Origin of the sequence: Leucobacter triazinivorans, assembly GCF_004208635.1 — a bacterium.
Classification (GTDB): Bacteria; Actinomycetota; Actinomycetes; order Actinomycetales; family Microbacteriaceae; genus Leucobacter; species Leucobacter triazinivorans.
On sequence record NZ_CP035806.1, the window covers coordinates 3,204,049 to 3,261,719 of the forward strand.

Sequence of the window (57,671 nt, forward strand, 5' to 3'; positions counted from 1 at the left end):
GATCTTCCGCGGCGACAACTCGATGCGCATCTTCCAGGAGGAGATCTTCGGCCCGGTCGTCTCGGCGACGACGTTCAGCGACTTCGACGATGCGATCCGGATCGCGAACGACACGCTCTACGGGCTCGGAGCCGGGGTGTGGAGCCGCAGCGGCAACACCGCGTATCGCGCGGGGCGCGAGATCCAGGCCGGCCGGGTGTGGGTGAACAACTACCACGCCTACCCGGCGCACGCGGCGTTCGGGGGCTACAAATCGAGCGGCATCGGGCGTGAGAACCACCTGATGATGCTGGATCACTACCAGCAGACCAAGAATCTGCTCGTGAGCTACAGCGAGAGCGCACTGGGCTTCTTCTAGGAGACGGTTCGCGGGTTCGACTCGCTGCGCTCGCTCAACCGGCGGAGGACCGTCCCGCTGGTCGAGCGAGCCGCAGGCGAGTCGACACCCGGGAGCGTACCCTGGACCCACGAGGTTCTTCCAGAGAGGTGGGAACTGATGAACGAGAAGACGGCGGACGCCTGCGACCTTCCCGCTGCGCCGCCCGCTCCCGCGGGGAGCGCAGCGATACCCGGGTGCGTCGACGCGAGGCCCGACGTCGCGGGCGAGACCGCGAGCCGGCTGGCCTTCACGCCCGCCGCGCTCGAGCTGATCGACCGGCTGTGGGCGCTGCACGGTCCGCTTATGTTCCACCAGTCCGGCGGTTGCTGCGACGGCAGCGCCCCGATGTGCTACCAGGAGGGCGAGTTCAGGACCGGTGGCCAGGACGTGCTGCTCGGCACGCTCGAACTGCCCGCGACGACCCGCACGGGGGAGCCCGGTGCGAGCGCGGCCGCCGGGGACGCGGATGATACGGGCGCGACGCGGGAGATCGGCTTCTGGATGTCGCGGGAGCAATTCCAGGTGTGGGCCCACACGCACCTCACGGTGGACGCGGTGCCGGGGCGCGGGTCGGGATTCTCGCTCGAGGCGCCGGAGGGCATGCGCTTCCTGATCCGCTCCCGGCTCCTCTGAGCGGTCGGCACGGCTCGGGGATCGCGGCGTCGCGGCGTCGCGGCGCGTAGGCTGGGGCGCATGATCGAACAGCACGCGTACGACGGATTCGCCCTGCCGGCCATCGGGCTCGGCACCTACAAGCTGAACGGCGTCGCGGGTGCCGCCGCCGTGCGCTCCGCGGTCGAGGTGGGCTACCGGCTGCTCGACTCGGCGTTCAATTACGAGAACGAGGGTGCGGTCGGCAGCGGTGCGCGGGCTGCGGGCGTCGATCGATCCTCGCTCATCGTCACGAGCAAGCTGCCCGGGCGTCACCACGAGTACGACGCGGCGCTGCGCACCATCGAGGAGAGCGTGTTCCGATCGGGTCTCGACGCGATCGATCTCTATCTGGTCCACTGGCCGAACCCGATCACGGATCGCTACTCCGATGCCTGGCGCGCGCTGGTCGAGGCGCGCGACCGCGGGCTCGTGAAGCACATCGGGGTCTCGAACTTCCTGCCGGAGCACCTGGAACGCGTCGAGGCGGAGACCGGTGTGCGCCCGGTCGTCAATCAGATCGAGCTGCATCCGTACTTCCCCCAGGCCGAAGCGGTCGAGTACCACCGAGCGCGCGGCATCATCGTCGAGGCGTGGAGCCCGGTGGGCCGCGGCAACGACATCGCCGAGCAGCCGGTGGTCCGGGAGATCGCCGCAGCGCACGGCATCACGCCCGTTCAGGCGATCCTCGCCTGGCACGTGGGGCGTGGTGTGGTTCCGCTGCCCAAGTCGGGCGATCCGGGCCGCCAGCGCGAGAACCTTGCGGCCGCCGAGGTGGTGCTGAGCGCGGAGGAGATCGCGAGGATCACGGCGCTCGGCCGGCCCGACGGGCGCCTGAAGGATCAGGATCCCGCGCGCTACGAAGAGTTCTGAGCAGCCGGGCCGGCGCGCGGCGCGCGGGATCCCGTCCGTGCGGGTTCCCGGCCGCGCGGTGCGCACAGCCGGGGATGAGAGAATGGGGGCGCTATGGATCCGAACAAGCTCAACCATGACGCGCAGCCTGCCGAAGGCAAGTTGATCCGCACCCGTCCGCGAAGCGGAGACGCGTCGCGTCCGCAGGTGCGACCCAAGGCGGAGGGTTGGACGCAGATCACCAGCCCCGACGGGCGCCCGACGCTGCAGTTCGCGTCCCCCCGGGTGAAGCAGCCCGCCACCCACCTCGCCGACCTGACGCTCGCTGAGCGCGAGGCGAAGGTCGTGGAGATGGGCCTGCCCAAGTTCCGCGCGAAGCAGCTCTCCAAGCACTACTTCGAGCACCGCACCACCGATCCCGAGCAGATGACCGATCTGCCGAAGGACCGCCGTGAAGAACTCGCCCGAGCGTTCTTCCCGCCGCTGCTCACCGAGGTGAAGCGCCTCGTCACCGACGACGGCGCGACGGTCAAGTTCTTGTGGCGCCTCTTCGACGGCGCGCTCGTCGAGTCGGTGCTCATGCGCTATCCCGGCCGCATCACGCTCTGCGTCTCGAGTCAGTGCGGCTGCGGCATGAACTGCCCCTTCTGCGCCACCGGCCAGGCCGGGCTTACCCGCAACATGTCGACGGCCGAGATCCTCGACCAGATCGTGCAGGCCAACCGGGTGATCGCCGAGGGAGGCCTGGGTCGCAAGCGCGAGGCGGGCAACGGCGCGGAGACCGAGCGCGTCAACAACATCGTGTTCATGGGGATGGGCGAGCCGCTCGCCAACTACAAGCGCGTGATGAATGCGGTGCACCGCATGATCGCGCCGTCGCCAGAGGGACTCGGCATGTCGGCCCGCGGCATCACGGTGTCGACGGTGGGGCTCGCCCCCGCGATCCGCAAACTCGCCGACGAGAACATCCCCATCACCTTCGCGCTGTCGCTGCACGCGCCCGACGACCAGCTGCGCGACGACCTGATCCCGGTGAACAGCCGCTGGAAGGTCGAGGAGGTGCTCGACGCCGCCTACCACTACTACGAGACGACAGGGCGCCGCGTCTCGATCGAGTACGCGCTCATCAAGGACATGAACGATCACGGCTGGCGCGCCGATCTGCTCGCCGAGAAGCTCAACGCGCGCGGCCGCGGCTGGGTGCACGTGAACCCGATCCCGCTCAACCCGACGCCCGGTTCGATCTGGACCGCGTCGACGCGCGAGGTCACCCGCGAGTTCGTCGACCGCTTGAACGCCGCGGGGATCCCGACCACGCTGCGCGACACCCGCGGCAAGGAGATCGACGGCGCCTGCGGCCAGCTCGTCGCCACCGAGCAGGACAAGGCGGAGGCGGCGGCGTTCGCGGCCTCCTGAGGGACAATGGCGCTCGCCCAGGTGGTCTCTCGCGAATCCGAGGCCCTTCCGCTGCAGTATTCGGCGAGTACCGCAGCGGGGGAGCCTCGAGTTTCGGGAGAGTTCGAGTTGGCATCGCGGCGAGTCCGGATCGCCGCTCACCGTCCATCCCAGCCGCGATCGCGGAGGGCTTCTGCGAGGCGGCGTCTCAGCTCGGGCTGCTGACGGTACAGCAGCGACGACGTCGCGCGGACGGCCTCCCAGCCGTGCCGTTCGTAGTAGTGGTACTTCTCGATGTCGCGATTCCACTGCGGACCATCCTTGCGATGGTGATCCCCCTCGTACTCCGCTGCAAGCCGATAGCGCGGCCAGGCGAACTCGCTGCACCCGAGGAGGACCCCGTTCGCTGCCCGCACGTCGTAGTCGAGCTCGGGCTCAGGCAGCTCCCACTCACGGATCCGCAGCCGCAGGTGCGACTCGGGCGGTGAGGCGCTGTGCGTCGAGAGGAGCGGAAGCAGCTCTCCGAGCAGGGAGGAATGCCTGCGGTAGCGCAGCGCCGAGGCGGCCGCGAGGTCTTCCGCGGTGGCGAGTTGGGGGCGCCTGAACCGTGTGGTGCCGGCGATCCGGTGATCGCGGATGATGGCGTCGCCGAGGGCGACCGCGTCGTCTCGTCGGAGCAGGGGAGCGACCACGGCCCACGTCGTCGCGGGATCGGTGACCGGCAGGCCATTGTGCTCGACGACGGTCGCCAGGTGCGGGGAGAGGGTGAGTGCGCGCTGCCCGTGCCTGCGACTGATCCGCCGCGGTGTGCAGCAGCCGATCGTGATCCGGTCGTCGGGCTGCCACGGGTCCCGGGAGCCGCGGCCCGGATCGTGGCCGGTGCCGGCACGGGTCTCGGCGCGGCGGGTCGGGCGCGGTACTGGCAGCTCCCAGAGCGCCGCCGCCGTGAACCCCGCATAGAACTGGCCGTGAGCAAGGCTCGAAGCGAGGGCGCGCGCTTGCGCGATCTGCAGGTCGCGCCAGGCCCGATCGGGGTGTGTGCCGTACGTGCTCGGAGGATTCTCGGGGTGGCGCCGGTAGAGGCCCGGGCCGAGCCGGACGACATCGGGCTGCCGTAGGCGCCGGGCGGACACTCCAACGCGCCGCGCCTCTGCCGCGCTGAACACCGGGCCGAGAGACGCGGGGAGGGGAAACGGCGGTCGGGGCATGCTCGAATCCTCGCAAGATCCGGCACCGTGCAACGCCGGGGCACGGAATCTGTGCATGACTGCTCAGGCAGTCGTCCTGATGTTCCGTTGTGAACGAAACTCGCAGCCAGCGCGCCATTGTTCCGGGCGAATTCGAGGCCCCTGCGCTGCGTTATCGCGATGATAGCGCAGCGCAGAGGCCTCGAAATCGAAAGTAGGGCGGGGCAGAGTGGGGTCGGGCAGAGTGGGGCGGGGCAGAGTGGGGCGTCCGCCGGCTCAGCGCCCGAGCGCTCGCGCGAGCATCTCCACGTCGTCCACGGTGTTCCAGAGATGGAACGAGATGCGCGCATTGCCCGCGCGACCCGACGCCGTGATCCCGTGGGCGGTGAGCGCGGCGAGGTCGCGGCCGTCGGGATCGGCCCACGTGACGATCGCCGAGTCGCCCGCGGGCAGGCCGAGCGTCTCGCGTGCGGCGTTCGCCAGGGTCAGGTCGTGCGCGTGCACGGCCCGGGGGTCGAGTGCGGCGATTCCGCGCAGCGCCGCCTCGGTGCCGCCCAACGCGGGCCACGCGGGCGAGACGTCGAACCGTCCGGCACCGGCCGCGAGCGGCGTGTGCCCGGCATAGCACGACTCCCAGACCTCGTCGGCCGAGCACCACCCGGCCGCGATCGGAACGAGCGCGTCGTCGAGTCCCTCGCGCACGGTGAGGAACGCCGTTCCGCGCGGTGCGCAGAGCCACTTGTACGCGTGGCAGACGGTGAAGTCGAAGCCGGTCGCCCCGACGGGCAGCCAGCCGAGCGACTGCGTGAGATCGACGAGGGTGCGGGCGTCCGCGCGTGCGGCGGCGTCGGTGATCGCAGCGGCGTCGGCGACGGCCCCGGTGGCGGACTGCACGAGGGAGAACGCGACCAGCGCCGTGCGTTCGGTCACCTCGTCGGCGAGCCGCTCCACCGGCGCGAAGCGCACGCGGACTCCGCGGTGCGCGAGCTGCTCCAGCGGGTGCGCCAGCGAAGCGAAGTCGCCTGCCGCGCAGAGCACCTCGGCGCCGTCGGGCAGGCAGGTCCCCACGACGGAGACGAGCTGCGAGACCTGCGTGCCGAGCGCGACCCGATCCGTCCGGACGCCGGCGATCTCCGCGAAGAGGTCGCGGCAGCGCCGCGCCTGCTCGCCGAGCGCTCGTGCGTCGAGACGACCGCGCTCCCACTCGTCCACGAACGCGCGCATGGCGGCTGCGGTATCGGCCGACGGTAGCCCCGCCGTGCAGGCGGAGAGGTACCCCGGCCCGGCCGCGAACCCGAGGTCGAAGCGGGGCGGGAGCTGTCCGGTGGACTGAGCTGAGGAATGACTGGGGCCCATGCGAACAGGGTAGGAGACGAGCTGTCATAATGAAACAGAATCATTCTTATCTTTTGCTTCAGTTGAGGTTATGCATCCGCTACCATCGGAGGTATGACCGCCCTTCGACACGCAGACCCGCTGGGGTCGATCGATTCGACCGAGCTGCGCATCCTCCATGCACTCGCGACCACCGGCTCGCTCACCGCCGCGGCGGCCAGCCTCGGCCTGAGCCAGCCCGCCGTGAGTCAGCGCATCAAGCGCGTCGAGACCCGGCTCGCGGTGCCCCTCATCGAGCGCAGCGGGCGGGGGATCCGACTCACGCCGGCCGGGCGGATCCTCGCCGATCACGGGCGCACGGTCGTCGCCGAGATCGACGCCGCCATCGCCGCGATCGACGATCTCCGCGGTGAGCGCGCCGGCATCCTGCGCCTGGTCGGCTTCCCCAGTGCGAGCGCCACGGTCGTTCCTGCGCTGATGCGCGAACTGGGGCAGGAGGCCCCGGACGTCGCGCTGCAGTATCGCGAGGCCGAGCCGCCCGCCGCGACCGCGATGCTGCGCGACGGAGAGGTCGATTGCGCGCTGGTCTTCGACTACGAGGGCGCTGCCGAGCTGCCCGCCGGCAGTGCGTTCATGCCGCTGTGGCGCGAGGAGGTGCAGCTCGTGGTGTCGAGCGAACGCGGCACGGAGAACGGGACCGCGCGCCTCGGCGACTTCGCCGCGGAGCACTGGATCGCGGGGTGCGAGAAGTGTCGGGGGCACTTGCTCAGCGCTGCCGGGGAGGCGGGCTTCGAACCCGACATCATTCAGGAGACGGACAACGTGCCCGCGATGCTCGCGATGGCGGCCGCGGGCGGGGCCGTCGCCCTCGTGCCCGGCCTGGCGCTCGCGGCGGCGCGCACGCTTCCGGACGACGCCTGCGCACTCCAGCTGGATCCGCCCCGGTACCGCACGATCGGCCTCGTCTCCATGGCCACCGCGAACGAGAGCCCGCAGGTGCGGCTGGCGAAGCGATTGCTCGCGGGAGTCGACGGCGCGCGGTGGGGCTTGGAGACCGTCGCGTGACCGCGACGACGGAGCGACTGCCCGCGACGCGCACGCAGTCGCGCATCGTCGCGATCCTCGCGCTGGCCACGGTGCTCGGAGGACTCGGGGTCGGTGCGTCGCTCTCCGCCGGTGCGCTCCTCATCGTGGACATCACCGGCAACGATGCGCTCTCGGGACTCGGCTCGACGATGAACGCGGTCGGTGCCGCGCTCGCGGGCATGCCATTGGCGCGGCTCGCTGCGCGCCGCGGGCGCCGCATCGCGCTCGCCTCGGGCAACGCGATCGCCGTACTCGGCGCGGTCGCGATCATCGCGGCGGCGGCGGCCGGGGCATCGCCGCTCCTGTTCGCCGGTCTCGCGGTGCTGGGCGTCGCGAGCGCCGTGCAGCTCCAGTCGCGGTTCGCCGCCACCGACCTCGCAGTGCCCGAGAACCGAGCTCGCGACCTCTCGCTCGTCGTCTGGTCGATCACCATAGGCGCCGTCATCGGACCCAACCTCATCACCCCGGGCGAAGCGGTCGGCGAGGCCCTCGGCCTCCCCGGCCTCGCGGGCATCTTCGTGTTCACCATCGGTGCTCAGCTCGCCGCCGGGCTCGTGGTGTGGATCGGGCTGCGCCCCGATCCGCTGATCGAGTCCCGCAGGCTGGCGGCGGTCGCGCGCTCGGCCGATGCTGTGCGCCCCTCCGGCGACGGCCCGCACCCGGAGGCGACGGCCGGGCGAGGTCGCCGCGCGCAGTTCCTCGTGATCGCGCTCATCGCGCTGGCGCACGCCACCATGGTGGGGATCATGGCGATGACGCCGCTCCACATCACGCACCACGGCGGCAGCATCACGCTCGTCGGATTCACCATCAGCCTGCACATCGCGGGCATGTACGCGCTCTCGCCGGTGTTCGGCATGCTGGCCGGCCGCATCGGCACGCGGCCGGTCGTGCTACTCGGCTTCGCGGTGCTCGCGCTCGCGGCCGTGGGTGCCGGAACCGGGGGAGAGTCGATGCCGGTGATCCAGACTGCACTGGTGCTGCTCGGGATCGGGTGGAGCATGGTGACGGTCGCCGGATCCGCGCTGCTCACCGAGGTCACCCCGCTGGAGGTGCGTCCGCGGCGGCAGGGGCAGTCGGACACGATCATGAACGCTGCGGGAGCCGTGTTCGGTGCAGCCTCGGGCGCGATCTTCGCCGCAGGCGGATTCCCGGTGCTCGCCGGGGTCGCCGGGGCGCTCATCGTCCTCGGCGTCGTCGCGACGGCGCTCCTCCGGTCCCGGCGCGACTCAGTACACTAGAACACGATGTCAGCTCACACCTTCCCCCAGACCGCCGCCGCGGGCCCCGTGTTCTCCACCGCTTCCGGGAGCGACGTGCGCGTGCGCTTCTGCCCCTCGCCCACGGGCACCCCGCACGTGGGCATGGTGCGCACCGCGCTCTTCAACTGGGCCTACGCCCGGCACACCGGAGGCACCTTCGTGTTCCGCATCGAAGACACCGATGCGGCGCGAGACAGCGAGGAGAGCTACGCGCAGATCCTCGACTCCTTGCGGTGGCTCGGCCTCGACTGGGATGAGGGCATCGACGTCGGCGGGCCGCACGGGCCCTACCGGCAGTCGCAGCGCGGCGACGTCTACCGCGACATCGCGGCGCGCCTGCAGGAGGCCGGATACCTCTACGAGAGCTACTCCACGGCGGAAGAGATCGACGCGCGCAACGCGGCAGCCGGGCGTCCGAAGCAGCTGGGCTACGACAATTACGACCGCGACCTCACGGAGGAGCAGCGCGAGGCGTTCCGTGCCGAGGGGCGCGAGCCGGCGCTGCGCTTCCGCGTCCCCGACACCGACCTCTCGTTCGACGACCTGGTGCGCGGCGACATCTCGTTCCCGGCCGGCTCCACAATTGATTTCGTCGTGGTGCGCCCGGGCGGAGCCCCGCTCTACACGCTCACCAATCCCGTCGACGACGCGCTCATGGGCATCACCCACGTGCTCCGGGGAGAGGACCTGCTGTCGTCGACGCCGCGTCAGATCGCGCTGCACCGGGCGCTCGTCGAGCTCGGCATCGAGCCCGCGATCCCGCGCTTCGGCCACCTGCCCTACGTGATGGGCGAGGGCAACAAGAAGCTCTCGAAGCGCGATCCGGAATCGAACCTGCTCAATCACCGTGCGCGCGGCTTCATCCCTGAGGGGCTGCTCAACTACCTGTCGCTCCTCGGCTGGTCGCTCGCGCCGGATCGCGACATCTTCACGAGCGCCGAGATGGTGGCCGCATTCGACGTGGCGGACGTCAACCCGAACCCCGCGCGCTTCGACCAGAAGAAGGCCGACGCGATCAACGCCGATCACATCCGGCTGCTCGACGAGGAAGATTTCGGCCGGCGCATCCTGCCCTATCTCATCGCCGGCGGTGCGCTGCCGGTCGAGCCCACCGATGCGCAGCTTGCCACCGTGCGAGCCGCGGTGCCGCTCGTGCAGACCCGCATCACGGTGCTCTCCGAGGCGGTCGGCATGCTCGGCTTCCTGTTCACGACCGCCGATGCACTCGTGTACGAGGACGACGCGCTGAAGTCCCTCAAGGGCGACGCCCCCGAGGTGCTCCGCGCCGGTATCGCCGCGCTCGAGGCGCTTTCCGAGGAGTCGTGGCGCACGGAGCCCATCCAGGACGCGCTGCAGGCAGCTCTCATCGAGCGCATGGGTCTCAAGCCTCGCCTCGCCTTCGGGCCGCTGCGGGTCGCGGCCTCCGGGCGCCGTGTGTCGCCTCCGCTGTTCGAGTCGTTCGAGCTGCTGGGCCGCGAGGAATCCCTCGCGCGCCTGGGCCGTCTCGATGCGCAGCTCGCGGAAGGGGCGGAGCCGCGGGCATGACGGCCGAGGATCGCGAGGCTCCCATCGGCGTCGCCGTGATCGGCGGCGGGCCCGCCGGGCTGTCCGCGGGCCTGCAGCTGGTGCGGGCCAATCGACGGATCGCGATCCTCGACAGCAATCGTCCCCGGCACTCGGCGACCCTTCGGTCGCACGGCTTCCTGACGCGTGACGGTGCGCCCCCGCTCGAACTGCGCCGCCTCGGCCGCGAGGAGTTCGAGTCCTATCCGACCGCGATCTATGCGCAGGCGCTCACGCGGGAGGTGGTGCCGCTGAGCGCTGAGGAGGCGCGAGCCGTCGGATTCCCGGACGGGATCGGGTTCCGGGTGCGCGGCACCGGAATCCGCGGCGCGGCCGACGTCGAGTTCGTGGCCCGCCGCGTGCTCATCGCCGCTGGCCTCACCGAGGAGCTCCCCGCGCTCCCGATGATCCGCGCCTACTACGGCACGGCGCTCCACAGCTGCGTCGAGTGCGACGGGTTCGAGAAGTCCGACGAGCCGCTCGCGCTCATCGGCGAGACCTCCGACGTGTTCGCGCGGGCGCTGCTCATCAGCCGCTTCAGCTCCGACCTGATCGTCTTCACCAACGGCGCCGACGCTGTGCTCCCGCTCCAGGAGCAGCAGCTCGCGTCGATCGGCATCCGCGTCGAGCGTCGTCCGATCGACGACATCGTCGGCGAGCGGGCCGAGATGACGGGTGTGCGGCTCGTCGACGGCGAGGTGATCCCGCGCGTCGGCGGCTTCGTGCGCCCGCGGTGGCATGCCCCCGTCGAGTTCTTGGGAGACCTCGACATCGACCGCGACGACTGGGGCCTCGTCGCGGTGAACGATCGCGGCGAGACGTCGATCCGCGGCGTGTACGCGGTGGGCGACATCGTGCCGCCCGGCCCCCAGCAGCTCATCATCGCGGCGGGCAGTGGTGCGCGCGTCGCGGCGAAGCTCAACATGGACATGATCCGCGGCGCCGTCGGCGTCGGGCAGACGGATCACTGACTCGATCGGATCCGCCCGGGTTCGATCACCGCCGAACGGAATCCCCGAGGAGACCACTGTGAATGAGAGAACGACTATGACCGAGGAACGAGCGGCCGGGCGCACCCCGGATGACGCGGGGTCTGGGCAGCCGGGCGTCGACCCGGCAGCCGGAACCGGCCAGCCCCAGCCCGTCGCTGCGCGCGCGTCGCAGGCGGGCGCCCGATACGCGGTCATCATGGCGGCGTTCGTCGGCATCCTCCTCATCTCCAACGTGGTCGCGGTCAAGCCGATCGCGTTCGGCGCGATTCCGCTCGGCGAGTTCGCGCTTCCCCTCGTCTTCGACGGCGGCGTCTTCCTGTTCCCCCTCGCGTACATCCTCGGCGACGTGCTCGCCGAGGTCTACGGGCTGAAAGCCTCGCGCCGCGCGATCTTCACGGCGTTCGCCCTGGCCCTCGTCGCCTCGCTCACCATCCTCGCGGTGCAGATGTCGCCGCCCGCCGACGGCTGGGAGAATCAGGACGCCTTCGCCGCAGTGCTGGGCTTCGTGCCGCGCATCGTCGCCGCGAGCCTCATCGCCTTCCTAGCGGGGCAGTTGCTGAACGCCTGGGTGCTCGATCGCCTGCGCCGGCGCACCTCCGGTCGTTTCCTGCGCACCCGCCTCATCGCCTCGACGGTCGCCGGGCAGTTGCTCGACACGCTGCTGTTCTGCACGATCGCGTTCGCCGGGATCATCACCGGTATCGACTTCGTGATGTACGTGGTGCTCGGTTACGTGGTCAAGGTGCTGGCCGAGGTCGTGCTGCTGCCCGTGACGACCCGGGTGATCCGCGCGGTTCGCGCGGCCGAAGAGCGGGCCGCGGCGTAGCGCGGGTCCGCTGAGCGGTGAGGGATCCCGCACGTCAGGGATCCCGAGCCGCCTATCGCGGCGACTGCGCCGCGGTCTTCCGCGCGAAATCCGGGCCGTACTGCCGGCCGAGCACCTCGTCGCGCAGCTCGGCGAAGCTGTCGTCGATGATCGATTGGCGGATCCGGTCGACCAGCCGAACGATGAATCGTTCGTTGTGGATCGTCGCCAGCGTTGAGGCCAGCATCTCCTTCGCCTTGAAGAGGTGGTGCAGATACGCGGCGGTGTAGTTCTCGCACGTGTAGCAGTCGCACTCGGGATCCAATGGCTCGAAGCGACGCCGCTGCGCGGCCGACTTCGCGTTGATCCGACCCGTGCTCGAGTACATCGTGCCGCCGCGCGCCTGCCGCGAGGGGGCGACGCAGTCGAAGGTGTCGGCGCCCGCCGCGATCGCCACGAAGAGATCATCGGGCTCCGAGATGCCGAGCAGGTGGCGGGGCTTGTTCTCGGGGAGCTCGTCGTTCACCCAGCCGACGATCGTCCCGAGCTCGCTCTTGTCGAGGGCGCCGCCGATCCCGAAGCCGTCGAATCGCTGCCCGTCGGCCTCCGCACCGGTCATCTCCGCTAGCCCGCGTGCGGCCGCGCGCCGCAGATCCTCGTACTGGGCGCCCTGCACCACCCCGAAGAGCGCCTGGTAGGGGCGGTGCGCGCGCTCCGCGGTCTGCCGGGCGTGCTCGTCGAGGCAGCGCACGGCCCAGCGGGCGGTGCGATCCACGGAGTCCTCCTGGTAGCGGCGGGTGTTGAAGAGCGTGGTGCACTCGTCGAACGCGAAGATGATGTCGGCGCCCAGCTGATGCTGAATGCGCATCGATACTTCGGGAGTGAATCGGTGGCGGTCGCCGTTGAGGAAGGACTTGAACGTGACGCCGTCCTCGTCGACGTGGGCGAGGCGCTCCTTGTTCTCGGCGATCACCTCGTCGCTCTGATGCAGGTTCTCGTCCATCGAGATCACCTTCTTGAAGCCGACGCCGAGCGACATCACCTGGAACCCGCCGGAGTCCGTGAACGTGGGACCGTCCCAGTTCATGAACCGTCCGAGCCCGCCGGCCTCGTCGACGAGGTCGCTGCCCGGTTGCAGGAAGAGGTGGTAGGCGTTCGCGAGGACGGCCTGCCCGCCCAGCTCGCGCACCGTCGCCGGAAGCAGCGCCTTGACGGTCGCCTTGGTGCCCACCGGGACGAAGGCCGGCGTCTGGATGTCCCCGTGCGGTGTGCGGATCGTGCCCGCACGTCCCAGCGGCTGATCGCCCGTGCCGCGAACGCCGCCCCGTTCGAGCCGGTGGGCGATGTCGAATCCGAAGTCGGCGGGGGAGGGCAGGGGGCGCGTTGGTGCGGGGCTCTCGTTCACCCGTCCATCTAAGCACTCCCGTGTTGTGCGCTTGTGCGGGATGCGGCAAGCAGTTGGGGAAGCGGATGAGGTGCAGCGGGGGTGCTGCGGCTGTCGCTCCGGGCGAACATTCGTCAAGAATGCTTGACTTCGAGGCAATCGTCAAGCAACATTGACGCATGGACGTCGACAAGCTGCGGGAGCTCGCGGATGCGAGCGAGAACGAGAACGCGCTCATCGCCCTCGACGCCGTGATGCGGATGCGGCGCGAGCTGGAGCGGCAGGAAGCGGTGCTCGTGCGGCGAGCCCGCAACGCGGGGGAGAGCTGGGCCGCGATCGCGTCGGTGCTCGGCGTCTCGAAGCAGGCGGTGCATCAGAAATACGGACGGGGTGCGCGACTCGAGCGGAAGAGGGGAGCAGGATCGTGAAGACGGCGTTGGGGACTGCGGGCGGACCGGGGCCCGAGGAGTATCGCGAATGGCTCGCGCGAGGGTTCACGCTGCTGCAGGCGCGCGAGTGGCTCGTCGACGGCGTGGACCTGGGCGAGGCGGAGCGCTGGCGCGCGCGGGGGATCGGCACGGCCTCCGCCGCGCTGCCCCTCCGGGTGCGGGGGATCACGCCGCAGAGCTACACGCCGACGACCCGGCGTGCGCGGCGGCGAGCCCAGCGGGGTGCGACCGCAGCCTGAAGTGGCGGGATGCGTTGGGCGGGATGCGTCGGGCGGGGTGCGCGGCGGAGGCGCGGCGGAGGCGCGGAGGGGGTGCGGAGGGGGTGCGGCAGGGCGGTCCGGTGGGAGGCCGGCGGCATACTCGGCGGCCTCAACGCCGGGCTGCGGCAGCGATGACCTCCCTGTGGCGCGCCCCCGCGGTGAAGCTTGGACGACGCGCCCGGGAAACCGGCGTTCTCAGGCGAAATCCCCGACTTCCCGGGCTTCTCCGCAGATGCGAGGCGATGTCTCGGGGAGGCGAGGAGATCCCGATTCGGCGGAATCATGCGGAGACACGCCCGGGATCCGTGGCTGTGTTGCAGGCCCCTGGGGATCCGCGTAATGTATTCCCTTGTCAGCGCGACGGAGCGGGACGCGAAAGCGGCCCGGATCGGTAGCGAATCGGATCTCACGAAGATCACCCTGGTTGGGACTTGATAAGTTCTGTCCGAGTGTGTAAAGTGAGACTCTCGATCTCACCACTGAGATACTTCCTCGAAGAGGTTAAGTTTCTCATGCTCACTCACTGCGAGTGGAGCGGATTTGCGAAGTGCAAGTCGGGGTGGTAAGTTAGACAGGTTGCTGTTCGGAGCTTTCTTGCCGGTTGGTGGGGGGTGACGGGTGGTGTCTGGTCTTTGAGAACTCAATAGTGTGCACTTGATTGTCATATGCCAATTTATTTAATCCCCGGCATCGACTGGTTTTCTGGTTGGTGTTGGTGATTCCTTTTTGGATAACGAGATCGTCAGTATTGATGGTTTCTGTTGTCAGGTCAAACTCGCGTCATGGCCCGTTTTTCCCGGGTTGTGTTCGCTTTTGTTTTTTACGGAGAGTTTGATCCTGGCTCAGGACGAACGCTGGCGGCGTGCTTAACACATGCAAGTCGAACGCTGAAGCTTGGAGCTTGCTCTGGGTGGATGAGTGGCGAACGGGTGAGTAACACGTGAGTAACCTGCCCCGAACTCTGGGATAAGCGCTGGAAACGGCGTCTAATACTGGATATGTCCTGTCACCGCATGGTGTGCAGGTGGAAAGATTTATCGGTTCGGGATGGACTCGCGGCCTATCAGCTTGATGGTGAGGTAATGGCTCACCATGGCGACGACGGGTAGCCGGCCTGAGAGGGTGACCGGCCACACTGGGACTGAGACACGGCCCAGACTCCTACGGGAGGCAGCAGTGGGGAATATTGCACAATGGGCGCAAGCCTGATGCAGCAACGCCGCGTGAGGGATGACGGCCTTCGGGTTGTAAACCTCTTTTGTCAGGGAAGAAGCGAAAGTGACGGTACCTGGAGAAAAAGCACCGGCTAACTACGTGCCAGCAGCCGCGGTAATACGTAGGGTGCAAGCGTTGTCCGGAATTATTGGGCGTAAAGAGCTCGTAGGCGGCTTGTCGCGTCTGCTGTGAAAACCCGAGGCTCAACCTCGGGCCTGCAGTGGGTACGGGCAAGCTAGAGTGCGGTAGGGGAGATTGGAATTCCTGGTGTAGCGGTGGAATGCGCAGATATCAGGAGGAACACCGATGGCGAAGGCAGATCTCTGGGCCGTAACTGACGCTGAGGAGCGAAAGCATGGGGAGCGAACAGGATTAGATACCCTGGTAGTCCATGCCGTAAACGTTGGGAACTAGATGTAGGGCCTGTTCCACGGGTTCTGTGTCGTAGCTAACGCATTAAGTTCCCCGCCTGGGGAGTACGGCCGCAAGGCTAAAACTCAAAGGAATTGACGGGGGCCCGCACAAGCGGCGGAGCATGCGGATTAATTCGATGCAACGCGAAGAACCTTACCAAGGCTTGACATGTAGAAGAACACTGCAGAGATGCAGGACTCTTTGGACACTTCTATACAGGTGGTGCATGGTTGTCGTCAGCTCGTGTCGTGAGATGTTCGGTTAAGTCCGGCAACGAGCGCAACCCTCGTCCTATGTTGCCAGCGGGTTATGCCGGGAACTCATGGGATACTGCCGTGGTCAACACGGAGGAAGGTGGGGATGACGTCAAATCATCATGCCCCTTATGTCTTGGGCTTCACGCATGCTACAATGGCCGGTACAAAGGGCTGCGATACCGTAAGGTGGAGCGAATCCCAAAAAGCCGGTCTCAGTTCGGATTGGGGTCTGCAACTCGACCCCATGAAGTCGGAGTCGCTAGTAATCGCAGATCAGCAACGCTGCGGTGAATACGTTCCCGGGCCTTGTACACACCGCCCGTCAAGTCATGAAAGTCGGTAACACCCGAAGCCGGTGGCCTAACCCTTGTGGAGGGAGCTGTCGAAGGTGGGACTGGTGATTAGGACTAAGTCGTAACAAGGTAGCCGTACCGGAAGGTGCGGCTGGATCACCTCCTTTCTAAGGAGCACTCGGAACTTTCGGGTTCCGTAGATTGACTCGAACAACGGCGAATGTTCGTTGCGAGTCGCTCATGGGTGGAACATATGACAACAAGCAATGCTTTGATCGTGTGGGTTTCAGTACGCCGCTTCTTCGGGAGTGGTTGGAACGGGCATGCGCGGTTCGGGGTGTTGCGTCGGGTGCATACTATTGGGTCCTGGAGGACCAGCCGGCTCGCCCTTTGTGGGTGGGTGGACTGAGACTTCTGACCCGCGGTCACGGAACGTGTTGTTCGTTGATTGCGGGATCGGCCGTACGTTGAGAACTACACAGTGGACGCGAGCATCTTAGCCAGCGTTGAGCGCGCTTCCCGTTTGCGGGGGGTGTGGTTGATGGTGGCTGATTTACTTTAATTTCATTGGTCGCGCATCGTCTGTGATTCTTTCGGGATGATCGGGTGGGTGCGTGTTCTAATTGATTGCTTATGTGATTTCAAGTTTCAAAGAGCAAACGGTGGATGCCTTGGCATCTGGAGCCGAAGAAGGACGTAGTAATCTGCGATAAGCCTCGGGGAGCCGATAAACGGGCTGTGATTCGAGGATTTCCGAATGGGGAAACCCCGCCAGGGCGCGTGCGTACCTGGTGACTCCCGCCTGAATATATAGGGCGGGTAGAGGGAACGTGGGGAAGTGAAACATCTCAGTACCCACAGGAAGAGAAAACAACATGTGATTCCGGTAGTAGTGGCGAGCGAACCCGGATGAGGCTAAACCGATCGTGTGTGATACCTGGCAGGGGTTGCATGGTCGGGGTTGTGGGACATGCCGGAAGACGCTGCTGAGTCTTCGACGTGAATGTGTAGCTATAGGAGAACCGCTTGGAACGGCGGACCGGAGTGGGTGAGAGTCCCGTATCCGAAATGGTGGCACTGCGTGGTGTGTATCCCAAGTAGCACGGGGCCCGAGAAATCCCGTGTGAATCTGTCAGGACCACCTGATAAGCCTAAATACTCCCAGATGACCGATAGCGGACTAGTACCGTGAGGGAAAGGTGAAAAGTACCCCGGGAGGGGAGTGAAAGAGTACCTGAAACCGTTTGCTTACAATCCGTCGGAGCCAGCTTGTACTGGTGACGGCGTGCCTTTTGAAGAATGAGCCTGCGAGTTAGCGATATGTGGCGAGGTTAACCCGTGTGGGGTAGCCGTAGCGAAAGCGAGTCTGAATAGGGCGATTCAGTCGCATGTCCTAGACCCGAAGCGAAGTGATCTATCCATGGCCAGGCTGAAGCGACGGTAAGACGTCGTGGAGGGCCGAACCCACTTAGGTTGAAAACTGAGGGGATGAGCTGTGGATAGGGGTGAAAGGCCAATCAAACTTCGTGATAGCTGGTTCTCTCCGAAATGCATTTAGGTGCAGCGTTGCGTGTTTCTTGCCGGAGGTAGAGCTACTGGATGGCCGATGGGCCCTACAAGGTTACTGACGTCAGCTAAACTCCGAATGCCGGTAAGTGAGAGCGCAGCAGTGAGACAGTGGGGGATAAGCTTCATTGTCGAGAGGGAAACAACCCAGATCGCCAACTAAGGTCCCTAAGCGTGTGCTAAGTGGAAAAGGATGTGGAGTTGCTGTGACAACCAGGAGGTTGGCTTAGAAGCAGCCACCCTTGAAAGAGTGCGTAATAGCTCACTGGTCAAGTGATTCCGCGCCGACAATGTAACGGGGCTCAAGCACACCACCGAAGTTGCGGCATTCATATAACAGGTAGGCCTTCGTGGTCCAGCCGTATGGATGGGTAGGAGAGCGTCGTGTGGCGAGTGAAGCGGCGGAGTGATCCAGTCGTGGATGCCACACGAGTGAGAATGCAGGCATGAGTAGCGAAAGACGGGTGAGAAACCCGTCCTCCGGAAGACCAAGGGTTCCAGGGTCAAGCTAATCTGCCCTGGGTAAGTCGGGACCTAAGGCGAGGCCGACAGGCGTAGTCGATGGACAACGGGTTGATATTCCCGTACCGGCGGTAAACCGTCAAAGACCTAACCAGTAGTGCTAAACAAACCAAGACTTGGTGGATCCTTCGGGTGAAGCCGGGTGGCGGCTGTGAACCCGAACTGGGGTGGTGAGCGTGAGGTGTGACGCAGGAAGGTAGCCAGTGCCGGGCGATGGTTGTCCCGGTGTAAGTATGTAGCCTGTCACTTTTTAAGAGATCGTGACGTGAAGGGTGAGATACGATGCGGACCCGTATGGGGAAGCTGGTGATCCTATGCTGCCGAGAAAAGCATCGACGTGAGGTTTGCTGTTGCCCGTACCCCAAACCGACTCAGGTGGTCAGGTAGAGAATACTCAGGAGATCGAGATAATCATGGTGAAGGAACTCGGCAAAATGCCCCCGTAACTTCGGGAGAAGGGGGGCCATCCACTTATACGGATTTACTCCGGAAAGGGTGTGGTGGCCGCAGAGACCAGTGGGAAGCGACTGTTTACTAAAAACACAGGTCCGTGCCAACACGCAAGTGGACGTATACGGACTGACGCCTGCCCGGTGCTGGAAGGTTAAGAGGAGAGGTTAGACTTCGGTCGAAGCTTTGAATTTAAGCCCCAGTAAACGGCGGTGGTAACTATAACCATCCTAAGGTAGCGAAATTCCTTGTCGGGTAAGTTCCGACCTGCACGAATGGCGTAACGACTTCCCAGCTGTCTCCACCGTGAACTCGGCGAAATTGCAGTACGAGTAAAGATGCTCGTTACGCGCAGAAGGACGGAAAGACCCCGTGACCTTTACTACAGCTTGGTATTGGTGTTCGGTGTGGCTTGTGTAGGATAGGTGGGAGACTGTGAAGCTCGGACGCTAGTTCGGGTGGAGTCATTGTTGAAATACCACTCTGGTCATATTGGATATCTAACTACGGACCCTGATCGGGTTCTGGGACAGTGCCTGGTGGGTAGTTTAACTGGGGCGGTTGCCTCCCAAAAAGTAACGGAGGCGCCCAAAGGTTCCCTCAACCTGGTTGGCAATCAGGTGGCGAGTGTAAGTGCACAAGGGAGCTTGACTGTGAGACTGACAGGTCGAGCAGGGACGAAAGTCGGGACTAGTGATCCGGCAGTGGCTTGTGGAAGCGCTGTCGCTCAACGGATAAAAGGTACCTCGGGGATAACAGGCTGATCTTGCCCAAGAGTCCATATCGACGGCATGGTTTGGCACCTCGATGTCGGCTCGTCGCATCCTGGGGCTGGAGTTGGTCCCAAGGGTTGGGCTGTTCGCCCATTAAAGCGGTACGCGAGCTGGGTTTAGAACGTCGTGAGACAGTTCGGTCCCTATCCTCTGCGCGCGTTGGAGATTTGAGAGGATCTGACCCTAGTACGAGAGGACCGGGTTGGACGGACCTCTGGTGTGCCAGTTGTTCTGCCAAGGGCATGGCTGGTTGGCTACGTTCGGGATGGATAACCGCTGAAAGCATCTAAGCGGGAAGCCGGCCTCGAGATGAGATCTCCCTACCCCTTAGCGGGTGTGAGGCTCCCAGTAGATGACTGGGTTGATAGGCCAGATGTGGAAGCACGGCAACGTGTGGAGCTGACTGGTACTAATAAGCCGACAACTTGACTTACATCCCACCACACCACGACCCCGGTCGCGTGTGTGCGTGAGAAATAAGCACCAAAGCAAATCGTAACGATGTATCGCGTCCACTTTGTGGTTCCCAACAGACGGCCCACACCCACCCCCTGAACACGCAACACCCCCAGGGGACGGTGTGCCACATGTTGATAGAGTTACGGCGGCCATAGCGTCAGGGAAACGCCCGGACACATTCCGAACCCGGAAGCTAAGACTGACAGCGCCAATGGTACTGCGAGGGGGACCTCGTGGGAGAGTAGGACACCGCCGGACACCCTTTCAGAGGCCCCGAGCACCCCACCATCGCAGGTGAGGCGCTCGGGGCCTTTTTCATGTTCCGGCTCTGTTCCGACTCCGTGCCGTGGATCCGGCCACCCGTACCGGGGAACCCGCGATCTGTGCCCTGTGACCGGTCGTTCCCGCTGCAGAATCTGCGTATCCGCGCCGCAGGGTCGGCGGAGCAATGGGCGCGAGGGTCTCTGCTACCGGTCCGCGCAGACTTCCCCCGGACCGTTCCGATAGAATCGTATTCCGAGAACAGCACACTGCGATTCAGACGGAAGCGGGCCGCCTATGGGAGCGATGATGAGCATGCTGCTCGTCCTCGCTCTGAGTGCCGTCGTCATTCATCCGATCGTGCGGCGCTTCGGACGCCGCGCCTTCATCGGTCTTGCGCTGCTCATGGCGGCCGCCTTCGCCGTGCTCCTGTGGTGGGCGCAGCCCGTGTTCTCAGGTGCGGTGCTCGTCGAATCTGTCGAGTGGGTCCCGCAGCTGGGGATGACGCTCACGCTCCGGCTCGACGCGGTGTCGGCACTGTTCGCGCTGCTCGTCACGGGCGCGGGCGCGCTCGTGCTGCTCTACTGCACGAACTACTTCGACGATGGCGAGACGGGCCTCGCCCGATTCGCCGCAGTCTTCATGGGCTTCGCGACGTCGATGCTGGGGCTCGTGCTCGCCGACGACCTCTACCTGCTCTTCATCTTCTGGGAGGGGACAACGGTCTTCTCCTTCCTGCTGATCGGGCACGCGACCCGGTTGCGCACCGCGAACGCCGCCGCGCTGCAGGCCCTCATGGTGACCACTCTGGGCGGTCTCGCGATGCTCGTAGGTTTCGTGCTGCTCGCGCAGCAGACGGGTACCTCGCTGCTCTCGGAGATCGTTTCAGCGCCGCCGAGCGGTCCCATCGCAAGCGTTGCGGTCTTCCTGGTGCTCGCGGGTGCGCTCTCGAAGTCGGCGATCTTCCCGTTCCACTTCTGGCTGCCCGGCGCCATGGCGGCACCCACCCCCGTGAGCGCCTACCTCCACGCGGCGGCGATGGTCAAGGCGGGGGTGTACCTCATCGCCCGCGTCAGCCCGGGGTTCGGCGATGTGGTCGGGTACCGTGAGACGCTCGTCGTGCTCGGCGCCATCACGATGCTCAATGGCGGGGTGCGTGCGCTCAAGCAGTTCGACATCAAACTCGTCGTCGCGCACGGCACCGTCAGCCAGCTGGGCATGCTGGTGATGGTCTTCGGGATCGCGGACCCGCGCGCCGCGTTCGCCGGGCTGGCGCTGCTGTTCGCCCACGCACTCGCCAAGGCGCCCCTGTTCCTGGCGGTCGGGATCATCGATCACTCCACGGGCACTCGCGATCTGCGAAAGCTGTGCGGTGTGGGCCGGCGCATGCCGGTGCTCGCCCTGATCACGACCGCGGCGACCGCTTCGATGGTGGGTCTTCCGCCGTTTCTCGGGTTCGTGGCCAAGGAGTCGGCACTCACCGAGCTGCTCCGGATCGGCGCGGACGAACCGCTCGCTCTGTTTGCATTCGCGGTTCTGGTGGTCGGAAGCATGCTCACCGTCGCATACATGGGGCGCTTCCTGTGGGGTGCGTTCGCAGACAAGCCCGGCACCGTCGAGTGCGCCGTCGTGCATCGTCCCGGGTGGAGCATCTGCATCGCACCTGCCGTGTTCGCCCTCGCCGCGCTCGCAGGCGGCGTGTTCTCGTCGGCGCTCGATCCCGTTCTGCAGGCCACCGTTCCGGGCGCGCACCCCGAGCACCTCGCGCTGTGGCACGGTCTGACCGTCGAGCTCGGGACCTCTGTAGCGGTCATCGCGGTGGGTACACTGCTCGCAGTGGTGCTCTCGCGCCGCACAGCGCAGCTTCCGGCGCTGCCCGAGCGGTTCTCCGCATCGCACGCGTACTGGGTCGTGACCCACTGGGTCGACAGTCTCGCGGTCAAGGTCACCTCGCTGACTCAGCGCGGCTCCCTGCCCTTCTACCTCGCGGTGATTCTTATCGTGGTTGTGGTCGCGCTCGGCGGAACGCTGATCGCGACGGGGGAGTGGCCGAACACCTTCGAGTTCATGAGCTCGCCGGTGCAGATCCCGATCGCGATCATCGTGATCGTCGCGGCGATCTTCTCGCTGCGCGCGCGGACTCGCTTTCAAGCGGTCGTGCTCGTCGGCGTGACCGGATACGGCATGGCGGCCGTCTTCGCGATGCACGGCGCACCTGATCTGGCACTGACGCAGGCGCTCGTCGAGACGGTGACGCTGATCGCCTTCGTCCTGGTGATCCGCCGCCTCCCGCAGCGCCTCGGGAGCCGGTCGACGCGCCGCGTGCGCTGGGGGCGGGGGGTCATCGGTGCCGCCGTCGGCCTGGTGATGGGCGCCTTCGCCGTCGTGGCGCTCGGATCCCGCATCGCCGATCCCATCTCGCTCCAGCATCCCGCGCTGGCGTACGCCGGCGGGCACGGCGCGAATGTGGTCAACGTGATGCTCGTCGACATCCGCGGCTGGGACACGATGGGCGAGCTCTCGGTGATCCTCGCTGCGGCGACCGGCGTCGCCTCGCTCGTCTTCCTCAGCACGCGTGCCGATCTCCGTCCGAAGCTCAGCCGTCGCGACGCGCGCTCGCAGGCGCGCGAGCACCTGCTGCGCATCGCCGATCCCGACGATCCGGCGAGCCGGGTCTCGTGGCTGCTCGCCGGGCGCCACCTGAACCCGGCGCGCCGTTCCATTCTGCTCGAGGTCGTCGTGCGCCTGCTCTTCCATGCGCTCATCATCCTCTCGATCTACCTGCTGCTGACCGGACACAACACTCCCGGGGGCGGCTTCGCGGGAGGTCTCGTCGCCGGTCTCGCGCTCGTGGCGCGCTATCTCGCCGGCGGCAGGTACGAACTCGGTGCCACGGTGCCCCTCGACGCCGGCCGAATTCTCGGCATCGGTCTGGCGCTCTCGGTGTCCATGGCGCTGCTGCCGATGCTCTTCGGGCAGGCCGCGCTCGCGTCCGCCTGGGTCGATGTGGATCTCGGGCCGTTCGGGACGCTGCCGCTGGTGACCTCGACGCTCTTCGACATCGGCGTGTACCTGGTGGTCTTCGGGCTCATCCTCGATGTCCTGCGCAGCCTCGGTGCGGAGATCGACGAGCACGAGGAAGCCGATGTCGCGGCCTTCGCGGAAGAAGGAAAAGAGGTGAGCGCGCGATGACGATGCCTCTCGTGCTGGTCGCCGCCATGGTCGTGCTGTACGCCTGCGGCGTATACCTCATGCTCGACCGGACCCTGACCCGCGTGCTGCTCGGATTCCTGATGGTGGGCAACGCGACGAACCTGCTCATCTTCCTCATGTCGGGCTCGTTCGGCGTCGCACCCATCGTGGGCAACGGGTCCGCGGAAGAGATGAGCGACCCGTTGCCCCAGGCGTTCATTCTGACCGCGATCGTGATCACCTTCGGGGTCAGCGCGTTCCTGCTCGCGCTGATCTACCGCTCCTGGCGTCTGGCGCACGACACGGATGACACGGTGCAGGACGACGAGGCGGATCTCGAGATCGCCGCGACTGAAGCGCTCACGACCGTCGAGGTAACGGACGAGGACCTCGCAGAGGCCCCGGAATTCGTCGACGCCGATGCCGATGAGCACCCGGGCACCGGTGCGGGCGTCGATACGGACCGGGCCCCCGCATCCGCAGAGCCCGCCGGCGACACGACCGGCGACGGGGAGGCGAGCCGATGACCGCACTCGTTCCCCTGGTCGTGCTGATCCCGCTCGCGGGCTCCGCACTGGCGCTCGCCGTGCCTGGCCACCGCAGACTGCAGCAGGGCATCACGCTCATCGCGCTGACTCTGGTGCTCCTGCTGAGCGGCGTGCTCATGTGGCTCGTCGACGCTCAGGGTGTGCTCGTGATGGAGGTGGGCGGCTGGGCGGCGCCGTTCGGGATCGCGCTGGTGGTGGATCGGGTCTCGGCGCTCATGCTGGCCGTCTCGGCGGTGGTGCTGCTGGGCGTGTTCCTGTTCTCCATCGGCCAGGGCCTGGCCGACGGAGACGAGGATACGCCGGTCTCGATCTACTATCCGACCTATCTCGTGCTCGGTGCGGGCGTGTTCAACGCCTTCATCGCCGGCGACCTGTTCAACCTCTACGTCGGATTCGAGATCCTGCTCGTGGCGAGCTACGTGCTCATCACTCTCGGCGGCACGGTGCAGCGCATTCGAGCCGGCGTCACCTACGTCATCGTGTCGCTCGTCTCCTCGGTACTCTTCCTCGCGGCCATCGCGCTCATCTACGGCGCCACGGGAACGGTGAACATGGCGCAGCTCACGGTGCGCATCGCGGAACTGCCGAGCGAGATGCAGCTGCTGCTCAACCTGGCGCTGCTGATCGCGTTCGGGATCAAGGCCGCGGTGTTCCCCCTGTCCTTCTGGCTGCCCGACTCCTACCCGACGGCTCCCGCCCCTGTCACCGCGGTCTTCGCGGGGCTGCTCACCAAGGTGGGCGTGTACGCAATCATCCGCAGCCAGACGCTGCTGTTCCCAGATTCGAGCGTCGACGGCGTGCTCATGGTGGTGGCGGGTCTCACCCTTGTCGTCGGCATTCTGGGCGCGATCTCGCAGCTCGACATCAAGCGGCTGCTCTCCTTCACGTTGATCAGTCACATCGGGTACATGATCTTCGGCATCTCCATGGCGAATGCCGCAGGGTTCGCCGCAACGATCTACTACATCGCGCACCACATCATCGTGCAGACGACGCTGTTCCTCGCGGTGGGCCTGCTCGAGCGGAAGGGCGGCACGACCTCGATCTCGGGGCTCGGCGGAATGCTGCGCAGCGCACCCGTGATCGCTGTGCTCTTCTTCATCCCGATGCTCAACCTGGGGGGAATCCCGCCGTTCTCCGGGTTCATCGGGAAGGTGGGCCTCTTCACGGTCGCCGCCGAGTTGCAGACCCCGGGCGCATACTGGCTGATGGGTGTGGGCGCGCTCGTCTCGCTGCTGACGCTGTATGCGCTCGCCCGGGCGTGGGTGCTCGCGTTCTGGCGCCCGCGGAAGCGACCGGAGCAGCTGGTCGACACCGGTGCGATCCAGATCCGCGGGACGGAGGGCAAGCCGACCACCGAGGCGCTCATGCTGCGTCGGCGCGAGGAAGAGCTCTTCGAGCGGCTGCAGGACGCCCCGGACGCGCAGCCGACGCAGGAGCAGAAGGAGACCCCCCGCCTCATGACCGCGGCGACCGCCGGCATGGTTGCAGTGAGCGTTGCGCTGACCGTGTTCGCGGGCCCTCTCTACGCCTACGCCGATCGGGCGGGGCGCAACATGGCGGTGCCGGGGGAGCTGGCGCAGCTCGTGCTCGGCGATACGCCCGGCCAGCTGGGCGGCGGTAGTGGAGACACGCAACCCGAGGAGACGACGCCATGAGCCGGGGCGAAGAGCCGAGCGCGGCGCGGCGGGTCGAGTGGGGCGTTCGACTGCACGAACTGCCGCTGCTCGTCGGCCTAGTGCTGCTGTGGGTGATGCTCTGGCACGAGGTCTCCCTGCTCTCGATCCTGAGCGGCACAATCGTCGCGATCGTCGTCATGCGGGTCTTCTATCTGCCTCCCGTCGAGCTCGCGGGCCGGTTCAACCCCTGGTACGCGGCGCTCTACGTCGGCTACTTCTTCTGGCACCTCGCTGTCGCGTCCTGGCAGGTCGCGTGGCTGGCGGTGCGTCCCGGGCCGCCGCCGCCGACCTCGATCATCGCGGTCCGGCTGCGTACGCGATCGGACTTCATCCTCACGATCGTCGGGCTCACGATCTCGCTGCTGCCCGGGTCGCTCGTCGCCGAGGTCGACCGTTTCGCGTCGGTCCTCTATCTGCATGTGCTGGACACTCCGAGCCAGCGCGAGATCAGCGCGATGCGCCGAGAGGTGCGTCGCATCGAGCGCCTGCTGATCCTCACGGTGGGGTCGAAGCAGGAGATCAGGGGGCTGACATGAGCGCGGTGATGCTGGCACTCGCGATCGCGGCCGGCACGGGCCTCACCGTGACGGCGCTCGCGGCGATCGTGAGGATCGTGCGCGGGCCGACGATCCTCGATCGGATGGTCGCCTCTGACGTGCTGCTGACGACGCTGATGCTGGCGGTGGGCATCGACATGGTGGTGCGGGGGCACACCGATACGATCCCGCTCATGACGGTGATCGCGGCGACCGCGACATTCGCCACGATCGTCGTCGCCCGATTCGTCAAGCGTCGCGCCGAGCAGCCAAAGATCCAGAACCGGGGAACGGGGGCCGGACATGTCTGACATCGCAGTCGTCGAGCAGATCATGGACGTCGCCGCGATGGTGTGCGTCTTCCTCTCCGCAGTGCTCTCCGTCGCGGCGGGGATCGGCCTGCTGCGCTTCCCGGACGCGTTGAGCCGGCTGCACGCGGCTACGAAGCCGCAGATCTTCGGGCTGCTGCTGGTGATCGCGGCGATCGCCCTCGACCAGCGGTCCATCGCGACGCTGCTCGCGCTCGTGCCGGTGTTCGTCTTCCAATCGCTCACCGCGCCGGTGGCCGCCCACATGGTGGGTCGTGCCGCGTATCGCACGGGGCAGCTCGACACCGAGACGCTGGTGGTCGACGAACTCGGGCCCGCCATCGAGCGGGCCAACGAGGGAAGGGACTGAGCCTGTCGATCCGAGTCGGGTCGAGAAACTTCCGCTCACGGGTGTCGGGGCGTCGACCCGCGCCTCATGACGGCAGGCGCAGTCGGGCGTCGAAACCGTCGACGTGCAAGCCCTCGGTGGTGGGGGAGAGCACCAGGAGCGTGAGCCCGCGAGGCCAGTCGCCGCGAAGGTGGGCGTTCAGCACCGGCACCAGGGGGTCGATCTCGGGGCAGGGATCGGGGGCGAGGTCGATCAGGACGAGATCGGATTCCCGGGACCCGTTCCCGGTCACCAGCTGCTCGAGGGCGCGACTCGCGTCGTGTCCGCATCGGACTCGGCCGACGTGCTCGTAGTCCTCCACCTGGATGTCGTGGGGGAGCAGCACCAGCGGCCGGTGCACCGGATCCCGGGCGAACATCGAGAGGATGCGGAGCGCATCTTCGGTCCATCGATCGAGAAAGTCGCCGGTGAACAAGAACTTCAGGGGCGCCTCCGCAGCCGGGGTCAGATGCGCCACGGGAGCACCGCCCACGGGCCGTCGCTCGCCGGGTCGAGCGCCGTGCGCATGATCATCGAGGTGATCGCCGCCTGACGCGACCCTCGCCGTTTGAGCTCGCCGTCGCTCGAGAACATCGCACTGCCCACCGCGTAGCTGCGGCCGAACGCCGCCCAAGACGCGAACTCGCGTCTCGCGATCTCATTCACATGGCCGATGAGCCGGAGGGATTTGGAGCGAGACAGGAACCCCAGTCCCACGCCCCAGACACTCACCGCGACCGCCTGCGCCAGGGCGAAGGCGTCGAGGCTGATCACCGCCTCGACCGAGTCATCCGGGCCGGCTCCGAGTTCTTGCTCGTACCCCTGGATCGCGTCGACGAACGCACGCGCCCGGTCGCCGTCGATCCCGTCGCGGGCGATGGCCGTCAGCCACGCGTGCGGTGTCGGCTCCGATCTCTCGGCCAGTCGGCCGCGCAACTCGAGCATGCGACGCCACTCGACGTTCTGGTGCCGGTGGTTGACGAGCTCGAATGCGGCGATAAGCACGTCTGCCGTCGAGTCGAGCTGCCAGGACTTCTGCAAGTGCTGCTTCTCCGTGTCAGAGAGGGCGCTCGCCGTGGGATCGTTCCAGTTCGCGCCCATGAGCACGAGCGGCTGGAGGCCGAGAGCGAGCAGGTTCGCCTCGCGGGAATCGATCGGGTGGCTCTCGTGGGCGCGGAGCCGGTCAGGCTCAGTGATGACGTTCATGAGGGGTGGGAGCTGCCTCTCGCCGAGAATCTACTGTGCTGCTCTCCCAATTGCGCCCGAACCTCGCGGTCCAGTGCACCCCAACGTCATTCTAGGACACGATGCTGTGCGTCGGCTGCTGCTCGGTGCGAACACCGGCGCGCTCCCGGGAGCCGTCCCCCAGGAGCGCGCCGGTGTTCGCACCGAGCGGCCGGACCGCTCAGGCGTCCACGAGGTAGCGGCTGTATGCGGGAACGGTGAGGAAGGTGGGGAAGTCGTCTCCCAACGCCACATCGGCGAACAGCTCGGCCGCATCGTCGAAGCGGTCCCCCTCGAAGCGCGCGAATCCGTCGACGGTCTCGCGCACCAGCGCGGCCACCCACTCCCGAGTGATCGGGGTGCCCTCGGCCGTGGACTGATCCTGGTGGATCCACTGCCAGATCTGCGAGCGGCTGATCTCGGCCGTGGCGGCGTCCTCCATCAGGTTGTCGAGCGCGACGGCCCCGAGACCGCGCAGCCAGGCCTCGATGTAGCGGATCCCGACGGACACGTTGTCGCGCACGCCGGCCTCGGTGATATCGCGCCCGATGCGCACGTCGAGCAGTTGGGCCGCGGTCACGTCGACGTCGTCGCGCTGACGATCCACCTGGTTGGGCCTGCGCCCGAGCACGGCGTCGAACTCGGCCCGGGCGACCGGGATGAGATCGGGGTGCGCCACCCACGTGCCGTCGAAACCGTCGTTCGCCTCGCGGTGCTTGTCGGCGCGCACCTTCTCCTCGGCCCGGGCGGTGACCTCGGGATCGCGCCGGTTCGGGATGAACGCGCTCATGCCGCCGATCGCGTGGGCGCCCCGCTTGTGGCACGTCTTGACGAGCAGCTCGGTGTAGGCCCGCATGAAGGGCACGGTCATGGTGACCTCGCTGCGATCCGGGAGCACGAAGCGGGCCCCGCGGCCGCGGTAGTTCTTGATGATCGAGAAGATGTAGTCCCACCGCCCGGCGTTGAGGCCCGCGATGTGATCGCGCATGACGTAGAGGATCTCCTCCATCTCGAAGGCGGCGGGCAGCGTCTCGATGAGCACGGTCGCGCGGATCGTGCCGTGAGCGAGGCCGAGGGCCTGCTCGGTGTAGGTGAAGATGTCGTCCCAGAGCTTCGCCTCCTCGCTCGACTCGATCTTGGCGATGTAGAAGTAGGGCCCCCGCCCGCGCGCGACGAGCTCCTCGGCGTTGTGGAACGCGTAGAGTCCGAAGTCGACCAGGCTGCCGGAGGCGGCTCCGGCGCGGCCCTGCGCATCGACGAATCTGAGGTGCTTCTCGACCAGGTGCCACCCTCGCGGCCGCATGACGATCGTGGGAGTGCGCTCGGCGGTGACGCGATACTGCTTGCCCTCGGGGCTCGTGTACTCCAGTCGCCCGCGGATCGCGTCGAACAGCGAGAGCTGCCCGCCGATCACGTTGCGCCAGGTCGGGCTGGTGGCGTCCTCCTGATCGGCGAGCCAGACCTGCGCACCCGAGTTCATCGCATTGACCGTCATCTTCGGGTCGGTAGGGCCGGTGATCTCGACGCGACGATCCTCGAGACCGGGGCCCGCTCCGGCCACCCGCCACGAGTCGTCCTCGCGAATGGCCCGGGTGTCCTCGCGGAACTTCGGATCGCGCCCGTTGCCGATCTCGTAGCGGCGGCGCTGCCGCTCGGCGAGCCGTTCATGGCGGCTGCTGGCGAATCGGTGATGCAGCTCGGTGAGGAACTGCAGGGCATCGGGGGTGAGGATCTCGTCGCTGCGGTCGAACGGGCGACCGAGAACTTCGATGCGGGCGGTGCCTGAGGAGATGGCGGTCTGACTTGACAGTGGAGCCGCCTGCATGGTGGTCATGATCTGATCCTTCGTGTGGGTGATTGCGGGGTAGTTCCATCCTGGGGGAGCCGAAGGGCCCCCGAGGGGTGAGTTCGGGGATGAAATTCTGCGATTCTTCTGCTTGCCGGAAGATCGGGCCTCTGGCACCATGGGGGCATGACACTTCTCGAAACGGGAGCCGACGCCCTTCGGAGCGCCGAGCTCGACCCGGAGGAGGGCGGCGACGCTCTCACGCTCGGCCGGCGCATCCGGGAGCGGCGCACTCGGATGGGCCTGACGCTCGAACAGCTGGCGTCAGCGGTCGACCGGGCGCCGTCGCAGCTCTCGGCGATCGAGAACGGCAAACGCGAGCCCCGGCTTCCGCTGCTGCGCGCGCTCGCCGCAGCCCTCGACTCCACCGTCGACGAGCTGCTCGTCGACGAGGCCCCGAGTGAGCGCGCCGCCCTCGAGATCGCGGTGGAGCGCGCGCAGCGGGGAGCCGTATTCAGGTCGCTGGGAATACAGCCGATCCGCGTGTCCAAGGCCACGAGTGACGAGACCCTGCAGGCGATCCTCGGCCTGCACCAGGAGGTGGAGCGCCTGCACCGTGAGCGCGCCGCGACGCCCGAGGAGGCGCGTCGCGCGAACACCGAACTGAGGCGCGACATGCGCGTCGCGGGCAACTACTTCCCCGAACTCGAGCGAGCGGCGGCGCAGCTGCTCGACAGTGTGGGGTACGTCGGCGGGCCGGTGTCGCAGCAGACCATCTCGACCGTTGCCGAGAAACTGGGCTTCAGCCTGCACTACGTCTCCGACATGCCGCACTCGACGCGCTCGGTGATCGATCGCCGCAACGGCCGCATATATCTCAGCAGCAACCTCCCGTCGCGCGACGCGCGGGCGCCGATTCTGCGCGCGCTCGCCAGTCTCGTCTGCGGGCATGAGGAGCCGCGCAACTACGGCGATTTCCTGCGTCAGCGGGTCGAGGCCAACTACCTGGCCGGCGCGGTGCTGCTGCCCGAGGAGGCGACCGTGGCGCAGCTCTCGGATGCCAAGCAGCAGCGCCAGATTTCGATGGAGGATCTGCGCGACGCCTTCGCGGTGTCGTACGAGATGGCGGCGCACCGCTTCACGAATCTCGCGACCGAGCGTCTCGGCCTCGAAGTGCACTTCATGAAGGCGCACGAGTCGGGCACGCTGATCAAGGCGTACGAGAACGACGGCGTGCGCTTCCCGTCGGACGCGCTCGGCAACTTCGAGGGCGCGACCGTGTGTCGCAACTGGACGGCGCGCACGGTGTTCTCTCAGCCCGACCGGTTCAACCCCTGGTACCAGTACACCGACATGGCCTCAGGCGGCACCTACTGGTGCACATCCCGCGTGGAGAAGGCGAAAGAGGGCCTCTACTCGGTGAGCGTCGGAGTGCGCTTCGAGGACGTGAAGTGGTTCCGCGGGCGTGAGACCTCGCACCGCTCGCAGTCGTTCTGCCCCGATGATCAGTGCTGTCGGCGCGCCTCGAGCGACCTCACCCGCAAGTGGGAGGCGGCGGCGTGGCCCGAGGCGGCCACCCCCACCAGTCTGCTCGCTGCCCTGCCCACCGGCACCTTCCCGGGTGTGGACTCCAACGAGGTCTACGCCTTCCTCGAATCGCACGAGTGAGTCCGACACGGATCCCCGTCCGATTTTTCGTGCGCGGAGGTGCGCGCCCGCCCGCGGCTGCGATAGCGTAGAGGAACGGGGGCGAACGGCCCGCCGTGTGGTTCGAGAGTCAAGAAGGGGTGATGACGTGAACACTGAGAATCATGCTCGTCGCGCCGACAATACCGAGGTGCGCTCCACTCAGCAGTTCCGGGATGATCTGGGGGCGATGATCCGCACCCGGGTGACCGATCTGACGATCGACGAGCGCGAATCGGTCGAAGCCCTTCCGTCCGGCGCCGCTCTGCTCGTGGTGCGTCGCGGCCCCGATCTCGGGGCGCGTTTCCTGCTCGATCAGGACGTGACCGTGGCGGGGCGCCACCCCGCGGTCGATATCTTCCTCGACGACGTGACCGTCTCTCGACGGCACGCCGAGTTCCGCAGGAGCGGCACCGCGTTCTCGGTCGTCGACCTGGGGTCGCTCAACGGCACCTTCTGCGACGGAGCGCGCATCGACGGCGAGGTCCCACTGCAGGACGGCGCCGAGGTGCAGGTCGGCAAATTCCGCTTCACGTTCTTCGCCTCGCGTTTCGACCTGGGCGAGGGCGCCTAGCATGGCGGCCGCGCAGGCCGATCAGCGCGCGCCGGGTCTCCTCAGCATCGGCCAGGTGCTGGCGCGTCTCCAGGTCGATTTCGCGGATCTGACCCCGTCGAAGCTCCGTTTCCTCGAGGAGCAGGGGCTCGTGACCCCCGAGCGCACGAAGTCCGGGTACCGCAAGTTCTCGCAGGAGCACATCGAGCGCCTGCGGCTGATCCTCACCCTGCAGCGTGACCACTACCTTCCGCTGAAGGTGATCGCCGAGCTGCTCGACGAGATGGACGCGGGGCGCGATCCGCTCATTCCCGGAGCGGCGTCTCGCAGCGCGTCGAGCATCCTCGCTCCGAAGCGCGTGCTCAGCAGCGACGAGCTGCGACGCGCGACCGGGGCGAGCGCACGCTTCCTCGGGGAGGCCATCGCGGCCGGGCTCCTGCCGGCTGCCGAGGTGTTCCCCCACGACGCCGTCGCGCAGCTCTCCGCGCTCCTCAAGCTCGCCGAGCAGGGCATCACGCCGCGGCATCTGCGTGCGCTGCGGGTCTCGGCAGAGCGGGAGGCGGAGCTCATCGCGCACGCGGTGTCGACGCGCGGGCTGAAGAGCGGCACGCCGGCGGGCACGGAGGGGTCGCTCGAACTCGCTGGGCACCTCGAGACCGTGCGCTCCGGCGTGTTGCGCAGGAGGTTCGGCGGCCTCTGAACGGGCCGTGATCGGCGTCGTTTCAACCTTCAACCTCAAGTAGAGGTCGACACGCCCAAATTGATGCTCGGCGGTCGTTGCACGGGGGTGCTCATCTGGGTAGCGTTGATGGAGTTCGGCGCACGTGCACGCGGCGCCTCGGAGAGAGGAACACGATGGAGCACACCCAGCAGCCGTCCGGTGACGCGGTCCCTCCGTCGGCACCAGCACCGGGTGCGCAGCCGCTCTCGATCGATTCCGATCTGCTCTTCGACGACGGCCTGCCCCGCCCCAATCAGGACGGCGGCTTCAAGGGCGCCACCGCGGCGCGAGCCGCGGGCATCAGCTATCGTCAGCTCGACTACTGGGCCCGTACCGGCCTCGTCGAACCGACTGTGCGTGGCGCCCAGGGGTCGGGATCGCAGCGCCTCTACGGCTTCCGCGACATCCTCGTGCTGAAGCTCGTCAAGCGACTGCTCGACACCGGCATCTCACTGCAGCAGATCCGGACCGCGGTTGCGCAGCTCCACGAGGCCGGAGTGCACGATCTCTCGCAGACGACCCTCATGAGCGACGGCGCCAGCGTCTATCTCTGCACCTCCAGCGACGAGGTCATCGACCTCGTCAGCCGCGGTCAGGGCGTCTTCGGCATTGCCGTCGGCAAGGTGCTCCGCGAGGTCGAGACCTCGCTGGTCGACATGGATGAGCATCGCGAGCAGGCCGAGGCCTCGGTGGACGAACTCGCCGCGCGGCGCCAGACGCGCAAGAAGATCTCCTAACGGGAGCGGCTCGCGCAGACCGCGGGCAGACCGCGGACCGGGCTCGCGCAGGATCCTCCGCGAGCCTACTTGGCAGCTCGCGCGGCGTCCATGCCCGCGGAGCGGAGCACCCGATCGAGCACCAGGTCGAAATTCGCGGCCATCTCCTGCGACGCCTCGCCGGGCCACATGTGCACCGGCTTCGCGGCGCCCTGCGCCTGCTGCAGCGACGTGCGCTCCGGAAGCTGGGGGTTCAGCACGAGAGGGCCGAACATCTCGCGCAGCTCGCGGATGCGGAACTGGTGCTCCATCGACTGGGGCTGCGTGCGATTGATCAGGATGCCCAGCGGCTGGAGGCGCGGGCTCACACCGCGGCGGATCTCCTCGATGGCGCGCAGGGCGCGGTCCGTCGCCGCGACGGCGAAGAGGCTCGGTTCGGCGACCACGAGCACTCGGTCGCTCGCCGCCCACGCGGTGCGAGTCAGCGCGTTGAGCGACGGTGCGCAGTCGATGAGCACGAGGTCGTACTCGGATTCGACCACGGCGAGCGCCTCTTCGAGCTTCCAGATGTCGCGCGTCGAGGGGTGCGGGCCGTCGAAATTGATGGCGGACGGACTGCCGACGAGCAGGTCGATCGCTCCGCCCTCGTGGTACTCGTTCCACCCGCTGTGCGCGATCGCCGACCGCACCGTCTTCTCCTTGGGGCTCTCGAGCACATCGGCCACGTTCGCATAGCCCTCGGGGTTCACCGCGAGACCGGTCGATACATCGGACTGGGGATCGAAGTCGACCACCAGGGTCCGCAGCCCGCGGGAGAACGCGGCGGAAGCGAGGCCGAGCGTCACGGTGGTCTTGCCGACCCCGCCCTTGAGGGAACTCACACTCAATACATGCACGCGACAAGTTTAGTCGATGCCCGCTGGGGAACGTCCAGGCCCGAGGCGGCTCTCATCGCGGATTCTCCTACGCGCCGCGGAATGACTACGATGTATCTTGATATCGAACGATATTCCGGCCTGGGCAGCCGACGATCATCGACGACAAGAGGAGTATTCCGCGTGTTCAAGAAGGTTCTGGTTGCCAATCGCGGTGAGATCGCGATCCGCGCGTTTCGTGCGGCGCACGAGTTGGGCGCGTCGACGGTGGCAGTGTTCCCCTACGAGGATCGCAATTCGCTGCACCGTCTGAAGGCCGATGAGGCGTATCTGATCGGCGAGGCGGGGCATCCGGTACGGGCCTACCTCGATGTGGCGGAGATCGTGCGCGTCGCGGTCGAGGCGGGCGCCGATGCGATCTACCCGGGCTACGGCTTCCTGTCCGAGAACCCCGAGCTTGCCGCGGCGGCGGAAGCGGCGGGGATCCGGTTCATCGGCCCGGGCCGCGAAGCGCTGGAGATGGCGGGCAACAAGGTCGCTGCGAAGGAGCACGCGATCGCGGCCGGCGTGCCGGTGTTGCGCTCGACGCCGCCGTCGACCGACATCGAGTCGCTGCTGGCGGGGGCGCGCGAGATCGGTTTCCCCGTGTTCGCGAAGGCGGTCGCGGGCGGAGGCGGTCGCGGAATGCGTCGCGTGGAGCGTGAGGAGGATCTGCGCGACGCGCTGGAGAGCGCGATGCGCGAGGCCGAGTCGGCGTTCGGCGATCCCACGATGTTCATCGAGCAGGCGGTGCTGCGCCCCCGGCACATCGAAGTGCAGGTGCTGGCGGACTCCACCGGCGCGACGGTGCATCTGTTCGAGCGGGACTGCTCGGTGCAGCGCCGGCACCAGAAGGTGGTGGAGATCGCGCCGGCACCGAACCTGACGCAGGAGAAGCGCGACGAGCTGACGCGCGACGCGATCGCGTTCGCGCGGTCGATCGGGTACGAGAACGCCGGCACCGTCGAGTTCCTGCTCGATACCGAGGGGGAGCGCGCGGGCGAGCACGTCTTCATCGAGATGAATCCGCGCATCCAGGTGGAGCACACGGTGACCGAGGAAGTCACCGACGTCGATCTGGTGCGCTCTCAAATGCGGATCGCCGCCGGGGCGACGCTCGAGGAGCTCGACCTGGCGCAGGAGCAGATCGTACTGCGCGGCGCTGCGCTGCAGTGCCGGATCACCACCGAGGATCCCGCGAACGGGTTCCGCCCCGACCTCGGCCGCATCACCGCCTACCGCTCGCCGGGCGGCGGCGGGGTGCGCATCGACGGCGGCACGATCAACGTCGGCGCGCAGATCAGCCCCCACTTCGACTCGATGCTGGCCAAGCTCACCTGCCGCGGCCGCACGTTCGAGGACGCGGTCGTGCGGGCGCGGCGCGCCCTGGGGGAGTTCCGGATCCGCGGCGTCGCGACGAACATCCCGTTCCTGCAGGCCGTGCTCGCCGATCCGGCGTTCCAAGCGGGCGATGTGGCGACATCGTTCATCGAGGAGCGGCCCGAGCTGCTCGAGATGAACAAGCCGAAGGATCGCGCGACCCGCCTGCTGCAGCACGTCGCGAACGTCACCGTGAACCAGCCCAACGGGCCGCGCCCCGGCGCGATCGATCCGGCGGCGAAGCTGCCGGCGGCCGACCTGGCCCTGCCCGCCCCGCACGGCTACCGGCAGCGGCTGCTCGAACTGGGGCCCGACGGCTACGCGCGCAGCCTGCGTGAGCAGACGGCGCTCGCGGTGACGGAGACCACCTTCCGCGATGCGCACCAGAGTCTGCTCGCGACGCGAGTGCGCACGAAGGATCTCGCGCGGATCGCGCCCTACGTCGCGCGGCTCACCCCGCAGCTGTGGTCGGTGGAGGCCTGGGGCGGCGCGACCTACGACGTCGCGCTGCGCTTTCTCGGCGAGGATCCGTGGGAGCGGCTCGCCGCTCTCCGCGAGGCGCTGCCGAACGTGCCGATCCAGATGCTCCTGCGCGGGCAGAACACGGTCGGCTACACGCCCTATCCTGCTGGCGTGGCGCGCGCGTTCGTGCGCGAGGCCGCGGAGACCGGCGTGGACGTGTTCCGGATCTTCGACGCCCTCAATGACGTGAACCAGATGCGGGTCGCTATCGATGCGGTGCGCGAGACCGGTACCGCGGTGGCCGAGGTGGCGATGGCCTACACGGGCAACCTGCTCTCGCCCGACGAGGACAAGTACACCCTCGACTACTATCTGCGGCTCGCAGACGAGATCGTCGGCGCCGGGGCCCACGTGCTCGCCATCAAGGACATGGCCGGCCTGCTGCGGCCCGCTGCGGCCGCGAAACTGGTCGCCGCGCTCCGGGACCGCTTCGAGCTGCCCGTGCACCTGCACACCCATGACACGCCGGGTGGGCAGCTGGCCACCCTGCTGGCGGCATCCGCGGCGGGCGTCGATGCCGTCGATGCGGCCTCCGCACCGATGTCGGGCACCACCAGCCAGCCCTCGCTGTCGGCTCTGGTCGCAGCGCTCGCGAACACGGAGCGCGACACCGGGCTCGAGGCCGACGCGGTCTACGCCCTCGAGCCCTATTGGGACGCCGTCCGCGCGCTCTACAGCCCCTTCGAGTCCGGGCTCCCCTCGCCGACCGGTCGCGTGTACTCGCACGAGATCCCCGGCGGGCAGCTCTCGAATCTGCGTCAGCAGGCGATCGCCCTGGGCCTCTCGGAGAACTTCGAGAAGATCGAGGACATGTACGCGGCGGCGGATCGCATTCTCGGCCGCATCCCGAAGGTGACGCCCTCCTCGAAAGTGGTGGGCGACCTCGCCCTGCACCTCGCCGCGGTCGACGCCGATCCCGCCGACTTCGAAGCGAACCCGCAGAGCTACGACGTGCCCGACTCGGTGGTCGGGTTCCTCGCCGGAGAGCTCGGCGAGATCCCGGGCGGCTGGCCCGAGCCATTCCGTTCGAAGGTGCTCGCCGGCCGCAGCGTCGATATCTCCGTCGCTCCGATCACTCCCGAGGACGAGGCCTCGCTCGCGAGCGGAGGCCGGGATCGTCGGGCGACCCTCAACCGGCTGCTGTTCCCCCAGCCCACGCGACAGTTCGAGCAGGCGCGCGAGCAGTTCGGCGACCTCTCGGTGCTGGACACCCCCGACTATCTCTACGGGCTCGAGTCCGGCCGGGAGCACGCGATCGATCTGGCGCGGGGTATCCGGCTCTACGTGGGCTTGGAAGCGATCGGCGAAGCGGACGACAAGGGGGTGCGCACCGTAATGGTGCGGGTCAACGGGCAGCTGCGTCAGGTCTTCGTGAAGGACGAGGGGGCGGCCGTCGAGGCGCCCGTCGCCGAGAAGGCCGATCGCACCGCACCCGGTCACGTCGCCGCGCCCTTCTCGGGCACCGTCACGATGAAGGCAGCCGTGGGCGAGGCCGTCGAGGCGGGACAGCCCGTGGCGACGATCGAGGCCATGAAGATGGAGGCCGCGATCACCGCGCCCGTGGCGGGCACGGTCGAGCGCATTGTGTTCACGGGTACCCGCTCGCTCGAAGCGGGCGACCTCATCGCCGTCATCGCGTAGGCTGGGACATCGCGCCCGCAGGACACGTCATCCTGCGGCCGCGAAGCGGGTCGCAGGATCGACGAACGACGACATGGATCCTGCGACTGCGCGCAGGATGACGGGAAGGACTGCCAATGGCGATTCGAGAGATCAGGCTGTTCGGCGACCCGGTCCTGCGCACCGTGTGCGATCCGGTGGCGGAGATCGACGACGGAGTGCGCGCGCTGATCGCCGATCTGTGCGACACGGTCGACATGGAGGGCCGCGCCGGGCTCGCGGCCACACAGATCGGGCACACGCAGCGCGCATTCAGTCTGAACATCGACGGCGAGGTCAGCTACATCATCAACCCCGAGATCGTGGCGCTCGAGGGAGAGCCCGCTCCCACCGGCGAGGGATGCCTCTCGGTGCCCGATCTCTGGTTCGACGTGATGCGCTACCCGCGCGCGACGGTGCGCGGGATCGACCTCGACGGCGCCGAGCTGGTGATCTCGGGGGAGGGCCTGCTCGCGCAGGCGCTCCAGCACGAGTGCGATCATCTCGACGGGAAGCTCTACATCGCTCGCCTGGACCGCGAGGCGCGCGGTGAGGCGATGCGGCGCATCCGCCAGTCCAGCTGGTTCTGACGTCCGCACCGAGAGCTTCCGCCGATAGGTCGCGCTGGACCCGTCATTCTGCGCGTGGCGAAGCCGGTCATGCTGCGCGAGCGGAGCGAGTCGCAGTACGCAGAATCCATGTGTATGGATCCTGCGACTCGCAAGCTCGCGCAGGATGACCGGAGCGGTCGATGGGCGAAACGGGGGCGGTGACCGGTTCGACCGGTCACCGCCCCCGTCGCGGTGCGGGCAGGTGCGCCTACTTGCCCACGCTCACGGCTTCCGTCTGCGGGTTGTCGCCGTAGAGCTTCGCGATCTCCCCGGCGAAGTCGCGCAGGATGTTGTCGCGCTTGATGCTCATCTTGGGGGTGAGGTGGCCGTTGGCCTCGATGAACTCGGTCGGCAGGATCACGAACTTGCGGATCGACTCAGCCCGCGAGACGTAGGAGTTGCCGTGGTCGATGGCGCTCTGCACTTCGGCGAGCACCTTCGGGTGGGCCGATGCCTCGTCGAGCGTCATGTTCGGATCCTCACCGTTGTTGTTCAGCCAGGCGGGGAGCATCTCCGGATCGAGCGTGACGAGCGCGGAGATGAACGGCTTCTGGTCGCCGACGACGACCACCTGTCCGATGATGGTGTTGGAGCGGATCGGATCCTCAAGGGCGGCGGGAGCGACGTTCTTGCCGCCCGCGGTGACGATGATCTCCTTCTTGCGGCCCGTGATGGAAAGGTAGCCGTCCTCGTCGAGCGTCCCCAGGTCGCCGGTGCGGAAGAAGCCGTCATCGGTGAACACGGCGTTCGTGGCCTCGGGGTTGTTCCAGTACTCCTTGAAGACGTCGAGACCCTTGACCTCGATCTCGCCGTCATCCGCGATGCGCACCGTGTGGCCGGGCAGGGCCGGGCCTACGGTGCCGATCTTGAACTTGTCCGGCAGATTGACGGTGACGGGGGCGGTGGTCTCCGTGAGGCCGTAGCCCTCGAGGATCTTGACGCCGAGGCTGCGATAGAAGTGGCCGAGGTAGTGACTGAGCGGGGCCGACCCGGAGACGGCGAAGCGCACGTTGCCGCCCAGGCGCTCGCGCAGCTTCCCGTACACGAGCTTGTCGAAGACCTTGAACTTGAGGCCGAGCATGAAGGGCACCTTGCCGGCGTCGAGGGCCTCCGAATGCTCCACCGCCACCTTGGCGGCCGCGCGGAAGATCTTGCCCTTGCCCTCGGCCTCCGTCTTCTGCTCCGCCGAGTTGTAGACCTTCTCGAAGACGCGCGGCACTGCCAGCAGGAAGGTCGGCTTGAAGCTGCCGAGCGCCGGCAGCAGCTGCGTCGTGTCGGCCTGGTGCCCGACGCGCACGCCGGAGTGCACCGCGAGCACCGAGATGAACCGCGCGAAGACGTGGGCGAGCGTGACGAACAGCAGCGTCGAGGAGCCGGGCTGCTGCACGACCTCGGAGAGCGCGGCGGCGGCGTTGCGCGAGAGGTCGACGAAGTTCGCGTGCGTCAGCACGCAGCCCTTGGGGCGGCCGGTCGATCCCGACGTGTAGATAAGGGTGGCGATGTCGCTGCCGACTGCAAGCGAGCGGCGTCGCTCGATCTCTTCGTCGGGGACGGAGCGCCCACCCGCGTGCAGTGCGTCGAGCGCGCCCTGATCGAGTCGCCAGTCGAGCGTGACCCCGGAGGCCTCGGCGCTGATCTCGCCGAACCGCTCGGCGTGCTCGGCCGTTTCGGTGATGATGCCGCGCGCGCCGGAATCCTCGAGGATCCAGTGGAGCTGCAGCGCGGAGGAGGTCTCGTAGACGGGCACCATGACGGCCCCCGCGTAGTGCAGGGCGAAGTCGATGAGCGACCACTCGTAGCTCGTCTTGCACATGAAGGCGATCCGATCGCCCGGCTCCACGCCGGCCGCCGCGAATCCCTTCGCGAGCGCGACCACCTGCTCGCGGAACTCCGCCGCGCTGATGTTGCGCCACCCCTCGCCCTGGGGTACCGCGAACAGCGCCCGATCCGGGGTCGCGGCGACACGCTGCTCCAGCAGGTCGGTGATGTTGTCCTCCGGGACGGAGGGGATCAGGATCGGGGTCTCAGACTGTTGCACGGCAGCTCCTTCGATACCTCGTCAAGGGGAAACGGCGGCACTTCCGCAGCACCGCGAAGATGTCTTCAGCCTATATGCATACCGACGCCCCGCTCGGGCTCGGCTATTCTGTTCTGAGACGAGAGGAAACCGCCGGCAGTGCTCTATTGGATTTTTAAACACCTGATCATCGGGCCGTTCTTGAAGACGATCTATCGCCCGTGGGTGGAGGGTGCCGAGAATATTCCCGCGTCGGGGCCGGTGATTATTGTGGGAAACCACCTGTCGGTGATCGATTCCTTCTTCATGCCGTTGATGATCGACCGGCGCGTCTACTTCCTCGCCAAGAGCGACTACTTCACGGGGCGGGGCCTGAACGGCTGGCTGGTGAAGAACTTCATGCTCGCGGTGGGACAGCTGCCGATCGATCGCTCGGGCGGCAAGGCATCCGAGGCCTCGCTCAATACCGGACTCAGCGTGCTCGATCGAGGAGACGTGCTCGGCATCTATCCCGAGGGCACCCGCAGTCCCGACGCTCGTCTCTACCGAGGACGCACGGGCGTCGCCCGGCTCGTGCTCGAGTCGGGGGCGACGGTCGTGCCCATCGTGATGATCGACACCGAGAAGGCCATGCCCATCGGGGTGAAGGTGCCGAAGATCCGCCGCATCGGCACGGTCATCGGCAAGCCGCTCGACTTCAGCCGATTCCGGGGCATGAGCGCCGACCGCTTCGTGCTGCGGAGCGTGACCGACGAGATCATGCTGGAGATCCAGAAGCTGAGCGGTCAGGAGTATGTCGACGTGTACGCCTCCAGCGTACGCAACCGGTGATCTGCGCGATCGGAGGGCGCGGCCTAGTAGGCTGGAGGGGTTGCGGTCCCGTGCCGCAGCATTCGCGTACCCGCATTTCAGACGAAGGATCCGGAAGAGCTGATGACGATCCAGACCACCGACACTGCTGCATCTCGAGCATTCGCTGAGCTCGACGCGTATCGCGAGCGCGATGCGAAGCAGCAGCCGAGCTGGCCGGATCCGCAGGCGGTCGAGGCGGCATCGGCCGAACTCGCCGCGCAGCCGCCCCTCGTCTTCGCGGGGGAGGCTGATCAGCTGCGCGAGCGGCTCGCCGCCGCCGCCCGCGGTGAGGCATTCCTGCTGCAGGGCGGGGACTGCGCCGAGACGTTCGCAGCGGCCACGGCCGACAAGATCCGCGACCGGGTGAAGACCCTGCTCCAGATGGCGGTCGTGCTCACCTACGGCGCCTCGATGCCGGTCATCAAGGTCGGCCGCATGGCGGGTCAGTTCGCCAAGCCGCGCTCGAGCACCAGCGAGACGCGCGAAGACGTGACGCTGCCCGCGTACCGCGGAGACCTCGTCAACGGCTACGACTTCACCGTCGAGTCGCGCACCGCGAACCCGCAGCGCCTCGTCCAGGGCTACCACGTGTCGGCGTCGACGCTCAACCTGATCCGCGCGTTCACGCAGGGCGGCTTCGCCGATCTGCGCCAGGTGCACGAGTGGAACAAGGGCTTCGTCTCGAACCCCGCGAATCAGCGCTACGAGTCGCTTGCCGCCGAGATCGACCGCGCGCTCAGGTTCATGGAGGCCTGCGGAGTGGAGAGCACCGCGCTCACCCAGACCGAGTTCTACGTGAGTCACGAGGCGCTGCTGCTCGACTACGAGCGCCCCCTCACTCGGGTCGACTCGCGCACGGGCGAGCTGTACGACACGTCCGGGCACATGCTCTGGATCGGGGAGCGCACGCGCGACCTCGACGGCGCGCACGTCGAATTCCTCTCGCACGTGCGCAACCCGATCGGGGTCAAGCTCGGACCGACCGCCACCGTCGACGATGCGCTGCGCCTCATCGACAAGCTCGATCCGCAGCGCGAGCCCGGCCGTCTGACCTTCATCACCCGCATGGGCGCCGGCAGAATCCGCGAGGTGCTCCCCGGTCTGCTGGCCGGTGTGCGCGACGCGGGGGCGACGCCGCTCTGGGTCACCGATCCGATGCACGGCAACGGGATCACCACCGCGACGGGGTTCAAGACCCGACGCTTCGACGACGTCATGGACGAGCTCCTCGGCTTCTTCGAGGCGCACCGAGAGGTGGGCACGTTCCCCGGCGGCATCCACGTGGAGCTCACCGGTGACGATGTGACCGAGTGCCTCGGCGGCTCTGAGAACATCGACGAGGCGGCGCTCGAGACGCGCTACGAGTCGCTCTGCGATCCGCGCCTCAACCACATGCAGTCGCTCGAGCTCGCCTTCCTCGTGGCCGAGGAGCTCAAGCGCCTGCGGCGGTGATCCCGGAGCGCGGACCCGCGGACTAGCCGAAGAGCGAGCCGGTGATGTAGATCTCGGTTCCCGCCCGCACCCGCGTGCCCGCGGCCGGGTCGGTGCCGGTGGCGACCGCGGCGTCGAGCAGCGAACCCGTGAAGATCGGGTTCGTGCGGGCGGTGAAGCCTGCGGACTCGATCGCTGCGATCGCCTCCCGCAACGGCAGGTCGGCGACGCCGGGCACTTCGAAGAGCTCCGGGCCCAGCGAGACCTGGAGCCCGACCGTGTCGCCCGGGCGCACCGGGTCGGCCCCGGGAAGGACGGCGATCACGCGCCCCTCGGGGATCTCGTCGTGGTGGGCCTCTTGGCGCAGCTCGGGATCCACCGAGAGCTCGGCGTCGGCGAGCAGTTCGGCGGCCTCGGACTCGTCGAGACCCCCGACGTCGGGCAGCGCCCCCGCGGAGACGTCGAGTCCGACGGCATCTCCGGGCCGTACCGGGCCCTCCTGCGTGAGGAGCGCGATCACGTGCCCCCGCTCGACCTCGCCGTGGAAGGCGAGGCGGCTTCGCGCGGCCTCGACCGTCAGTCCGCTGGCATCGAGCTCGCTCGTCGCGGCGAGCTCGGAGAGGCCGACGACGTCGGGCAGCGGCCCGGCCGAGACGACGAGGTCGACGGGAGCCTGCTCCGGATAGGTCTCGCCGAGCGGCTCGCCCTCGGCGTCGAGCGCGGCGAGCACGATCTCGCTCGTCTCCTCGCCGAACCTGCGATCGATCTCGCCGACGCTGAACCCCGCATCCACCACGACGGCCTCCGCATCGGGCAGCGGGAGCCCGGCGATGGTGGGCACGGGCAGCATCTCGGGTCCGGTCGAGCGGCAGAGCCGCACCCCGCTGCCGCGATCGAGCCGGGTTCCGGCCTCCGGTTCGGTGCGTGCGGCCAGGCCGGCGGGCACCTCGACGCTCGAGCACTCGAACACCTCGAAGCTCAATGTGCGCTGATCGAGCAGGGCTTCGGCGGCGGCCATCTCGGCCCCCGCGACATCCGGCACGGACACCTGCGATCCGGGTCCCTGGCCGAACCACCATCCGAGGCCTCCCGCGAGCACCACGAGCAGTGCCAGCACCGCGGCCATGATCCGGCCGCGCCTGCTGCGCGTCTGCGCGGTCACCGCCGCGAGCTCGAGCGGAGTGGCCGGCGGCGGCTGCTCTGCGGTGTCGGCCGCGGAACCCGCTGCGGGCGCGTCGGCGGCGAGCGCGTGCCGCTGCGCCTCGTCGAGCACGGTCGTCGAGGGGGTTGGCAGCTCTCCGTTGAGCTCCGGCAGCACTCGCGTCGACGCGTTCGGGGCGAGGCCGTGGCGCAGCGGGCTCAGATAGCCGAGAGCATCGCCGGCGTCGAGCGGCCGCAATTCGGGATCGCGCTGCGTGGTCCATCGCACCAGCTCGTCGAGTTCGGGAGTCGCCTCGCTGCTCGTGAGCGAGGGAAGCGGCACCTCGGAGTGCGCGTGCTGGTATGCGATCTGCATCGGCTGCTCGCCGGTGAACGGCTGGGACCCCGTGAGCATTTCGTAGAGCATGATGCCGAACGCGTAGAGGTCGCTCCGTGCATCGGCGATCCCTCGGGTGACGAGTTCGGGGGAGAGGTAGGCGATGGTGCCGAGCAGGGCCTGGCCGGTGGTGGTATTCGCGCTGACGGCGCGGGCCAGGCCGAAATCGCCGAGCTTGATCCGCCCGTCGTCGGCCAGAAGCACATTCTCGGGCTTGAGGTCGCGGTGCACGATGCCCGCGCGATGTGCCGCGGCGAGGCCCGAGAGCACCGCCTCGCCGATCTCGATCGCCTGCTCCGCCGTCAGGTGCTGCTGCTGTTTCAGTAGATCGCGCAGCGTGATGCTGGGCAGATACTCCATGACCAGATACGTGCGTCCGGCGTCGTGCCCCTGATCGAAGACGTTGACCAGATTGGGGTGGGAGAGCCGCGCGGCGCTCCGCGCCTCTTGTTCGAAGCGTCGCGTGAAGTTCTCGTCCTCCGCGAGGTGCTCGTGCATCACCTTCACCGCGACCCTGCGCTCGAGGCGCAGATCGTTCGCCAGGTACACCATCGCCATGCCGCCCCGAGCGATGCGCGAGCGAATCGCGTATCGCCCGTCGAGCGTTTGCCCGATCATCGGGTCGGCAGGCGCGGAAGTCACGCCGAGAGTCTACGGAAGTTCGCGTGCGATTCGCCTGACCCGCGCCGAGCAGTCGCGGATTGCGATCATTCGACGACGCTGGCAGAGTTGAAGCGTGCCAGAGAACATTGCACCCGAAACGCCCTTCCTCACCGTCGCCGATCTCGTCGAGCGCTTCGGTCTCACTCCGGGGAAGATTCACCGGCTCATCGAGGACCACCAGCTCGCAGCGGTGCGCGTCGACGGCGTGCTGCAGGTGCCGGCGGAGTTCGTGGTCGACGACCACCCGCTGCCGCCGCTGCGCGGCACGCTGCTGGTGCTGCTCGATGCCGGCTTCTCGGACGACGAGGCGGTGGCATGGCTGCTCGCCCACAACGACGAGCTGGGGGAGCGGCCCGTCGAATCGCTGCGCGCCGGCCGCAAGAGCGCGGTGCGGCGCGCAACCCAGGCACTCGCCTTCTGAGGATCAGGACGAGCGCCGCGTCGCGCGTTCCGCGAGCCGGCCGAGCATTTCCGCGGAGTCGGGCCGGATCGGGGCGCGGCGCAGCGCGTCCGTCGCTCGGTCGACGTTGCGGCTGATCATCTGCTCGACTCGATCGACCGCGCCGCTCTCGCGGATGGTGCGCTGCAGGATCGACACTTGTTCACGTTCGAGATCCCCGCCGAGGAGGTCGTCGAAGATGCGTCTCTGCGTCGGCGGGAGATGCTCTCTGGCGAGTGTCACGAGCACGGTGCGCTTCCCCTCGGCCAGGTCGTCGCCTGCGGGCTTCCCCGTGACCTCCTCGTCGCCGAACACGCCCAGCAGGTCGTCTCGCAGCTGAAAGGCGACGCCGATCGGCAGGCCGAAGTCGGCGAGACTCTGCTCCTGGCCCTCATCGGCCCCCGCGAGGGCGGCGCCGATCAGCAGCGGCGCCTCGACGCTGTACTTCGCCGACTTGTAGACGAGGACCCGTGTCGAGCGTTCGAGCTGCTCGGTATGGGGTGCGAACACCGACTGCTGCTCTTCGAGCACGTCGAGGTACTGGCCCACGGCGACCTCGCTGCGCATGCGGTTGAAGTGTCGTCTCGCTCGGCCGGCAGCGCCGCGATCGGGCAGCGCATCGCAGGCGTTCTGCAGGAGTTCATCGGCCCAGGACTGCAGGAGGTCGCCGAGGAGGATGGCTCCCGCGAGGCCGAAGTGCTCGGGATCGCCGCGCCAGTCGTGCTGGCGGTGCAGTGCGGCGAACAGGCGGTGCACCGCGGGGCGGCCGCGACGGGTGCCGGAGCGGTCGATCACGTCGTCGTGGATGAGGGCTGCCGCGTGGAAGAACTCGAGCGCGCAGGCGGCATCGAGCACCGCTGCGAGCTCGCCGTCGACGCGCGCGGACATGTCGAGGGGCCGCACGGCGCGGTATCCCAGCGCCGCGAACTGGGCGCGGAAGCGTTTTCCGCCCGACAGGAAGCCGAGCGCCTCGTCGAGCAGCGGCTCCGCGTCGCGTCCGAGCGGCTCGAGTGCCTGGCGATGGCGGGCCAGCGTATCGCCGATCCGCTCCTGAATAAGCCCTGCGAGTCGTGTCGTTTCTTGCACGCAACTAGCCTAGCTGTGGGGCGGCGAAGTAGACTGTAGCCAGCGAAGGCTGCAGGGGTTTTCGATAACGTGAAGCAAGTCCGGGAGGGTCGTCATGGCGCTGTCAGAACGAGAGCAGCGGCTGCTTGACGAGATGGAGCGAGGCTTCTATCAGAGCGAAGCCGATGTGATGCAGACGGTCTCGGCGAGTCGTCGCCGGGTGAACTACCGCTCGCTGGTGCTCGGCATCATCGTCGTGCTGATCGGAGTCGGCGTGCTCGTCGGCGGCGTTGCGGCGCAGCAGCTCTGGTTGGGGCTCATCGGCTTCGCGGTGATGCTCGGCGGGGTGATGCTGATGTTCCGTCGCGGCCCCGAGCCCAGCATCGAGTCGGAGCTCTCCGCAGGTGCGAAGAGCGGCGGCGGCGAGGGTGCAGCCGCACGCTCGTCGCTCAGCGAGCGCATGGAGCGCCGCTGGGATGAGCGCATGGGGGGCGAGCGCTAGCAGCGCACCCCCGGCACGAACAGCTTTCTCGAGGAGGGGGCCGCGGATGACCGCGGCCCCCTCCTCTCGTTTTTCCGTGCCCGGGCTGCGCCCACGCGCGTGCCTGCCCGTGGTGCTCTCTCCCGCTCTCCGCCACGCGCGCCAATAGTTGCTGCCTCGCCTCGACGGTGACGACACCTACTGGCGCGCGGAGGGTGCTGCGTGACTCCTCCACTTCCCTCCACTTGGGCGGCCAGGCACTCGCGGGGCTCGGCGGATCGTCGCTCTCGCGGGCGTTCGCGCGGCGAAACGCGCGGGGTGCGACAGGGGAGCGGCCGCACTGCTTCGGTTCGCTTCCGCGGAATCATGCGGATCTGCCCGAGCCGGGTTGCAAAGTGGAGAGGAAAAGCCAAGAAGTGGAGGAAAGTGGAGTAGTGTGGTGTTCCACAGTCGAGGGAGGGAGGGATCCGTGTTTCTCGGAACCTTCACGCCCAGGCTCGACGAGAAGGGGCGGGTGATCCTCCCGGCGAAGTTCCGGGACGAGCTCGCCGACGGATTGGTCATCACCCGAGGGCAGGAGCGCTGCCTCTACGTGTTCAGCGAGAGCGAGTTCACCGAGATGCACGATCGGATCCGTCAGGCCCCGGTCACCTCGAAGCAGGCACGGGACTATCTGCGCGTCTTCCTCTCCGGCGCGCACCCCGAGACCCCCGACAAGCAGAGCCGGATCACGATCCCGCAGGGCCTGCGCGAGTACGCCGGTCTCGACCGGGAGCTCGCGGTGATCGGCGCCGGCTCGCGCGCCGAGATCTGGGACGCAGCGGCGTGGCAGCGCTACCTGGCCGAACAGGAATCGGCCTTCTCCGACATCGAGGAGGAGGTGATTCCGGGCATGTTCTAGCCCGGAGCCGCGATGACTCAGCACGAATCACGAGACCCGAGTGCGCTGCACACCCCGGTGCTGCTCGAGCGCTCCCTCGAACTGCTCGCGCCCGCGATCGAACGACGGGCCGCCGAGGGCGGCGCTCCCGTGGTGGTCGACGCCACGCTCGGCATGGGCGGTCACAGCGCAGCGCTGCTCGATGCCCACCCCGCACTGACCCTCATCGGCCTCGACCGCGACACGGAGGCGCTCGAGCTCGCAGGGCGCAGACTCGCGCGGTTCGGCGAGCGAGCGGTGCGCGTGCACGCCGTCTACGACGAGATCGCCGAGGCCGTGCGCTCCGCCGGCTTCGACCGCGTGGACGGGGTGCTCTTCGACCTCGGGGTCTCGTCGCTGCAGCTCGACGAGGCCGAGCGGGGCTTCGCCTATGCCCAGGACGCGCCGCTCGACATGCGCATGGATCAGAGCCGCGGCGAAACGGCGGCCGAAGTGCTCGCTACCGCGCCGGAGGGCCGGCTGCGGGCGATCTTCGAGCGCTACGGCGAGGAGCCGCTCGCGGCCCGGTACGCCCGCGCGATCGTCGCGGCGCGATCGGAGGCGCCGATCGAGCGCAGCGGACGGTTGGTCGAGGTGCTGCAGCAGGCGACGCCGGCGGCGGTGCGCGACCAGCGCCACCCGGCCAAGCGCGTGTTCCAGGCGCTCCGCGTCGAGGTGAACGGCGAGCTCTCCGTGCTCGAGCGAGCCGTTCCCGCCGCACTCGGGACGCTGCGCGTGGGGGGCCGAGCCGTATTCATGGCCTATCAGTCGCTCGAGGACCGGCTCGTCAAGCGAGATCTCGTGAGGCGCAGTAGATCGACTGCCCCGCCCGGCCTGCCGGTGGAGCTGCCCGAGCACCGCCCCGAGTTCCGCCTGCTCACCCGCGGCGCCGAGCTCGCCGACGACGTGGAACGCGACCGCAATCCGCGGGCCATTCCGGTGCGGCTGCGCGCCGCCGAACGAGTGAGGGACGTGCGATGAACAACACGGTTCCGATCGACGTCGAGCACGACGCGCTGCCCGGCACCGGTTCGCCGGCCACGCATTCCCCGTCCCGAGAGCCCGGGCGCCCGGAGCGGTCCGAGCGCCATCTGCGGCTCGCGCCTCCCGCGCCGCGCCGCGCCGTCCGGCCGGGACGCAGCCCGCTGCTCGGCGCCCTCGTCGCGGTCGGCGTGGTGCTCGCGATCCTCGCCACGCAGCTCGGACTGAGCATCGCCGTCTCGCAGGGTGCGTACGAGACCCGCGCGCTCGAAATCGAGCAGCGGGATCTCGCGCGGGTCGAACGAGTGCTGGCGCAGAACGTCGACCGGCTCGCCTCTCCCCAGAACCTCGCCGAGAACGCGGCGACGCTGGGGATGGTGCAGAACGCGCGACCGGCGGCCCTGCGGTTGAGCGACGGCGCGATTCTCGGATCGCTCGAATCGCCCACCTCGGAGGTGCGGGGCAACCTGATCCCGAACTCGACTCTGGAGTCGATGCCCGTGGTCGATGCCGAGGGGCTCCTCGTATCGCGCAATCAGCCGAGCGCCGTGAGCGACGCGCCCGCAGAGGCGCCGGTACGGTGGACGGGGAAGCTGCCGGCTCCGGACACGCACTGACCGGGCTGCACGGGTTCGCGGGCGTCGCTCGCACGAGAAAGGAGACGGGATGCCGAGACTGCGAGGGACCGGGCTGCGCCGGGCGCTGGCGTTCGTCATCGTCCTCGCCGCTGCGCTTCTCTTCCTCGTGCGCCTCGTCGACGTGCAGGTGGTCTCCGCCGCCGCGCTGAGCGAGGAGGCTCGGGGCAAACGGGCCGTGCCCGTGCCGATCGCGAGCGTGCGCGGCGACATCGTCGACCGCGAGGGAAACGTGCTCGCCACGACCGACGAGCGCTACGACGTGCAGCTCTCGCCCAAGAACACGAAGCTGAACGAGGGCAGGTTCTGGCGCCCCGATCCCGAGCGGGGCGGCGCGGCGACCGTCGAGGTCACCTCGAAGCAGGCCTTCGCCGAGATCGGCGAGGTCACCGGGCAGAGCGCGGCGGAGATCCAGAAGATCGTCGACGACGCGCTCGCGGAAGACCCGAAGTCCGATTTCGCGTATGTGCAGCGGGGCATCGACCTCTCGCAGCTGAACGAGCTCAAGAAGCTCGGTATCGGCTGGCTCACCTTCACCCCGCAGCACCAGCGCACATATGCCAACGGGGCGGTCGGCGGCAACCTCGTGGGGTTCGCCGGGCAGGATCAGGAGCCGCAGTCCGGCGTCGAGCTGTCGCAGAACGCGTGCCTCACCGGTACGGACGGATCAGAGGTCTACGAGCGGGGCGCCGACGGGGTCGCGCTGCCCGGCAGTCTCGTGGTCGAGCAGCGGGCCGTCGACGGCGGCACCGTGCAGCTCTCCATCGATCGCGACCTGCAGTGGGAGGCGCAGCAGACCATCACGCAGCAGGTGCAGCAGGTCTCGGCGGAGTGGGGCTATCTCGTGATCATGGACGCGCGCACGGGGGAGCTCGTGGCTGTCGCCGAGGACGGATCCGTGGATCCCAACGACGTCGACGGGTCAGACCCCGCGAAGCGCGAGGCCCGGTCCTTCACTTCGCCCTACGAGCCGGGATCGACGTTCAAGATGATCACCGCGGCGGCCCTCATCGACCAGGGTGCGGCGACCCCGACCACTCGCAACCTCACTCCGGACTATCTGGAACCCGAGCCCAACGTCCGCTTCGGGGACTCGTTCTCGCACGGCCCCACCCAGTGGACCCTGACGGGCATCCTCACTCAATCGTCGAACGTCGGCACCTCGATGCTCGGCAGCGCGCTCGACGAGCAGACGCGCTACGACTACCTGCAGCGATTCGGCATCGGCGCCTCGACCCGTGCGGGGATGCCCGTCGAGGATTCGGGTCTGCTGATCCCCGTGGAGCAGTGGGACCGTCAGACCTCCTACAACACGATGTTCGGGCAGGGCGTCTCCTCGACGATCGTGCAGACGGCGGGCGCCTACCAGGCCATCGCGAACGGCGGCGAGCGCATCCCCCCGACCCTCGTCAGCAGCTGCACCGACGCGGAGGGCGAGGTGAGCCGCCCCGACCACGGCGACCCCGTGCAGGCCGTCAGTCCGGAGACCGCCGAGCAGGTGATGCACATGCTCGAGACGGTGGCCAATGAGGCGTGGTTCGCCGATATCATCGCGATTCCCGGCTACCGACTGGCCGGCAAGACGGGCACCGCCGAGCAGGTGGATGCGGACACGGGGCTCTACCGCAGCGACTACGTGAACTCGTTCGCGGGCGTCTTCCCCGCCGACGACCCGCAGTACGTCGCGGTAGCATCGATTGCGTTCGCGCATTCCGGGGACGGAGCAACGGCCTCCCTGACCGCGTTCCACGAGGCCGCAGAAGCGACCATCCGCACCTTCCAGATCCCGCCGTCGTCGGGGCAGTACGAGCCCCTGCCGACGGAGTACTGAGCACGAAGCCCAGGAGGCACACGCACGTGAGTACCGGTGACGCGCTGAGCATTCGGCCGCAGCATCCCCGACCCCTTCCGCTCGCGCGGCTTGCCGAGAGCCACGGGCTGCGGGCGGCGGGCGAGCTCGGAGATGCGGCGGTGAGCGGTGTCACCCTCGATTCCCGCGACGTGCGAACGGGCGACCTCTACGTCGGCATGCCCGGTGCGCGGCGACACGGCGCCGCGTTCGCGGACCAGGCCGAGCGCAGCGGGGCCGCGGCGATGCTCACCGACGCCGCCGGCCTCGAGATGGCGCGCGAACGGGGGATCGGGATCCCGGTGCTCGTCTCCGCCGTGCACCCGCGCGAACTGCTGGGCGCGGTCGCGGCGGCGGTCTACGGCACGGCCGACCTCCCGGCGAAGGTCTTCGGGATCACCGGAACCAACGGGAAGACCAGCGTGGTCTACCTGCTCGCGGAGCTGATGCGCGCGGCCGGCGTCGTCACGGGGCTCAGCTCGACCGCGGAGCGGCGGATCGGCGACGAGGTGATCGTGTCGAACCTCACGAGCCCCGAGGCCTCGGAACTGCACGGACTGCTGGCCCGAATGCGCGAACGCGGGGTCGAGGGGATCGCCCTCGAGGTCTCGGCGCACGCGGTCGAGCGCCGCAGGATCGACGGCGTGCACTTCGACGTGGTCGCCTTCAACAACTTCTCTCAGGACCACCTCGACGACTTCGGCGACATGGAGAGCTACTTCGCGGCGAAGCTCGCGCTGTTCGCGCCGGAGCATGCCGAGCGCGGCGTCGTCGTGGTCGACACCCCTCCGGGGCAGCGGATCGCGCGAGAGTCGAGGATCCCCGTGACACGCCTCGCGACCGAGTACGGGCAGGAGGCGGACTGGCATCTCGCCGTCACCCGTCAGAGCATCGACGGGGTCTCCTTCGTGCTGCAGGGGCCCGAGGGCGCGCACTTCCGCGGGAGCGTCCCGGTCTTCGGGCGGTTCATGGCCGAGAACGCGGCGCTCGCACTGGTCATGCTCCACGAGGCCGGGATCCCGATCCCGCGCGTCGCCGACGGCCTCGACGGCGGGCGCATCCCGGTGTACATCCCGGGGCGCCTCGAATGCATGAATCCGGATACGCCGCTCGACGCAGGGCCGCGGTTCTTCGTCGACTACGGTCATACGCCCGGCGCCTTCGAGGCCATGCTCGACGCGCTCGGCGAGGTCGCGCCCGGGCGGATCATCTTCCTCTTCGGCGCGGACGGCGACCGCGACACGACCAAGCGCGAGGAGATGGGGCGGATCGCGGGAGCCGGGGCGGACACCGTCATCGTGTGCGATTACCACCCGCGCTCAGAACCACCGGAGGCGATCCGAGCGCAGCTCATCACCGGGGCGCGCTCGGCGAACCGTGCCGCGGTGTTCGAGGAGGGCGATCCGCGCGCCGCGATTCGGCTCGCGGTTTCGATCGCCGAGCCGGGTGACGTTATCCTGTATGCCGGTCCCGGACACGAGGACTACCAGGAGATCGCCGGGCAGATCCTTCCCTACTCGGCGCGGGACGAGGTACGCGGAGCACTCCGCGAGGCAGGATTGCTTTCGTGATCGAAATGACGCTGTCGGAGGTCGCCGACGCCGTGAACGGCCGTCTGGTGCTCGGCTCGGCCGCCTCCGCGGCGGACGGCGCCGAGACCGTGGTCCTCGGCGAGTCGCAGACCGACTCCCGCGAGGTGCGCCCCGGCGAGATCTTCTTCGCCCGACGCGGGGAGGAGACCGACGGGCACCTCTTCGCCGCCCGCGCCGTCGATGCGGGTGCCGCGCTCGTGGTCGCCGAGCACGAGGTCGACGACCGGGTGCCCCAGATCCTGGTCTCCGAGACGACGGAGGCGTTGGGGGCGCTCGCGACCGAGGTGGTGCGACGCGTGCGCGACCGGGGTGCGCTCACGATCGTGGGCATCACCGGCTCCAACGGCAAGACGACGACCAAGAACCTCGTCGCCGCGATGGCGGAGCGTCTCGGGCCGACCGTGGCCTCGGCGAAGTCCTTCAACAACGAGGTGGGCGGCCCGCTCACCATGCTGCGCGTGGAGCACCGCACCCGCACCCTCGTCGCCGAGATGGGTGCGAGCGCCCCGGGCGAGATCGCACGGCTCGCACGCATGGCGCCTCCGCACATCGGCGTGGTGCTGTCGGTCGGTCTGGCCCACGCCGGCGAGTTCGGCGGCATCGAGACCACGTTCCGCACGAAGAGCGAGATGGTGCGCGACCTGCCGGACGACGCCGTCGCCGTGCTCAACCGCGACGATCCGAGGGTCGCGCAGATGGCCGACCTCACCGCGGCCCGGGTGCTGTGGTTCGGAGTGCATCCGGAGGCGGAGGTCCGTGCGAGCGACATCGATTCCGACGCGGAGGGCACCCGGTTCACGCTGCACGCCGGAGGCCACGAGGCGCGCGTGCGCTTCCGGGTGCTCGGCGAGCACCATGTGATGAACGCGCTGGCCGCCGCGGCGATCGGTCTCGAGCTCGGTCTCCCGATCGCCGACGTCGTCGAGGCGCTCGAGGCCGCGACGCTCGCGGCACCCGGCCGGATGCAGGTGCTCGGCGGGCGCGACGGAATCACCGTCGTGAACGACGCCTACAACGCGAGCCCCGACTCCATGAGCGCCGCTCTGCGCACGCTCGCGCAGATCCGTCGCCCGGAGGGCCGCTCGGTCGCCGTACTGGGAGCAATGAGCGAGCTCGGCGAGTACTCCATCGAAGAGCACATCCGAGTGGGCCTGCAGGCGGTGCGACTGCGCATCTCTGAGCTCGTGGTCGTCGGCGCGGAAGCCCGCCACCTGCACATCAGCGCGATCAACGAGGGGTCCTGGGACGGGGAGAGCGTGTTCTTCGAGACGCAGGACGAGGCATACGCGTATCTGCTGCGCACGCTCCGTCCGCTCGACACCGTGCTCGTGAAGTCGTCGAACGCCGCGGGGCTGCAGGGACTCGGCGACCGGCTGGGGGAGGCCTACGCATGATCGCGCTGCTCATCGCCGGCGGTTTCTCGCTGCTCTACTCGCTGCTGCTCACGCCGCTCTTCGTTCGCGTGTTCAACCGGCTCCGCTGGGGCCAGCCCATTCGCGTCGACGGTCCCAAGGAGCACGAGGTGAAGCGGGGCACGCCCACCATGGGCGGGCTGATCTTCCTCTCCGGATCCGTGCTCGCCTACTTCGCGGGCAAACTGATCATGGGCGAGACCCCCACCCCGTCCGCCCTCCTCGTGATCCTCATGGCGGTCGGCGCGGGCCTCGTGGGCTTCATCGACGACTTCATGAAGGCCCGCATGCAGCACTCCGCAGGTCTGAGCGGCTGGGCGAAGATCGCGGGCCAGGTGGTCATCGCCGTGGCGTTCGCGCTGCTCGGGCTGCAGTTCGCCAATGCGGCCGGTGTCGCCCCCGTCTCGACGCGCATCTCGCTCTTCCGCGACACCTCGTTCGACTTCCTCGCGCTCGGCGCGATCGCGGGCATCGCACTCTTCATCATCTGGATCATGGTGATCGTCACGGCGACGACGAACGCGGTCAATGTGACCGACGGTCTCGACGGCCTCGCCGCCGGCGCCGCGATCTTCGCGTTCGGCGCCTACCTCGTGATCGGCTTCTGGCAGGCGGCGCAGAACTGCGCCGTCGCGATCGAGCCGGGCTGCTACGAGGTGCGCGATCCGATGGACCTCGCGGTCATCGCCGCCGCGTTCCTCGGAGGGCTCGTGGGCTTCCTCTGGTGGAACACCAACCCGGCGAAGGTTTTCATGGGGGATACCGGATCCATGGCGATCGGCGGTGCGATCGCCGCGCTCGCGATCCTCACCCGCACCGAACTGCTGCTCGTGCTGATCGGCGGCCTCTTCATCATCGAGACCGGATCGGTCATCCTGCAGCGACTGTACTTCAAGGTGACTCGGGGCCGGCGCATCTTCCTCATGAGTCCCATCCACCACCACTTCGAGCTCAAGGGCTGGGCCGAGGTGACCGTGGTGGTGCGGTTCTGGATCATCGCGGGCCTGTTCGTGATGGCCGGCGTCGGCGCGTTCTACGGCGAATGGTTGCTGCAGCAGTGAGCAGGGAGGATATGGACTCGGGCGCGCGCGCTGAACGGGCGCGCGCCCGCGTGGATGCGCTGACGAGCTGGCATCACGACTGGTCGGGCCTGCGCGTCGCCGTGCTCGGTCTCGACGCGGTCGGCTTCTCGGCCGCCGACACGCTCGTCGAGCTCGGCGCGGTGGTGCGGGTGATCCACTCCGACGCGGATCCCGACCGCGAGCGGCTGCTCGACGTGATCGGCAGCGAGCGGTTCCGCGCGGCCACCCATCCGGAGCAGCTGGGGGACCTCGCCGCATTCGGGCCCGACCTGCTGCTGGCGACGCCGCACTGCGGCTCCGATCATCCGATCCTCGCCTGGGCGGCTGCGCGGGGCCTTCCGGTGTGGGGCGATATCGAGCTCGGATGGCGGCTCCGCGACAAGACGAACCGCATCGCGGATTGGATCTGCATCGCGGGTGCCGGGGGCACGGAGATCACGGCACTGCTGACCGCGCACATGCTCGCGGCGGCGGGCCTGCGGGTCGCTCTGGCCGGTGACGACGCGTCGCCGATCCTCGATCCCCTGCGCGACCCGCAGGGATACGATGCGATCGTGGTCGATCTCGCCGATCGCCGGCTCGCGCGTCTCGACGAGATCTCCCCCTACGCGAGCGCCTGTCTGGCATTCGACGCGCACGAGGCCGGGGCCGACGCCTCGTGGGTCGAGCTGGCCCGCGTGTATGCCCGCACCCAGGTCGCGTGCGTCTACAACCGGGCCGACCCCGAGACGGAGCGGATGGTGGAGGAGGCCGACGTGGTCGAGGGCGCGCGCGCCATCAGCTTCGGCCTCGACTCGCCCCCGCCGAGCGGCTTCGGCGTGGTCGAGGAGATCCTCGTCGATCGCGGCTTCCACGCCGAGCGGCACCGCGAAGCGTACGAGTTGGTGACCCTGGACGAACTCGCGCAGCTGGAGCTCGCAACCCCGCGGATGGTGCAGAACGTGCTCGCCGCCAGCGCGCTCGCGCGTGCCCGGGGCGCCGAACCTGCGGAGATCGCGCAGGGAATCCTCGACTATCGCCGCGCGGCGCGCGAACGGGAGTGAGCGGCGTGGCTGACGGAACGGCCGACCGCACGGGGCGCGCTCCCGGCCAGGCCAGGATCAGCCTCGGCGCGATGCTGCGCACGGGAACCGACCGCACCGTGGTGGCGCTCTACGCGATCACGCTGCTGCTCGTCGGTTTCGGGCTGATCATGGTGCTCTCGTCATCGTCGATCACCTCGTACCTCGCCGACCAGGGGTTCTTCGGGGGATTCTGGCGGCAGGCCACCTTCGCGCTCGTCGGGGTGCCGCTCATGCTGCTCGCCGCGGCGATGCCCATCGACTTCTGGAAGCGGTGGGCGTGGGGCCTGTTCGCGTTCGGGCTCGCGCTGCAGATGCTGGTGTTCACGCCGCTCGGGATCGAGGTCTACGGCAACCGGAACTGGATCCAGATCGGCGGCTTCAGCGCGCAGCCCTCGGAGGCGCTGAAGCTCGCGTTCGTCGTGTGGATCGGGGCCGTGCTGCTGCGGAAGGAGCCGCTGCTCGGTGAGATGCGCCACGAGCTCATCCCGGTGGTGATACCCGGTGCACTCATCGCGCTCGGATCCGTGCTCCTGGGGCATGATCTCGGAACCGTGCTCATCATGGCGGTGATGATGCTCGGCGCGATGTACTTCGGCGGCATCAGTTGGAAGACGCTCGGGATCACGGTCTTCGCGGGCGTGCTGGCGGTCGTGCTGTTCGTAGTGACGAGCGAGAACCGCATGCGGCGCCTGCTCAGCCACTCGGGCGGCACGGACGACTACAGCGGCATCGACTGGCAGGCCACCCACGGACGCTGGGCTCTGGCGAACGGCGGGATCCTCGGGGTCGGGCTCGGCAATTCCAAGGCCAAGTGGTCGTGGCTCCCCGCCGCCGATAACGACTACATCTTCGCGATCATCGGCGAGGAACTGGGCCTCGTCGGGGCGCTGCTCGTGATCGCGCTCTTCATCGCCCTGACGGGCGTCATGCTGCGGGTCATCTCGCGGGCGCGGGATCGATTCGGGCGCGCAGTGGTCGGCGGCATCCTCGTGTGGATCGTGGGGCAGGCGTTCGTCAACATCGGTGTCGTGATCGGCGTCTTCCCGGTGCTCGGGGTGCCGTTGCCGCTCGTGAGCTCGGGAGGCACCGCCCTGATCGCGTGTCTCGCGGCGATCGGCGTCGTGATCTCGATCGCGCGCGACGGCGCCAGATACCAGGAGGAACTCGAGGAATCCGCCCCGCGCCCGGCGCGCGGCGGCGGCACAGGAAGGACATTCCGATGACCAGCTATCTGCTCGCCGGTGGCGGGACCGCCGGCCATGTGAACCCGCTGCTCGCGCTCGCCGATCTCATCCGCGACGAGGAGCCGGAGGCCGAGATCACCGTGCTCGGCACTCGGGAGGGGCTCGAGGCCCGCCTGGTGCCGGAGCGGGGATACGAGCTCGTGCACATCGAGCGCCTGCCCTTCCCGCGCCGGCC

Annotated in this window: 47 protein-coding genes and 3 rRNA genes (2 of these 50 only partly in view); 40 read left to right on the forward strand and 10 right to left on the reverse strand. The window is 68.0% G+C overall.

The window, feature by feature from the left end:
• From adh to rlmN, 4 genes are all read left to right on the forward strand, one after another.
• Positions 1 to 358: the 3' portion of an aldehyde dehydrogenase gene (gene adh / locus EVS81_RS14465; protein WP_130110996.1), read on the forward strand. It extends 1,166 nt beyond the left edge of the window; the window shows 358 of its 1,524 coding nt (coding positions 1,167-1,524); its start codon lies beyond the left edge, outside the window; the stop codon is at positions 356 to 358.
• Between the two features lie 138 nt (positions 359 to 496).
• The gene (locus tag EVS81_RS14470) at positions 497 to 1,012 is read left to right on the forward strand and encodes a DUF779 domain-containing protein (RefSeq protein WP_130110997.1); all 516 of its coding nucleotides are present in this window, start codon (positions 497 to 499) and stop codon (positions 1,010 to 1,012) included.
• A 60-nt stretch (positions 1,013 to 1,072) separates the two neighbouring features.
• On the forward strand, positions 1,073 to 1,903 hold the full coding sequence (locus tag EVS81_RS14475; protein ID WP_130110998.1) for an aldo/keto reductase: 831 nt from the start codon (positions 1,073 to 1,075) through the stop codon (positions 1,901 to 1,903).
• 93 nt (positions 1,904 to 1,996) lie between these two features.
• A complete protein-coding gene (rlmN, locus tag EVS81_RS14480; protein WP_130110999.1) occupies positions 1,997 to 3,298 on the forward strand; it encodes a dual-specificity RNA methyltransferase RlmN in 1,302 nt (433 codons plus the stop codon).
• Between the two features lie 137 nt (positions 3,299 to 3,435).
• Here rlmN and EVS81_RS14485 read toward each other — a convergent pair whose 3' ends face one another.
• Both EVS81_RS14485 and EVS81_RS14490 read right to left on the reverse strand, forming a co-directional pair.
• On the reverse strand, positions 3,436 to 4,485 hold the full coding sequence (locus tag EVS81_RS14485) for a hypothetical protein (protein WP_130111000.1): 1,050 nt from the start codon (positions 4,483 to 4,485) through the stop codon (positions 3,436 to 3,438).
• A 255-nt stretch (positions 4,486 to 4,740) separates the two neighbouring features.
• Positions 4,741 to 5,820, reverse strand: coding sequence for an aminotransferase class V-fold PLP-dependent enzyme (locus EVS81_RS14490; protein ID WP_130111001.1), 1,080 nt, complete (start codon positions 5,818 to 5,820; stop codon positions 4,741 to 4,743).
• A 93-nt stretch (positions 5,821 to 5,913) separates the two neighbouring features.
• On the opposite strand from EVS81_RS14490, the gene EVS81_RS14495 reads away from it, so the two are divergent.
• The 5 genes from EVS81_RS14495 to EVS81_RS14515 are packed head-to-tail and all read left to right on the forward strand — an operon-like array spanning position 5,914 to position 11,528.
• Positions 5,914 to 6,864, forward strand: a complete 951-nt coding sequence (locus EVS81_RS14495) for a LysR family transcriptional regulator (RefSeq protein WP_130111002.1) — start codon at positions 5,914 to 5,916, stop codon at positions 6,862 to 6,864.
• A complete protein-coding gene (locus EVS81_RS14500; protein WP_165384280.1) occupies positions 6,861 to 8,126 on the forward strand; it encodes an MFS transporter in 1,266 nt (421 codons plus the stop codon). Before EVS81_RS14495 ends, EVS81_RS14500 begins: the two co-directional genes overlap by 4 nt.
• 6 nt (positions 8,127 to 8,132) lie before the next feature.
• Entirely contained in the window at positions 8,133 to 9,692 is a 1,560-nt protein-coding gene (gene gltX / locus EVS81_RS14505) for a glutamate--tRNA ligase (protein WP_130111004.1), read from the forward strand.
• Positions 9,689 to 10,681 carry an NAD(P)/FAD-dependent oxidoreductase gene (locus EVS81_RS14510; RefSeq protein WP_130111005.1) on the forward strand — a complete coding sequence of 331 codons (993 nt, stop codon included), beginning with the start codon at positions 9,689 to 9,691 and terminating at the stop codon, positions 10,679 to 10,681. The genes gltX and EVS81_RS14510 overlap by 4 nt, the downstream gene beginning before the upstream one ends.
• Before the next feature lie 58 nt (positions 10,682 to 10,739).
• The gene (locus EVS81_RS14515) at positions 10,740 to 11,528 is read left to right on the forward strand and encodes a queuosine precursor transporter (protein ID WP_240739875.1); all 789 of its coding nucleotides are present in this window, start codon (positions 10,740 to 10,742) and stop codon (positions 11,526 to 11,528) included.
• 52 nt (positions 11,529 to 11,580) lie between these two features.
• Here the strand turns inward: EVS81_RS14515 and tgt are convergent, their stop codons facing one another.
• Positions 11,581 to 12,912 carry a tRNA guanosine(34) transglycosylase Tgt gene (gene tgt / locus EVS81_RS14520; RefSeq protein ID WP_130111006.1) on the reverse strand — a complete coding sequence of 444 codons (1,332 nt, stop codon included), beginning with the start codon at positions 12,910 to 12,912 and terminating at the stop codon, positions 11,581 to 11,583.
• A gap of 158 nt (positions 12,913 to 13,070) precedes the next feature.
• Here tgt and EVS81_RS14525 point away from each other — a divergent pair, with 158 nt between their 5' ends.
• The 11 genes from EVS81_RS14525 (at position 13,071) to mnhG (ending at position 26,443) form a co-directional block, all read left to right on the forward strand.
• Positions 13,071 to 13,319: a hypothetical protein gene (locus EVS81_RS14525; protein WP_130111007.1), complete on the forward strand. Its 249-nt coding sequence runs from the start codon at positions 13,071 to 13,073 to the stop codon at positions 13,317 to 13,319.
• Positions 13,316 to 13,579: a hypothetical protein gene (locus tag EVS81_RS14530; protein WP_130111008.1), complete on the forward strand. Its 264-nt coding sequence runs from the start codon at positions 13,316 to 13,318 to the stop codon at positions 13,577 to 13,579. Before EVS81_RS14525 ends, EVS81_RS14530 begins: the two co-directional genes overlap by 4 nt.
• 840 nt (positions 13,580 to 14,419) lie before the next feature.
• Positions 14,420 to 15,946: ribosomal RNA gene (locus tag EVS81_RS14535) — 16S ribosomal RNA — on the forward strand.
• A gap of 472 nt (positions 15,947 to 16,418) precedes the next feature.
• A 23S ribosomal RNA gene (locus tag EVS81_RS14540) occupies positions 16,419 to 19,523 on the forward strand.
• A gap of 167 nt (positions 19,524 to 19,690) precedes the next feature.
• Positions 19,691 to 19,807 (forward strand): 5S ribosomal RNA (gene rrf / locus EVS81_RS14545).
• Together the 16S, 23S and 5S rRNA genes form the textbook arrangement of a ribosomal RNA operon.
• A gap of 309 nt (positions 19,808 to 20,116) precedes the next feature.
• Positions 20,117 to 23,002, forward strand: coding sequence for a Na+/H+ antiporter subunit A (locus tag EVS81_RS14550; protein ID WP_130111009.1), 2,886 nt, complete (start codon positions 20,117 to 20,119; stop codon positions 23,000 to 23,002).
• Complete coding sequence (locus EVS81_RS14555; RefSeq protein ID WP_130111010.1) at positions 22,999 to 23,529, forward strand: Na(+)/H(+) antiporter subunit C; 531 nt, start codon at positions 22,999 to 23,001, stop codon at positions 23,527 to 23,529. Before EVS81_RS14550 ends, EVS81_RS14555 begins: the two co-directional genes overlap by 4 nt.
• Positions 23,526 to 25,208: a Na+/H+ antiporter subunit D gene (locus EVS81_RS14560; RefSeq protein ID WP_130111011.1), complete on the forward strand. Its 1,683-nt coding sequence runs from the start codon at positions 23,526 to 23,528 to the stop codon at positions 25,206 to 25,208. Before EVS81_RS14555 ends, EVS81_RS14560 begins: the two co-directional genes overlap by 4 nt.
• The gene (locus EVS81_RS14565) at positions 25,205 to 25,765 is read left to right on the forward strand and encodes a Na+/H+ antiporter subunit E (protein WP_130111012.1); all 561 of its coding nucleotides are present in this window, start codon (positions 25,205 to 25,207) and stop codon (positions 25,763 to 25,765) included. Before EVS81_RS14560 ends, EVS81_RS14565 begins: the two co-directional genes overlap by 4 nt.
• Positions 25,762 to 26,076, forward strand: coding sequence for an MrpF/PhaF family protein (locus EVS81_RS14570; RefSeq protein ID WP_130111013.1), 315 nt, complete (start codon positions 25,762 to 25,764; stop codon positions 26,074 to 26,076). Before EVS81_RS14565 ends, EVS81_RS14570 begins: the two co-directional genes overlap by 4 nt.
• A complete protein-coding gene (gene mnhG, locus EVS81_RS14575) occupies positions 26,069 to 26,443 on the forward strand; it encodes a monovalent cation/H(+) antiporter subunit G (protein ID WP_130111014.1) in 375 nt (124 codons plus the stop codon). The genes EVS81_RS14570 and mnhG overlap by 8 nt, the downstream gene beginning before the upstream one ends.
• A gap of 64 nt (positions 26,444 to 26,507) precedes the next feature.
• Here the strand turns inward: mnhG and EVS81_RS14580 are convergent, their stop codons facing one another.
• The 3 genes from EVS81_RS14580 to aceB all read right to left on the reverse strand — a co-directional run bounded on the left by EVS81_RS14580 (position 26,508) and on the right by aceB (position 29,519).
• Positions 26,508 to 26,939, reverse strand: coding sequence for a hypothetical protein (locus EVS81_RS14580; protein WP_130111015.1), 432 nt, complete (start codon positions 26,937 to 26,939; stop codon positions 26,508 to 26,510).
• Complete coding sequence (locus EVS81_RS14585) at positions 26,927 to 27,667, reverse strand: DUF1266 domain-containing protein (protein ID WP_130111016.1); 741 nt, start codon at positions 27,665 to 27,667, stop codon at positions 26,927 to 26,929. Before EVS81_RS14585 ends, EVS81_RS14580 begins: the two co-directional genes overlap by 13 nt.
• A 199-nt stretch (positions 27,668 to 27,866) precedes the next feature.
• Positions 27,867 to 29,519 carry a malate synthase A gene (gene aceB, locus EVS81_RS14590; RefSeq protein ID WP_130111017.1) on the reverse strand — a complete coding sequence of 551 codons (1,653 nt, stop codon included), beginning with the start codon at positions 29,517 to 29,519 and terminating at the stop codon, positions 27,867 to 27,869.
• 138 nt (positions 29,520 to 29,657) lie between these two features.
• Between aceB and EVS81_RS14595 the strand changes: the two genes are divergently transcribed.
• The 4 genes from EVS81_RS14595 to EVS81_RS14610 all read left to right on the forward strand — a co-directional run bounded on the left by EVS81_RS14595 (position 29,658) and on the right by EVS81_RS14610 (position 33,168).
• Complete coding sequence (locus EVS81_RS14595; protein WP_130111018.1) at positions 29,658 to 31,139, forward strand: XRE family transcriptional regulator; 1,482 nt, start codon at positions 29,658 to 29,660, stop codon at positions 31,137 to 31,139.
• Positions 31,140 to 31,266: 127 nt separating this feature from the next.
• Complete coding sequence (locus EVS81_RS14600; RefSeq protein ID WP_130111019.1) at positions 31,267 to 31,731, forward strand: FHA domain-containing protein; 465 nt, start codon at positions 31,267 to 31,269, stop codon at positions 31,729 to 31,731.
• A gap of 1 nt (position 31,732) precedes the next feature.
• On the forward strand, positions 31,733 to 32,410 hold the full coding sequence (gene ftsR / locus EVS81_RS14605; protein WP_130111020.1) for a transcriptional regulator FtsR: 678 nt from the start codon (positions 31,733 to 31,735) through the stop codon (positions 32,408 to 32,410).
• Between the two features lie 155 nt (positions 32,411 to 32,565).
• Positions 32,566 to 33,168 carry a MerR family transcriptional regulator gene (locus EVS81_RS14610; protein WP_240739876.1) on the forward strand — a complete coding sequence of 201 codons (603 nt, stop codon included), beginning with the start codon at positions 32,566 to 32,568 and terminating at the stop codon, positions 33,166 to 33,168.
• 65 nt (positions 33,169 to 33,233) lie between these two features.
• Here the strand turns inward: EVS81_RS14610 and EVS81_RS14615 are convergent, their stop codons facing one another.
• On the reverse strand, positions 33,234 to 34,043 hold the full coding sequence (locus EVS81_RS14615) for a ParA family protein (protein WP_130111021.1): 810 nt from the start codon (positions 34,041 to 34,043) through the stop codon (positions 33,234 to 33,236).
• A gap of 162 nt (positions 34,044 to 34,205) precedes the next feature.
• Between EVS81_RS14615 and EVS81_RS14620 the strand changes: the two genes are divergently transcribed.
• The gene (locus EVS81_RS14620) at positions 34,206 to 37,604 is read left to right on the forward strand and encodes a pyruvate carboxylase (protein WP_130111022.1); all 3,399 of its coding nucleotides are present in this window, start codon (positions 34,206 to 34,208) and stop codon (positions 37,602 to 37,604) included.
• Positions 37,605 to 37,720: 116 nt separating this feature from the next.
• Positions 37,721 to 38,212, forward strand: coding sequence for a peptide deformylase (def, locus tag EVS81_RS14625; protein WP_130111023.1), 492 nt, complete (start codon positions 37,721 to 37,723; stop codon positions 38,210 to 38,212).
• Positions 38,213 to 38,441: 229 nt separating this feature from the next.
• Here def and EVS81_RS14630 read toward each other — a convergent pair whose 3' ends face one another.
• Positions 38,442 to 40,271: an AMP-dependent synthetase/ligase gene (locus tag EVS81_RS14630; protein WP_130111024.1), complete on the reverse strand. Its 1,830-nt coding sequence runs from the start codon at positions 40,269 to 40,271 to the stop codon at positions 38,442 to 38,444.
• Between the two features lie 138 nt (positions 40,272 to 40,409).
• Between EVS81_RS14630 and EVS81_RS14635 the strand changes: the two genes are divergently transcribed.
• Both EVS81_RS14635 and EVS81_RS14640 read left to right on the forward strand, forming a co-directional pair.
• Positions 40,410 to 41,081 carry a lysophospholipid acyltransferase family protein gene (locus tag EVS81_RS14635; protein WP_130111025.1) on the forward strand — a complete coding sequence of 224 codons (672 nt, stop codon included), beginning with the start codon at positions 40,410 to 40,412 and terminating at the stop codon, positions 41,079 to 41,081.
• Positions 41,082 to 41,183: 102 nt separating this feature from the next.
• Positions 41,184 to 42,554, forward strand: coding sequence for a class II 3-deoxy-7-phosphoheptulonate synthase (locus tag EVS81_RS14640; RefSeq protein ID WP_130111026.1), 1,371 nt, complete (start codon positions 41,184 to 41,186; stop codon positions 42,552 to 42,554).
• Between the two features lie 22 nt (positions 42,555 to 42,576).
• Here the strand turns inward: EVS81_RS14640 and pknB are convergent, their stop codons facing one another.
• Positions 42,577 to 44,712 carry a Stk1 family PASTA domain-containing Ser/Thr kinase gene (gene pknB, locus EVS81_RS14645; protein WP_130111027.1) on the reverse strand — a complete coding sequence of 712 codons (2,136 nt, stop codon included), beginning with the start codon at positions 44,710 to 44,712 and terminating at the stop codon, positions 42,577 to 42,579.
• 94 nt (positions 44,713 to 44,806) lie between these two features.
• Here pknB and EVS81_RS14650 point away from each other — a divergent pair, with 94 nt between their 5' ends.
• Positions 44,807 to 45,154: an Rv2175c family DNA-binding protein gene (locus EVS81_RS14650; protein WP_130111028.1), complete on the forward strand. Its 348-nt coding sequence runs from the start codon at positions 44,807 to 44,809 to the stop codon at positions 45,152 to 45,154.
• A 3-nt stretch (positions 45,155 to 45,157) separates the two neighbouring features.
• Here EVS81_RS14650 and EVS81_RS14655 read toward each other — a convergent pair whose 3' ends face one another.
• The gene (locus tag EVS81_RS14655) at positions 45,158 to 46,258 is read right to left on the reverse strand and encodes a polyprenyl synthetase family protein (RefSeq protein ID WP_130111029.1); all 1,101 of its coding nucleotides are present in this window, start codon (positions 46,256 to 46,258) and stop codon (positions 45,158 to 45,160) included.
• 94 nt (positions 46,259 to 46,352) lie between these two features.
• Between EVS81_RS14655 and EVS81_RS14660 the strand changes: the two genes are divergently transcribed.
• From EVS81_RS14660 to EVS81_RS14710, 11 genes are all read left to right on the forward strand, one after another.
• Positions 46,353 to 46,739, forward strand: coding sequence for a DUF3040 domain-containing protein (locus EVS81_RS14660; RefSeq protein ID WP_130111030.1), 387 nt, complete (start codon positions 46,353 to 46,355; stop codon positions 46,737 to 46,739).
• A gap of 448 nt (positions 46,740 to 47,187) precedes the next feature.
• Complete coding sequence (gene mraZ / locus EVS81_RS14665; protein ID WP_130111031.1) at positions 47,188 to 47,619, forward strand: division/cell wall cluster transcriptional repressor MraZ; 432 nt, start codon at positions 47,188 to 47,190, stop codon at positions 47,617 to 47,619.
• 12 nt (positions 47,620 to 47,631) lie between these two features.
• Positions 47,632 to 48,618, forward strand: coding sequence for a 16S rRNA (cytosine(1402)-N(4))-methyltransferase RsmH (gene rsmH, locus EVS81_RS14670; protein WP_130111032.1), 987 nt, complete (start codon positions 47,632 to 47,634; stop codon positions 48,616 to 48,618).
• A complete protein-coding gene (ftsL, locus tag EVS81_RS14675) occupies positions 48,615 to 49,235 on the forward strand; it encodes a cell division protein FtsL (protein WP_130111033.1) in 621 nt (206 codons plus the stop codon). Before rsmH ends, ftsL begins: the two co-directional genes overlap by 4 nt.
• 49 nt (positions 49,236 to 49,284) lie before the next feature.
• Positions 49,285 to 51,084 carry a peptidoglycan D,D-transpeptidase FtsI family protein gene (locus EVS81_RS14680; RefSeq protein ID WP_130111034.1) on the forward strand — a complete coding sequence of 600 codons (1,800 nt, stop codon included), beginning with the start codon at positions 49,285 to 49,287 and terminating at the stop codon, positions 51,082 to 51,084.
• Positions 51,085 to 51,110: 26 nt separating this feature from the next.
• Positions 51,111 to 52,673 carry a Mur ligase family protein gene (locus tag EVS81_RS14685; protein WP_130111035.1) on the forward strand — a complete coding sequence of 521 codons (1,563 nt, stop codon included), beginning with the start codon at positions 51,111 to 51,113 and terminating at the stop codon, positions 52,671 to 52,673.
• The gene (locus EVS81_RS14690; protein WP_130111036.1) at positions 52,670 to 54,088 is read left to right on the forward strand and encodes a UDP-N-acetylmuramoyl-tripeptide--D-alanyl-D-alanine ligase; all 1,419 of its coding nucleotides are present in this window, start codon (positions 52,670 to 52,672) and stop codon (positions 54,086 to 54,088) included. Before EVS81_RS14685 ends, EVS81_RS14690 begins: the two co-directional genes overlap by 4 nt.
• Positions 54,085 to 55,167, forward strand: a complete 1,083-nt coding sequence (mraY, locus tag EVS81_RS14695) for a phospho-N-acetylmuramoyl-pentapeptide-transferase (RefSeq protein ID WP_130111037.1) — start codon at positions 54,085 to 54,087, stop codon at positions 55,165 to 55,167. The genes EVS81_RS14690 and mraY overlap by 4 nt, the downstream gene beginning before the upstream one ends.
• Positions 55,164 to 56,231: a Mur ligase family protein gene (locus EVS81_RS14700; protein WP_205879348.1), complete on the forward strand. Its 1,068-nt coding sequence runs from the start codon at positions 55,164 to 55,166 to the stop codon at positions 56,229 to 56,231. The genes mraY and EVS81_RS14700 overlap by 4 nt, the downstream gene beginning before the upstream one ends.
• 5 nt (positions 56,232 to 56,236) lie before the next feature.
• The gene (locus EVS81_RS14705) at positions 56,237 to 57,475 is read left to right on the forward strand and encodes an FtsW/RodA/SpoVE family cell cycle protein (RefSeq protein WP_240739877.1); all 1,239 of its coding nucleotides are present in this window, start codon (positions 56,237 to 56,239) and stop codon (positions 57,473 to 57,475) included.
• A protein-coding gene (locus EVS81_RS14710) for a UDP-N-acetylglucosamine--N-acetylmuramyl-(pentapeptide) pyrophosphoryl-undecaprenol N-acetylglucosamine transferase (RefSeq protein ID WP_130111039.1) crosses the window boundary here: on the forward strand, positions 57,472 to 57,671 show its 5' end (the start). It continues 874 nt past the right edge of the window; the window shows 200 of its 1,074 coding nt (coding positions 1-200); it begins with the start codon at positions 57,472 to 57,474; its stop codon lies off the right edge, out of view. The genes EVS81_RS14705 and EVS81_RS14710 overlap by 4 nt, the downstream gene beginning before the upstream one ends.

What these genes read in the sequence shown, in the direction of transcription:
- EVS81_RS14660 (WP_130111030.1), top strand. Translation starts at nt 46,353, where the DNA reads ATGGCGCTGTCAGAACGAGAGCAGCGGCTGCTTGACGAGATGGAGCGA.
- EVS81_RS14525 (WP_130111007.1), top strand. Translation starts at nt 13,071, where the DNA reads ATGGACGTCGACAAGCTGCGGGAGCTCGCGGATGCGAGCGAGAACGAG.
- gltX (WP_130111004.1), top strand. Translation starts at nt 8,133, where the DNA reads ATGTCAGCTCACACCTTCCCCCAGACCGCCGCCGCGGGCCCCGTGTTC.
- EVS81_RS14610 (WP_240739876.1), top strand. Translation starts at nt 32,566, where the DNA reads ATGGAGCACACCCAGCAGCCGTCCGGTGACGCGGTCCCTCCGTCGGCA.
- EVS81_RS14470 (WP_130110997.1), top strand. Translation starts at nt 497, where the DNA reads ATGAACGAGAAGACGGCGGACGCCTGCGACCTTCCCGCTGCGCCGCCC.
- EVS81_RS14595 (WP_130111018.1), top strand. Translation starts at nt 29,658, where the DNA reads ATGACACTTCTCGAAACGGGAGCCGACGCCCTTCGGAGCGCCGAGCTC.
- def (WP_130111023.1), top strand. Translation starts at nt 37,721, where the DNA reads ATGGCGATTCGAGAGATCAGGCTGTTCGGCGACCCGGTCCTGCGCACC.
- mnhG (WP_130111014.1), top strand. Translation starts at nt 26,069, where the DNA reads ATGTCTGACATCGCAGTCGTCGAGCAGATCATGGACGTCGCCGCGATG.
- rsmH (WP_130111032.1), top strand. Translation starts at nt 47,632, where the DNA reads ATGACTCAGCACGAATCACGAGACCCGAGTGCGCTGCACACCCCGGTG.
- EVS81_RS14570 (WP_130111013.1), top strand. Translation starts at nt 25,762, where the DNA reads ATGAGCGCGGTGATGCTGGCACTCGCGATCGCGGCCGGCACGGGCCTC.
- EVS81_RS14550 (WP_130111009.1), top strand. Translation starts at nt 20,117, where the DNA reads ATGATGAGCATGCTGCTCGTCCTCGCTCTGAGTGCCGTCGTCATTCAT.
- EVS81_RS14555 (WP_130111010.1), top strand. Translation starts at nt 22,999, where the DNA reads ATGACGATGCCTCTCGTGCTGGTCGCCGCCATGGTCGTGCTGTACGCC.
- EVS81_RS14490 (WP_130111001.1), bottom strand. Translation starts at nt 5,820, where the DNA reads ATGGGCCCCAGTCATTCCTCAGCTCAGTCCACCGGACAGCTCCCGCCC.
- EVS81_RS14680 (WP_130111034.1), top strand. Translation starts at nt 49,285, where the DNA reads ATGCCGAGACTGCGAGGGACCGGGCTGCGCCGGGCGCTGGCGTTCGTC.
- EVS81_RS14565 (WP_130111012.1), top strand. Translation starts at nt 25,205, where the DNA reads ATGAGCCGGGGCGAAGAGCCGAGCGCGGCGCGGCGGGTCGAGTGGGGC.
- EVS81_RS14585 (WP_130111016.1), bottom strand. Translation starts at nt 27,667, where the DNA reads ATGAACGTCATCACTGAGCCTGACCGGCTCCGCGCCCACGAGAGCCAC.
- EVS81_RS14475 (WP_130110998.1), top strand. Translation starts at nt 1,073, where the DNA reads ATGATCGAACAGCACGCGTACGACGGATTCGCCCTGCCGGCCATCGGG.
- EVS81_RS14510 (WP_130111005.1), top strand. Translation starts at nt 9,689, where the DNA reads ATGACGGCCGAGGATCGCGAGGCTCCCATCGGCGTCGCCGTGATCGGC.
- EVS81_RS14560 (WP_130111011.1), top strand. Translation starts at nt 23,526, where the DNA reads ATGACCGCACTCGTTCCCCTGGTCGTGCTGATCCCGCTCGCGGGCTCC.
- rlmN (WP_130110999.1), top strand. Translation starts at nt 1,997, where the DNA reads ATGGATCCGAACAAGCTCAACCATGACGCGCAGCCTGCCGAAGGCAAG.
- aceB (WP_130111017.1), bottom strand. Translation starts at nt 29,519, where the DNA reads ATGACCACCATGCAGGCGGCTCCACTGTCAAGTCAGACCGCCATCTCC.
- EVS81_RS14495 (WP_130111002.1), top strand. Translation starts at nt 5,914, where the DNA reads ATGACCGCCCTTCGACACGCAGACCCGCTGGGGTCGATCGATTCGACC.
- EVS81_RS14485 (WP_130111000.1), bottom strand. Translation starts at nt 4,485, where the DNA reads ATGCCCCGACCGCCGTTTCCCCTCCCCGCGTCTCTCGGCCCGGTGTTC.
- EVS81_RS14640 (WP_130111026.1), top strand. Translation starts at nt 41,184, where the DNA reads ATGACGATCCAGACCACCGACACTGCTGCATCTCGAGCATTCGCTGAG.
- ftsR (WP_130111020.1), top strand. Translation starts at nt 31,733, where the DNA reads ATGGCGGCCGCGCAGGCCGATCAGCGCGCGCCGGGTCTCCTCAGCATC.
- ftsL (WP_130111033.1), top strand. Translation starts at nt 48,615, where the DNA reads ATGAACAACACGGTTCCGATCGACGTCGAGCACGACGCGCTGCCCGGC.
- mraY (WP_130111037.1), top strand. Translation starts at nt 54,085, where the DNA reads ATGATCGCGCTGCTCATCGCCGGCGGTTTCTCGCTGCTCTACTCGCTG.